The following is a 57,671-nucleotide window of genomic DNA, read 5'->3' on the forward strand; positions in this document are numbered from 1 at the left end:
GTATTTGGGCGTAATGCGATGAACTACGCCATATTCACACCTGCGAAGTCGACTATAGAATGCCTCTGCTTGGTTCTCATTAACTCCGTCAATCGTTGAAAATTCTTTAGCATGCTCAACCGTTTTGTGGTCATACCATTGCGATAGCCTTGCGTACGCTGCATTCTCGTCCGACATGATAAGTGTATCATCAGTAATATAACGTCTTGCCAAGGCTTCAGCGCTTGCACTATCCTCAGACATTGCAATTGAAACTATAGTACGCTTAGCACCTTTTTCCTTTTCAGGATAAATCTCTCGCATCACCATTACAATGCGCCGATTTTTTCTTCTCTCGATGTTTGATCTAGTTCCTGCGTAGCCATATTGAGGTGGCGCCTTCTTTTTCTTGCCACTCATTTGCTGCTCGACTTTATCAGCAATTGCTTGAGCATCTGGCTTTCGTCTAACATTTGGTTTACGAGGTTTTCCACCAAAATGCCCTCCATCAACATGCACCGTGCCACTCAATGGGCTAGCATCACGCTGCCGCAGTAAACACTCCCTTAATTTACCTACCAGCATATGTGCAGTCTTAACCTGAATCTTTAGCTTTGCGGACATATCTACACAAGAGATACCCTTAACAGAAGATGAGTATAAGAAGATTGCCATCAACATTTTTTTGAAGCTGAGTTTGTGATCTGCTAGAGGAGTGCCACTAGTAACGCTGAAACATCTATCACAATGCTTGCATCGCCATTGATTTCTGTTCTTACGGAAATAATGCTTATCTACTACACTGCACTCAGGACAGATTTGTTGATCTCTACTTTTCCAGCGCTGTTCTGCAAGAAACATAAGTGCTTCATTTTCAGAAAACTCAGCAATTTCAAAAAGGCTAAAATCTCTACGCTGACTTGATGATACATATGGCTGTGCCATTTACCTTACTCCTAAAGATAAATTCAAAATGGCGAACTAAGAAATTTGGACGTAAGAGTCCTCAGTCCCGATTAAGGGATTGCTTAGTCGCTTGATGTTGAGCGCTCTGCTGGATGCAGCGCGTGGGCGTACGGTTTCAGGCTGAGACAGTTAAATTGCCTCATGCTTGACAACCGAATTGATTTGGCACAGAATTTGAAATATCAAGCGAGTCAAAATTACTTGAAGCACTTCAAAAAAAGCCCTTATATCTCGTCAAAGATGTCGGGGCTTTGTGCTATCCAACGCCCACATTTAATCAGCTTGAATCAATGGGCATTTCTTCTCCTTTTTTCATGTTGTTTTCCATAAGCTCTATTCATTCCTTCTCCCTAAATATTGGGACTAAGTTTTTTTGATTGTTCCATTTTTAATAATGCCACCTCACGTTGCTCGGAAAGCCAAAGTGCAAGATCTTTAACCAACGCATATTTGCCTCTTCTATTCGGTAATGAAAATACTGGTATTGGTACAGTTTTACGTACCAATGACTGACGAAACGCATCCATAGAGGCGTAGCCTAAAGCTATTCGTAGGTCGTCATTTGAAACCATTGGACCATGCTGTAAGGTCAGCTCTTGTTCGAGCTGACTAGCTAACTGTTCTAATCTTTGGTTGTTCATAGCTATATTTGTCATGTCTGGTCACATATAAATGTTAGCAATATGTTTTGTTTTATACTAGAAGGTAGCTTTGGGCGAGTAACGTTACTCTAATCGGAATTTACAAGTGACTGATATTAAATATAAAGAAACTCAAAACCAACGTTTCCATGGGTCCTTGCGCAAGAATATGGTTGAAGCTACGGGACCAAAAAGAACAGAAATAGATGTTATTCGAACCGCTATTTGGTATGCCCAAGTGAAACAAAAATTATCAGCTAATACCGCATACGAAATAGAGCGAAAATTAGAGCCAAATGCGTTTGGATTCAATAAGTATCATGACGAATATCACACAAACAAATGGTCAAAATATCAAGTTGGAGAGCGGACACCGAACAAAGCTTTGATAGCTAGCGTCGATTGCCAACTATCAGGAACGCAATACCTAATAGATCATGTTTTGTGGAAATGCTTAAAAGTTGATATTAATGGTGCATTTGATGTGGACAGTTGGATTAAGGAATTAAGGCCAAATATTCAGCAAGTAATATTTGAAGACAGCTTCCCTAATGTTGTTGGTGGTGTTCGTCGTATTAAGTTCTCCGAAGTGCAGTTAAAAATGCTGGAGAGAAAAGCTGGAATTGAAGCGCTTGCTTGCCTAATGATTCTATTTCATGAGTCCTATTCAGAAGGAAATTATGAGAGAGCACTTGATATTGGTATCTCACTATATCGGGTACTACTAATAGCTTGTAATACTTTGCCCTTTAAACACTTTACGACGGAGTTATTTTACATCTTCGATAAAAAGGTTTTTTCTCAAATTGATGCAAATGGATTAGGGTTTCGTTTTGATGAGTTTAATTTTGTTGAGGCAGTTGAGTTATTAAATACATTATTGCTAGTTATCGAAGATAGCAATCAGTCAGTTAGTAGTTTAGATACCATGATAAAACTGATCGATGGAGGTCATGGCTTTGATATTATGTGTGTATTACGCGCGCCAATTGGCCCTGTTAATCCTGAGTCTAAATCCAATCAAAAGCTTAGTCAGAAATTTAAAATGCAAGAAAAGCTGCGTACTTGGGGAAGAGAAAACTTATCTTCGTCCAATAGAGCAAAATTTCCGCAGGCAAACCTCCACATAGTTTAACTTTGATTTGCAATCTGGCCATTTTATATTAGAAATAATCTATACTCCAACAGCTTGCCTAGGCTAATATATAGAAAATAATTTTCTATATAAAAATATGGCCAACGGATTTCGAATAGCAGCAAGAGCTCTGAGACAATTAGGCGCAGAATTAATCACGTCTGACGACGTTGCGTTAAATGAGCTTATCAAAAATGCATTTGATGCAAACTCTCCACGAGTTAAAGTTTTTATTTATGCACCTGCTGATTCTGCAATTATGCAGTTGATAGAAGAAAAACTTCAAAATGAAAAAATATCAAAAGAACAGGCGCGGAATGAGTTTTCTGATTGCCTAAACTCCCAACTTACCCTTGAACAACGTAGTAACTTACTTGCCCAGTTTAATGAGAATGCAATATCTAGAGAAGCTCTAATCGGTTTTCTCAATCATTTGAGAACGGAAGAATTTTTTATTGAAATATCCGATACCGGGATAGGGATGAGTCAGTCTGAGCTTATTAATTGTTTTTTAGTCATAGGTACTCCCAATAAGTTTTTGGCTAAAAAAAATGATAAGTCCTTAAGTTTGTTAGGTGAAAAAGGTGTTGGCAGGCTTTCTATGATGAGGTTGGGCAAGCAGGCAACTGTTAAATCTAAGCAGTCTGATAGTAATGGATGGAATAAAATTAATTTTGATTGGGGTCTTTTTGAAAATCCAGAATTATTTCTTGATGATATTGACATACCAGTTTTGGATGGTGATTTAGACGATTCTAATGTACATGGCACATCGATTTTAATTAAAAATTTAACTGCAAATTGGAGTGAGTCTAAAGTTCAAGGGTTTATCGACAAGTATATTAGAAGGCTACAGAATCCATTTAGTAAAGAACTTAAACCTTATCCAATTGATATTGTTATGAATGGTAGTAGACAAGTTATCAGGTCTTTACCCCCATGGCTCTCACAAAAAGCTCAGTTTGAAGCAACTATTATCTTTGATCCTAATGGTATTGAAGGTAGCGACCAAGTCCTAAGAAGGATGATTACTTGGAAAGGTAGTACCTCACCCGAGATTCGCTCATGGAATTTAAAAGAGCTAACGTCTAAGTTAGCTATAGCCGAAGAGGTATTCAGAAAACTTGGGCCAATACAAGGTAAATGTCTATGGTTTAATCGCCAGAGGATTGATGCCTCAATAGAACACTCTCGTAAACAAATAATTGATGAATTAAATTTATGGTGTGGTGGTTTTAGTATTTACCGAGATGGCTTCCGTGTAGGGCAGACAGGAGGAATGGAAGATGACTGGTTGGAATGGGACAGTGCGACCTTGAAATCTCAAGGCTATTCCCTTAATCGCTATCAGACTATTGGAAGTATCAGCATATCTTCTCGTAATAATCCATGTTTAATAGATGCAGCAAATCGTGAAAAGTTGATTTCATGCCCAGAACAGAATTTATTAAAAGATATTTTCGGTGATGTGATTTTAACTGACTTAAAAATGCATATCAGCGTCATTTTTGATGCAGAAGTTAAAGTTGCAATTGCTGAAGACTCTACTGAGGCTTCATTAAAGAAATCCCAAGACTCACTAAAATCTACAATTAGAACTCTTGATGAAATTACTAAAACAATATCAATTCCCACTTCTGAGAAACAAAAGTTTGCTGCAATCAAAGAGTCACTACATGAACAGGTTGAATACATCAAAACAATAAAAACCGCATTGACTATGGCAAAAGAAACTAAAGTAGAGCTATTGGAACTTGCTAATATCGGCCTAGTGGTAGAAATCGTAATTCATGAACTATCTAGACTAACTGAAAAGACTGGAGAGTTACTTCTTGAACTGAAGAAAGGTGGCGGCACGCAAAGTGGAATGGTGTCTATTATAGATAACTTACAAAGTCAAATTAAAGCCACCAATAAACGTATAAGAACAGTTGATGCAATGAGTCCTTCTGGCCGGCATAGAAAAGAAGAATATGATGCTGTAAAACAGGTTCAAACTGTTGTGACTGGATATAAAGCCAGGCTAGATAGACATGAAATTATATGTTCAATAATCTTGGATCAAGGAATTTCAAGCAAACCTTTTATAGTGAATATGGTAAAAGGATTAATTGCTCAGGCATTAGAAAATTTGATGTCAAACTCTATTTATTGGTTAAAACAGGACTTACGACCTGGGGATAACCAGCGTCAAATTACAATTGAAATTGATTCAAAAGCTTACACCATTATTTACTCAGATAACGGTCCTGGTATTGATCCAAAGAATGCTAATCAAATTTTCACACCATATTATTCGACTCGAAGAAAAGGTAAGGGATTGGGTCTTTATATAGCTAAAGAACTTGTGGAATATCATGGTGGAAAAATCTACCTTGATCCGAATCCTGAGACTGATGGTCGTCTGAGAACATTTACTATTGAATTACCAAAAGACTAAAAATGACTGAAAATACTAACGATATGGAAGCAGCAGTTATTGACGCTAACGTTCCTGCTCAACCTAATGTGTTAAAAAAAATAGCTGTCGTTGATGACCAATTATTTTCTCTCAAAAGGAAAGATTTGGCTGGATCTGATATTGATTTTTTTGAAGACCGGACAAGCGAAGAACTTGCAGAATTATGGGGGATTATCCAAAAACAGAAGCCATTTAATAGTCTTGAAGATACCAGCGACGACGAGATTCAAGCCTTTTTAAACACAGATGACTTTATTGAAGATGTTCTTTTATCAGAAGTGTTTGATGGTGAAGCTAGCCAGAATTTAAAACAGAAATTCGACCACTTTTTCATGTTGTCTACAACTGCGAAAAAGCATAAAGAGATCATAAAAAAAGTTTTCCCCACTTCAGAATTTGAAGTGGAATATCTAGGGGTTAGGCCTCAAAATCCAAAAGTATTACTTAATTATGAATTCATAATGTTAGATTTATTTATGAACGATAGTGTTACAACCATACAAGATTTAAAAGATTATCTTAAGAAGTTAGCAACCTCTGCTCGTACGTCTCCGATTCCACCAATTGTATTATTTTCGAGTAATCCCTCACTATCAGAAAATAGGAAAAGTTTTTCTAAGGCCGCAAAAATTAGTTCTGCAGGTATTTATATATTACTAAAAGCAGATTTATTAGATACGAATTTTGCAGATGTAGGCTTAGCTTTGATTTACAAACAACTAACTGCTCAAATTGATGTAGCTAACAAAATGCGTAACTTTATTAAAGCATGGGTTAGTGCACTTAATAATGCAAAAAGTCGTGCGGAAGAAAATTTATGGAATTTAGATGCTGGGGCTATGCAATATATTCACTATACAGCCGTTACAGATAATGACCCTTATGATGAACATTTAAGTGAGTTAATATCGAGAGAATATTCTTGGCATGTTGAATCAAATCCCAAAGTTCGTAGCACCTTATCTAAATTGGATAATAGTTTGTTTGATCATTTAGAGTCTGTAGATGGTAATAAGCAAATCAAAAATCATTTTGTAGTTCCAATGGAACAGAAAGATAGTAGAAATTTAATTTCTCATTTCACATGGTCAGGTCTAACACTACCTGAAGCATTTAATAACTTTCCCGAAAATAAGACCTTAATATCAATCAATAAACTTATCCCATTTGGGGCCTTATTAATCGATAAGAATTTTGCTGAGGCAGAAAAGAAAGTAGCATTAATTCATATTACTCAACAATGTGATTTAAATGACATTAGTCGTGGTGATTTTGACAAAAGCCTAACTTTTGTAATCGCAGAAGCAAATAAAGTTGAAAATCACAAAATCAGCCAATATAACTCACAAGATCTGGTAGCTAAAAGTTTAAAAATTAATGATATTGAATATGATTTTCAATTTATTAAAGGAAGATTATTATGTTTGCCGGTGAGACAATTTCTACAATATTCGAAAGAGCATGAATACAAAGTAATGGGTAGACTGCGACACGATATCGCATCACTATTTATGCAAGCAACAGTGAATGAAATGCTTAGACCAGCGTCTCAAAAATTAGATAGAAGCGTGGTAATTAAAGGGAAGATATATCTAAGGATTCCCAACTCAAATGAACCTATCCTTTTTGTTGAGCAAGGTGTAGAGAAGGTATTCCAATTATATAAAATTAAGTCTAATAGTTATAGTTTTTATGACAGCGACAGTAATGACATCGGAATGTGGTTGAAAGTACAAGGCAACCAATATAATTCTGATTTATTTAAAGACCTGGATGTTTATGGGCTTAGCCAAGCTTTGATGAAACCTCGAAAAAATGGAGCCATTGTTCCGAATATTGAGTTTAAAGTCATGCCTGAAAATTTAAATGAGGCTACTGCCAAAGCAAGAGGGGTTGCTACAAGACAAAACACTATAATTTTTATACTAATTATAGAGCCTGAATCTTGAAGTCATTTATGACAAATGGCACAAGACCCGCCACCTTCGTCTACACCATATATCTCGTCAATTTCCACGTTAATACGAATAGGGCGCAAGGGGTTTACAGGCCGACTCTTTAGCTCTCTATTTTTTCTAACTTCAAAGTCTTTAATGATCTGCTCTATCCGCTCAGGGGCTTCAAGCTGGATAAGTGACTCCCCTTGGCTCCATGTGAATGGAGAGCCATGTGCAAGAGCATCTTTCTCATAATTTTTTGCATCCTCAAATGCCTCTGGATGGATTTGTTTTAATCTAACCCATTCAATTTTTTGTTGAAAGAAACAAAACGTGCAACCACTTCTGCTACGCCAATCGTAATATTCCGGCCAGCCCACACCAGAGGAATCCAAGATATCGGATACCGCCATCTTATCTATCCCATTTTCCCTGAATGGTAGTTTCACAATTAAATTCTGGTGTTTAGATGTGTAGCCTTCTCGATAGTCTTCGTCAGATCGTATAGCCACATAACTTGTGACAGTATCCCCAGCATTCAACATCGGTCTAACCCATCGCTCAAATGGCAATAGTTTGAGCTGACGTGTGCACCAACGAGCTTGGGCAGAGGGTAAAAAATGGTTGTATTCACGTAACCAAAAATCAAAATCTCTAGTTGGGTTAAGTCTTAAGATTGGCTTTCCCAGGTAACCTTCAAGCTTACCTAAAAAATCATAGACCTCAGGAAGCTCCTTGCCGGTATCTGTAAAAAAATAATCAATGTCGAGTTCAGGAGCATGATGTCGCATAAAAATAGCAAGGGCTGCGCTGTCCTTACCTCCTGACAACCCAAGAACGTGTCGTTCAGCCATGGCTATTCCGCCTCATCTGCAAATTGAAGGCCTGCTTGAGCAAGTGCAGCTAAGGCAATTTCTGGAGATAAATCACGTAAGTTGAATTTTTCGGTGATTTCGGAGGCTAAGTTAAATACCATTTGCCTATCCCGATCATTAACATCGAACACTCTTGAATGCACACGAGCATCTGAACCAGATCCCAGTACAACCGCAAACGCAGATCTGGTTGGCGTACGATGTTTGACCGCCGCTAACGCTTCTACTTGTTTGAATTTGGTAGCCCAACCTTCAAGCTCCAGGTAAACCTCATTAATAGTATTGTCATTCCATTGTGACGGAGGTTTGTTCCCAGCTTGGCTTAAAATGCCCTCAAGACTAGCGAAAGACCCGTCATAACTCATGATTCTTGTCACAAAGCCATTGAATCTGAGGTTACCTGAGATATCCAAAACGATTCCTGCCCGACGGTTGAGTTCTTTAATGTCACCTTGAGCATCAAGTGCATCCATTAAATGTGAGCCAAGTTTATTAATCATATTTGCATAAGCTCTGAATAACTCTAATATCGGCGGCCCGATATGGGCTATATACTCTTCGGTCGTATCAGTATTAAACAAAATTGGCAAATCAATAAACAGTAATTTGTGCGGGTCTGAGGCGCGAAGTAGATGCTCGCGCAATTTGCTAGCATCCATACTTAAAGATGAGGTTCTTTGAGTCCATTCCGGCAGATTAAAAAAGAAGCCAACTAACCCTCTAGCCGTGTCCAATGGGTCTGCCATGGATAGATGAATCCCAGCTGCGCTCAAAGCATCAGCAATACCAATGAGTATGTCGTTTTTAGCAGCATCAATATAAATCTTTCTTAATGAGAATTTAGTCGGCTGTTGTAGGCAAAGATCCATGCTCGCATCATCAAACGTATGCTGAAAGATACCATTGTCGTAAATTGCAATTTGATCCCGTCGCGAGAGGATGTAAGCTGCGATCAATACGGGCATAACACCTTCTTTTATACCAAATGGTTCAGCTTTCCAATGTGCATATACATCACTCACCAATATGCGATCCGCCTCCGAAGAGAACAGTCGATCAGTCTCATCCCAAAGTGCTTTTAGATTAGCTGGATCACTATCAGTAGGCACTTGGATACGCCAAATGCCATCAGCATCCTGCCTGTGGAGGCCTGTCAAATTTAGTAATGTTTCATGCAGTCCACGCTCCGCAGGCCAACCTGTGAGTCCAAGATTCTCTTCGTTTTCATTTAGGATCATGCGATGCAATAAATCGCGGCGCGCTTTTGCTGCATTAGATGATAGCGAGTCTCTATTCACTAATTCGCTTTTGAGTTTCGGGGCGCTGTGGAATAACCGTGTAGCTAACTCAGAGGCGTGTTGAGATAGATTGATATGGCTCTTCCATTTATTGTCAATTAACCATTGAGCCTTATCCATGGAAGAACGTAATTCAGATTGCAGAGCAGAGCTAGTAGCAGCTATTCTCGCTGCTAACTCTCTTTTAGCGACTTGGTCGCCAGCAATTTCATGTGCACTAGTGTCAATCTGTTTGAGCGCCAGCAATTCCAAACCAAGATCGTTGATCTGTTGATAGTTCGTGGGGATGCCGAATACAATTTTGGAAGAAAGTGATTTGGCAGCCGCAGCAATTTTCTTTTGCACGATGGATTCACTGTCACTGACTTCAGGGATGACTAGTAGGAAACGACCGAAGCTGCCATCACATAATTCCTCGGGTTCGTTTAATGATTCTTCAAGGCTGATCAATGAGAAGTCCATCCATCGCAATGTCCCAGTTTCCTGGTAATGACGCTTGGCAACGATGGGGCGCAATCCCGCCATCGTTGAGAGTGTCGATGGCTCAAGCTTACCTAAACTATTACGTGATTGCTTTAAAGCAGCATCAATATCGAAATCACTGCCCTCAAAAATCCCCCATGCTTCTATGTGGCTACGGTAGATCGCCACTCTCCACTTAGAGAAACGCTCAAGAGCCGATTCAATAGACTCTTGAGATTGATCTGGATAGATCGTATGAAGCACTGGGACGTTAGGGTAAAGACCAGAATCGGATTTAAAGAGGTCAAGAATTGCAATACATTTCATCAACCCGACTTCAAATCCATCGCTTCTCGCTTGCACTTTTGTTACTGCTTCTACAGCCAGTGCCCAACGATGGCTATCAGACGACCCTATGATTGCGGATTCTAGGTTCGCACGTAAAAAATCCCAATAGTCAGCTGGTGTGTAGAGGGAGTCTTCATTCAAGCTTGTTTGTTGCAGAAAGACTTTAAATGCATGGGGTTCGCTTGATGTTAGAAACCCAAACGTACTGCGCTCATTCTGTCCAAACTGTCTTCTGGAGGCAGGACCTAAGATTGCAGCGACAGTTGGATGCAGTGGCCAGCAGGCATCAAGTCTGTCCCTGAATTCTTTGCCGATATTCGGGCGTCTTTTTTGAATCGCCTTGGCAACGACTTTTGCTGACTGTGCAGTCCAGTCGTGCGCTTGATCAGTTTGGATTGCTTTACCTATGAGCTCAACTACTTCATCGCTTGTAGAAATTAAAGGAATATCAGAATATCGGCCTTGAATCTTTGCCCATTCTTCTTTTGTATCTTGGCCCAGCTTATTGGCATATTGGCGGAATGCCTGATGCAAAATGCCAACCACGATTAATTTTGAATGGCCGCGTTGTGTATATTCTGCCAAGTCCTGGAAAAAGTGCAGGTCACCACCTGTTTGTGCGCAATACTCAAGAAACTTACCCATCTCATCAACGATAAGTAACAATCCATCTGAATCGTCTGATTTAGAAGCGCTTAATAAAGCATTTAGTACTTCTTTTTGATTCTTAGGATCAATATTTAGTTTCTTGCTATTAGCATTTAAGGCATTCCCGATTTCCTCTACAGGGTTTGCTTTCTTGCCAGTAATTGCAATGACACTCCAACCTTTTTTAACGGGAAATGCCTGATCAAACACTTCGAATATCTCAGGTGCTAGAGTTTCCCTCGCTTTGTTTCTCAAGACTACATCAGCCAATAAAGCTGAAGCTAATGTCAATGCTAGAGAGGATTTACCACCACCAAATGGGCCGGTCCAAGTAAATGCCCATTGCGTACCTGATACTTGGTTTGACATGTTTTCTAGAACCATCTTAGCCGTTTTGTGGCAGATATAACCCTCGAGTGCTTCTAGGCGTCCCAGATCGCTATCAATTCTAATAGCCCGTTGGTAATGCCGACCAATCCTTACATGGTGTATCATTGTGCTAGTCATATGCGCTCAATAAAAGCTTACTTTTTAAACTGTTTGTACTGTTCTGATCAAATATACGTCTTGTTATTTGGCGTATACCTGCGTGGTCAGACCAGACCAGTTGCCCATCGGTAGAATCTGAAAGGTGAATCAATCGCTCCGCAATTGAGTCTTCATCCAGCTTGAATACCAGTCCAGGAGATCCAGGACCATAGGCGATAGACTCAAATGCAAGTGATTTTTCGCTAGGAAAGTTTCTGTCCCAATATTCAAGTAGCGCGTAGATAAACAAACTGTCGGACAATGATGCTTTCGGCCCACGTGAAAATACAAAGCTACCATTCCCTTGATCCAAAATTAAACCCAACTCACCAAGCATGGGCTCAGCCATATCCTCTACCGAGTCTTCAGATCTAGGGCAGTAAGCTCTAAGGCAAGTTTCAATATCCCTCGTGAGCGTGCTTTCTGAGACTTTGGCCTTTTTGCTTTCAGCATATTTACTCAACTGCTGGTAAATATCGTCCTTGTTAAAAGTTAAGGCAGTAACATTATTGAAGAGCCACCAGCAGGTCGTAGCCCGATGCTTACCAATTGGTGAACCTGCTAACCGCCAATGAGCGAGCCAAGTGGTTGATGCATGCTCGCAATAGGGATCTAAGCCTCTAGAAGATAAGATATTAGCCCAATCTCCAGATATTTCATAACCACCTGAATTTATTGAATTTTCTTTAATAACTCCACATGCGAGTGCCCAATGTCGAATTGAGCTAACCATGTTTTTACCAACACCAAAAACTGCAATGGCCCGGTCTTGATTAAATACACTTTTATCAATCGACAATTGATCGGTAGTGCAATCAAATGCTTTTTTTAGCCACATCTGACGCAAAGGAAATGTCTCATGGCCAGAGAAATGTGGCTGATAAGTTGCATTGAAGATATAGTTTTCCATGAAAAGCATTCTACTGGAGACTCTCCCCAGCCGCAAGGAATTCATGACTGGACGAAGTCCCCAGTTAATACTGTTATTGAAAGCACAAGATGACATTACAACTACAGATTTTTAATAGAAAACAACTATGTATGCAAAATTAATTTAATGTAAGCAATTGAATTATATGAAATTAATTTCAGTCGTTGAGTGCTCCGCTTGAGTAAGTTATTAGATCTTCTAACGCTGGTAAATCATCTAAGGTCTTCGAAAATATATATTCTCTAATTTGGGGATTTATCAACCCAGCATATGGTCCAGCTCGCCTTAAATTTTTATTATTCTCATTTACATCATCTGTTAATGCACTAATAAGCTTTTGGTCATTCCCACCTATAAGTAACTTTACCCATTCATCCCATAAAACACTATTTGTACCTTGTGACCTCCATCGTACGATATTTGATAGACAAGTTTGGCGAATAATTGATATATCCACAGTAGCTACTATATATCTAGCCATAAGAAGTCCTCTTAATCTTGCCAACTCTTGTGGATGTATTGTTTTATTTGATTTACTCATTAAATTTCCTAAGTAAAAGTTATGTCTGACTCTTAAAAAGTAATGGGTATCTTATGCTAAAAAACCAAGCTCATCACCAATGGTCCATAAAAAATACCCGCATAAATGCGTGTATTTTTTAGCCTTACCAGTTTGAGAACTATTCAATAAGTTAATGCCTAATTGATTTGGGCAACAGATGGGTAAAAGCGACACACAATAAAAAAGCGGCTTTAAGCCGCTTTTTTATTGTAACAACTAATCTAGTTCTAGTTAGCTGCTTTCGCTTGCTCTTTATAGTATTCACGCACTGGTGTCATATCAAAATCACGCGCCCATTTGATAATTTCATCAAATGCTGGCGCGCCGATTTCACCCACTTGCGCATGGATACCAGCTTGTTCACGAATCACCAAAATACCTGGAATCTGCGTTACTTCAAAATACTCGCCAATTTCTGGGTCTGTTTCTGTGTTTACCATACCAAATACGATATCTGGGTTTTTCTCTGATGCAGCTTCAAATGTAGGCGTAAAAGCAACACATGGATCACACCATTTTGCCCAAAAATCAACAATCACAAAAGGATTGTTTTCTATCGTTTCTTTAAAATTAGCTTTGGTAAGTGCAATAACTGCCATAATTTTGCCTTTAATTGAATAAGGTAACACCTAAAGATAGCAGTTTATCAGAAGCCATATATTTCGTTAAGTTTTACGTTAACAATGCAGTTACTCGTTCAAACCTTTTACTGATTTACCCCATGTGGCTTCAAAGAAAAGTTCAGACAAAGGTTTTCTAACACGTTCTGCAGTCTCTCTCGCTAAAGTCTCGCCTTCTAAAGTTGCAATATCTGCTGGATAACCAACAGCAACCATTGCCATTAAAGTGTATTGCTCAGGAATCTTAAATTCACTTCGTGCTTTATTCGCATCAAACCCACCCATCTGATGTGCCATCAGGCCCATACTAGATGCTTGTAAGCATAAATTCTCAGCTGCAGCACCTGTATCGTATTGTGCCCAGCGATTGGCTTGCTGATTATGCCCGAACAAAGTATCCGCACAAATTAACAACAACAACGGCGCATCTTTCACCCAAGCTTGATTACCAGGGACAAGACAATCAAATGCCTGTTGCCAGGTCGTTGCATCTGAGCCTTTATTCCAGACAACAAAACGCCAAGGTTGATCGCCAAAACATGATGGCGCCCATCTTGCGGCCTCAAGCAAGGTAATCACTTGCGCGTGAGTAACACCTTTTGCTGCATCATAAGCACGACCACTCCAGCGATTTGAAAGCGTGGTATCAATAGGTGTTTGAGTAATAGCTGGTTTATGCATGATTATTTAAGCCTCAATAAATGGGTAATCTGTGTAGCCTTTTTCAGTACCGCCGTAGAACGATGATGAATCCGCCTCGTTTAATGACGCATCTGTTCTAAAACGTTCAACTAAATCAGGGTTAGCAATGAATGGTACACCATAAGCCACTACATCTGCGTGACCACTTGTAATCACTGCGTTACCACGTGCTTTATCATAAGCTAAATTAGCCATGTAAGCGCCTTTGAAGAGCTTACGTAATACATCAAAATCAAACGGATCTGCAATACCACCGCCGTGGATGCCACCTTCTACCACATGTAAGTAAGCGAGATTAAACTGATTTAACGACTCAGTGACATAGTTAAATAATGCTTGTGGGTTACTATCTTTCATATCATTGAAAGGATTCACAGGAGAAAGGCGCACACCTACTTTATCTGCACCAGCAACATCCACTACTGCTTTTGTTACCTCTAACAAGAATCGCACACGGTTCTCGAAACTACCACCGTACTGATCTGTACGTTTATTACTGCCATCGCGTAAGAACTGATCAAGTAAATAACCGTTAGCCGAATGAATTTCCACGCCATCAAAACCAGCCGCAAGTGCACACTTAGTGGCATGCACGTAGTCAGCAACAATCCCTGACAACTCATGCACATCTAAAGCACGCGGCTCAACGTAATCAACTAATCCTTGATAAGTAAATGCCTGACCAGCGGGCTTAATCGCAGAAGGCGCAACAGGCAATGCCCCATCAGGCAATAATGTCGGGTGAGAAATACGGCCTACATGCCATAACTGAATGACAATTTTTCCACCTTTAGCATGCACTGCATCGGTAATTTTCTTCCAGCCAGCGACTTGAGCATCGGTATAAATACCTGGCAATGCAGGATAGCCATGTGCCATCGCCGATATTGGAGTTGCTTCAGTCACAATCAGCCCAGCACTTGCGCGTTGCTCGTAATATGTCACATTGAGTGGCTGAGGTACGCCGTGTTCACCCGCTCTATTTCGTGTTAACGGGGCCATTACAATGCGGTTACTCAATTGCATACTTCCCAGCGTTACTGGGCTAAATAAGTCTAATGCCATTCATTACTCCTATATTTTCGAACTCACTAATACATTTGATTCAATAGATTTTTTAGTAAATAGTTTATTTTTAGTTATTTTTTTGGTTTTTCCGCAGAAGGTTTAACTGCCTCGATTAATAAAGTGATTTCTATGTCATCACCGACAGGTGCATTAGGCTTTAAACCCCAACCAAAACCATAATCAGATGCTTTAAGAGAAGTTTTAGCCTCAAACCCACTGCGCTCACCGCCCCATGGGTCGTTACCAAAACCCAACACTTTAAACGGTAACGCAATTTCTTTAGTTACACCATTCATTGTAAATTTGCCAGTCATCACGCCTTCAGTAGCACTTTTTGCTTCAATTTTTGTGCTGACAAAATGCATCTCAGAAAATTTTCCTGCGTTCAAGTAATCTTTTTCCTTGATATGTGCATCACGCTTAGCAAGTCCACTGTTGACGCTAAGCACATTAATTTTTGCATCCACTGATGAATTTGCTAAATTGTCAGCATCAACAGAAATATTGCCTGTAATGTCATTAAAAGTACCAGACGCCTTTGCGACAACATGACGGACGCTCCAGTTAGCAAAGCTATGTGCTGCATCAATGTTGTAAGTAACAGGTGCTGCAACAGCCATGTTCATACCTGAAAACAGTACGCCCAACAATAATGCTGTCGTTTTCAAATGTGTGTATTTCATATGTTATCCTTTTTCATTACTTAATTTTTATAACACAATTTTCATTAAATTATGGGCACCCTTAATTTAAAGCGCCCGCACTTTGCTTCTGCTTTACTTTACAGCGCGCACTGATTGATGACGAAGTATGATGCTTGGTCAAACTTAGCGACATAAAGTTGCATATCTGATACAACTCTATAATATCGTTCAATTACAACCACATATTATCATTCAAGTTAATTGAATCATTAAGAGCATGTTATTACTAATGAGAATATACTAATAGCAAATAATTTTGCATGGTTTGTTCAAAAAAATTGATTAAGATTTTCCTACTATTATGTCAATAAGACTCTCTTTAGAATCACTTGAAGTTTTAGATGCTATCGCACGCAAGGGGAGCTTTGCGGCCGCCGCAGAGTCATTGTTTCGCGTACCATCCGCAATTACCTATACAATAAGAAAACTTGAAGAAGACTTAAACGTTAAGCTATTTAACCGCAGTGGTCACCGTGCTGAGCTTACTTTAGCTGGGGCAGAGTTGCTCAAAGAAGGTCGCAACCTACTCAATGCCGCTAGCGAGCTAGAGTCACGTGTAAAACGTGTTGCTAAAGGCATTGAAACTGAACTCACCATTGCTGTAAGCGATTTGTTCAATGTCACTAGTGTTTACCCGCTACTAGAGAAATTTTATGCACAAAATTTCGGTACGAAAATAAAAATAATACAAGAAGTATATGGCGGCAGCTGGGATGCACTGATTAGCGGGCGGGCTGACATCTCTCTAGGTGCGCCAGGTGATGCGCCACCAAATGCAGGGGTTATGACAAAAGCGATTGGTACGCTAACATTTAGTTACGCAGTTGCGCCACATCATCCGCTAGCCAAATTGGCAGAGCCACTACAAAACCAAGATATTATTCGCTATCGTTCGGTTTCTGCAGCGGATAGTTCACGTAACTTGCCTCCACGCACTTCTGGTATTTTAACTGGGCAAGATGTACTCACCGTGCCTAATATGCACTTAAAGTTACAAGCACAAATTGCAGGCTTAGGCGCAGGCTATGTGCCCAATAAGCTATTAGAACAATACGTCAACAACGGCCAACTCATCATTAAACAAGTGGCTGAACCAAAACATGAAGGCACTATTTTCTTAGCTTGGCGTAGCGATGGTGGCAAAGCACAGCAATGGCTCATTAAACAATTCCAATTATTGAACATCAATGATATTTTATTATCATCCGCACAATGAAAGTAATAAGACATGTCCCAAGAACAACTACCAAGAAATTTCGAAAAAATTAACAGTTTTGCCATTAAAGCAATGCAATGGCTAAATGGCTTTGCACATATCATCATTGGGCTTGCACTTGCAACCTCCGTCATTATGTTTACTTGGTTGTTTTTTATAGATGTCTACGCAGCCGCTACTGCACATAATCTTGTGCATGGCTTTTTACATGCACTTGGTACACTAATGTTGCTCTGGTCAATTTCTGCACTGATCTCTGCAGAAATACGTTACCTACAAGGCAGCAAACTATTAGTAGAAACTTTTGTTGAAGTTGTACTCGTGTTGTTTTTACGTAAATTAATTGTCATGCCTGTGCAGGATCTTTCACCAACCACTGAAGAGATTGGAATATGGGTAGGTGGCGCTTTTGTTTTAGGTTTGATTTATGTATTGATCCGCTGGGGTCAAAAGCAAGAAGACTAAGCTATTGACTTACTGCATAAAAACATTAGGCTACCTCAAAAATGACAAGTAATTCTGCCCAAAGCTTGGAACAAGACCAAACTTTCATGTCACTCGCACTAGCACTAGCAGAACAGGCCGCCCTCGCAGGGGAGGTTCCTGTTGGGGCGATTATCGTGAAAGATGGAGAAATTATAGGTCGCGGTAGCAATGCACCCATCAGCTCACATGACCCTAGTGCGCATGCTGAAATTCAGGCCATGCGTGATGCTGCAAAACACTTAGGCAACTATCGCTTAGTTGATTGCACGCTTTATGTCACCTTAGAGCCTTGCGCAATGTGTACAGGTGCAATACAACATGCCAGAATTGCCAGACTAGTTTATGGTGCAAATGACCAAAAAACAGGTGCTTGCGGCAGTGTAGTCAACCTCATGGCAGAACAAAAGCTTAACCACCACACGCAAGTAGCAAGTGGCATCCTTGCTAACGAATGTGGGGCGGTACTATCACACTTTTTTTCTGAACGTCGTAAGCAAGCAAAACTGCAACGCCAATAAAAAACCCGCCGAAGCGGGTTTTTTAATATCTAAACGCATGTATTAACAAGACACGTTGTTTAGAAACGTTACTTAGTCATTACTGCCCATCAAGCCCATTAACAAGTGTAGCAAGCTAGTAAACAGGTTATAAATACTTAGATACAAGCCAAGCGTCGCCATTACGTAGTTAGTTTCACCACCGTTAACGATACGACTCACATCATACAAAATGAAGCCCGAGAACAGAATCACACCAACCGCAGACAAAGCAAGCGCCATAGCGGGGATTTGTAAAAAGATATTAGCCAATGAAGCAACGATTAGTAAAATAATACCAACCAATAAGAACTTGCCCATAAAGCTAAAGTCTTTTTTGGTAGTCGTTGCAATACCAGCCAATGTCATCAAAATAATACCTGTACCGCCAGCCGCTAAGCCAACGATTTGTGCGCCATTGCTTAGGTTGAGTGCATGTTGCAGAATTGGGCCAAGCAACATCCCCATTAAGAATGTTAGGCCTAATAAAAGTACCACTCCGAAACTGCTGTTACGGTTAGCAGAAATTGCTGCAAACAGACCATACATCACAGCCAAAGCACCAATTGCAAAAATAAATGGATGTTGCTGTGCAATCGAAAAATTCATGCTCATGCCAATAAAAGCACCAATCACTGTTGGAATCATTGTCAAACCCAACAACGCGTAAGTATTACGCAATACTCGATTTGTCGCTAGTTCAGCTGACTCTGAACGACCTAATACTGGGGTGTTGTCTAACATTGTTGTTTCCTTTACATTAAAATTACTACTACTAAGATACCGATTTAATCATTAAGTTTCAAGTACTTTTGTTAAGCAAACAGCTCACCTTCTACAATACCGACTTGCGCCACTTGGCGAACAGCACTGACAAATTCAGCGCTTTCATGCAAGGCATCCATCGTTAATGGGTGCCTATGCCCATGCATACGTGCAAGCCGACTCAAACTTTGTGCTGAAATTGTCCAGCTAAGATTAGCTAATAATTCATCTGCCATGGCTGGCTGATTACATAACAGCACCATATCACACCCAGCGTTAAGCGCCTCCAAAGCGCGACTTGTGACATCACCACCAGCTGTTGCCGCTTCCATACTTAAATCATCGCTAAAAATTACGCCATTAAACCCTAAGCGCTCGCGTAATACTTTTTGTAGCCAACGCGGTGAAAAACCAGCGGGTTTATTATCCACTTTAGCGTATATCACATGAGCAGGCATAATGGCCTGAATGCCATCATCAATTAGCATTCTAAAAGGCTGCATATCGTGCTGTGCAATTTGATCAAACTCACGCTCATCTACTGGCATGCTCACATGCGAATCAGCCACCACAAATCCATGCCCAGGAAAATGCTTACCAACAGCAGCCATGCCGCCTTTTTTTAAGCCTTGCATCAGCGCAAAAGCTAAATCACTAATCGCTTGCGGATTTAAATGAAACGCACGGTCACCTATGACTAAGCTATCACCGTAATCCATATCTAGCACTGGGGTAAAACTAAAATCTACACCATGGGCACGAAGCTCTGCGGCTAAAATCCAACCCGCTTCTGTGGCTAGCTCTTTGGCTTTTTTAGGATTTTTATCCCAAATCTTGCCAAATTCACGCATAGGTGGAATTTTAGTAAAGCCGTCTCTAAAACGCTGTACACGCCCGCCTTCATGATCAACTGCAATCAACAACGGCGGTTGACGTACTGCATGAATACTTGCAGTAAGCGCTTTAAGCTGCGCATTATTTTCATAATTACGCTTAAATAGAATTACGCCACCAACGAGTGGGTGTTTTAAACGTCGTATGTCGTCATCGGTTAATTCTGTGCCGACAACATCTAACATGACTGGACCTAAACTCATGCAATCTCTTTTCTTAATCTGGTTTTCTAACATCTAAAGCGTCGCGCAAATAGTCACCGCCTAGATTAATGGCTAAAATCAAACTCATCAAGCATCCGCCTACAATTAATACATAATGCGGCGCAATTAACATATAGCGCACAGCATCTCGCAACATCGCACCCCACGAGGCATCTGGCGCCTGTATCCCTAAACCAAGAAATGACAAGCTAGCCTCTGCAATCATGACGCTCGCCAAACTATAGGTGGCTTCTACCACTAAAATAGAAGCCAATAAAGGCAATATATGCCGAAACAGCAATCGCGGCACACCTGCGCCTAATGACTCTGCGGCTTGCACATGCTGACGATGACGCAAACTTAAAGTCTGTCCGCGTGTTAGTCGTGCGTAACTCACCCAACCCGTTAGACATAAAGCCATGATTAAGTTGCCAAGCCCAGGCCCCAATACAGCTCCAAAAGCAATCGCTAACAAAATACCAGGAAATGCTAAGAAAATATCGGTAATTTGCATCAATATTGCATCTACCCTACCTCCATAAAACCCAGCCAGTAAGCCGACAAACACGCCTATTGTCATGGTCACGCCAGTGACAATAAGCGCAACCAAGAACGACACTTCAACTCCACTTAACACGCGCGCTAAAATATCACGGCCTAAATCATCTGCACCGAACCAATGCTGGGCTGTAGGCGCTTGTAAAATCACCTCTAAATCAATCGCATTGGGGTTAAGCTGCAATAGGTTTCCGATGAGTACCGCGACCAACCAAAGCGCTAAAATTAAGTAGGAAAATAATTTCATTGAACAGTATTATTTCCCATGCACGTTAAGCATGATAGATTCATTAAGCATGGCGCACTCTAGGGTCTGCTAATCTATATAAAACATCTGTTGCCAGATTCACCAACACATAACTTAAAGCAACAATGAGTACACAAGCCTGAGTGACAGGATAATCACGTTTTTCTATACTCTCCACCAGCAATCTACCTACGCCATCCCAGCTAAAAATCGTTTCGGTGATCACCGTACCTGCCAACAAACTCCCCATCTGCAAGCCAACTATTGTAATGATCGGCAATAACGCTGCACGCAGTGCATGACGTAATATCACGGTTTGCTCACTTAACCCTTTAGCGCGTGCGGTACGAATATAATCATCGTTTAATACTTCCAGCAAACTAGTCCGTGTCATCCGTGTCAAAATCGCGCTCAAACCAAACCCTAAAGTGACAGCGGGTAAAATAATGGATGTCCCAGAATCCATGCCACTCACAGGTAACCAACCCAACCATACTGCAAATATCAGCATCAATACTGGCCCAAGCCAGAATGCAGGCATGGCAGATAAGCGCACGGAAATAATGGTTACGATGAAGTCTTGCCATTGCCCCGCTTTAAGCGCGGCGAAAATACCTAGTGGCACACCCACTAGAATACCAATGAATAATGACAGCAAAGCCAGTTTTAGTGTGGCTGGATAACGTGTTTGAATCAAATCAATAATCGGGGTTTGTGTATGAATCGACTGACCGAGGTCACCATGCATAAGCTTTACCAAATAATTTCCAAACTGCTTAACCAGCGGCTGATTTAAACCTAAATCTGCACGTAATGCTTCTCTATCTGCCATATTGGCCGACTCGCCCAGCATGACATCGACAGGATCACCTGGCACCAAATGTATCAGCAAAAAAGTGAGTAGTAATACGCCAAAAATGACGGTAAAGAAATTGACTAAGCGTTTGATGATGCTCATCAATATCTCTCGCCATATCGATAGCTATTAGCCAGCAATGGTTTGCTCACTAAAAAATCATGCTTCAGTGCTTGATACGTATTCATCAGATTTAAAAACACACGCATTACTCAGCAATCATGACAGAAGTACCTACTGGCACCCTATTAAACAACTCAATAATATCGACATTGCGCATGCGTATGCATCCGTGTGAGTCTGGTTTACCAACGGCGATAACATCTGGCGTACCATGAATATAAATATAGCGTTGCATGGTATCCACATTACCTAAACGATTTTTACCGAGCTCGTTACCTGATAGCCACAAAATACGTGTCAGTATCCAGTCACGGTTAGGAAATTCAGCCATCAATGCTGGTGTGCAAATTTCACCTGTGGGCCGACGGCCAACAAATACAGCATTGATTGGTTGATGATCGCCGATTTTGGCACGGATAATATGTGCACCTAAGGGCGTACAACCACTATTCTTTTCGCAACCTACGCCATTAGCGGCGCTAGAAATAGCGTATTGCGCGTTAACATTGCCCATATCATCAAGCAAGGTAAGCGTCTGCTGTAAAATAGAGATGTTAATGTGCATAAGTGCTTATTGTAGCTAAATCGTCCCAATTACCGTCTGGTTTTGGCGAGTAGTTGGTGATTTTTTTATTAAACACGGCAAACTGCCCCTCATACCATAGCGGAATAAAAGGCAATTGCTCATGAATTCTATCAGTAGCGGCCTGCCAGTCTTCTTTTGCAAGCATGCTGTCTAATGTTGCATCTGAAAATCGACCGCGGTTAAATCCGTTAGGTGGAAAGTGATTACTATCAAATACCTTGGTGTAGATTTCTGGTGTTTTGATACCCACCCAAGTCAGCCCAAATAGCTGGAAGTTACCTTGTTTGACATCTTCAAAGAACGTACCCCAATCTAAACTCCGAATTTCCAACTCAATGCCCGCGGGGCGCATTTGTGCTTGCAGTATCGTTGCGATACGCACACGCTGTGCATCAGTAGAAGTTTTATAGACAAGCTTTATTGGCAAACTAAGCCCAGCTTCAGTGAGTAAGTGTTTAGCAAGTTCGGGATTGTAGTCATAGGCTTTTAACCTAGGATTACCCGCATAATGCTCTGGCGGCAAAATGGCACCTGCAATACGCGTGTGATTAACCATTACTTTATCAATCAAAACTTGTCGATCAATCGCATGTGCAATGGCTTGCCTTACTTTAAGATTACTTAGCACAGGGTCTTGCATATTCAAGCCTAAATATGAGTAATTGGCGCCTGGGCTGTTTTTTACAGTGACCTCAGGCTTGGTTTGCAAGTACTTTACTAGCTCAGCAGGTAATTCACCTTGCAACAAATCAGTTTCACCACGCAATAACTTCAACACGCGCACAGTGGGATCTTTCACTTCACTGAGTGTAATGATTTGCCCATCGGCAACTCTACGCAACACTAACTTGTTATTTTTTTCAACAAACGCCAGTGGGCCATTACCTATTGGATGGCGCGCAAAGTCATGCTGTTGCTCAAGTAACCGTTTCGGCATAATCCCGATAATTAATTTCGCCGCAAAATAGGGGTCTGGCTGTTTAAGATAAAAAGTGAGATGTTCAGCATCATGCACGGTGATTTTTTGAATATTGGCATACTCAGCGCTGAGTGGTGAATTAGCCAATTGGACAATCGCATCATAAGTCGTCTTTACGTCCTCAGCATTTAGTGGCTGTTGATTGTGAAATAGTGGGCGCGGTGACCTTAGAGAAACAAGATACTCAGTTGCACTGACCATCTGCCAATCGGCTAACTTTGGGGTTGGCTTAAAATTTTGATCAAAATCGACTAAGGGCTGATAAATTAAACGAATCACCCGTTCAGATGCCGCATCTGTCGCCACTCTCGGGTCTAAACTCAAAGGCGCTTGAGATAGCGCAAAGTGAATAGGTGTGGATTGATGCACACTGACATCTCTGTTTGTATCTTTACTTGCAAAATCACAAGCATTGAGCTGTAAAAAACAGATTATTAATAAAATATTCAAATATTTCATGTGCGTCAGTTTACTTGATTTACAAAAATTAGGATTCAAACAAGCAACTGAAAATAGTCTTTTCTACCAGTTTTCTGCACGCATCATCAACTTTTAATTTTTTTGAATCGCAAACGATTTGATATGCATCAAATGTCATTTACTAAAGCTGCGACAAAATGCCACGTGTAAAACTCGCAATAAATTATTAATGGCATTTTAAAAGCACTTGGGGGAGAACTAAATGCAAGTCTCGAATTCGCAATCAACTACGTATAACGATTCCGTTGTACGGCAATTTTCTATCATGGCCGTGGTTTGGGGCGTGGTCGGCATGTTAGTAGGCGTAATTATCGCCGCTCAACTTGTTTGGCCTGAACTTAACCTAGGCTTACCTTGGACAAGTTTTGGCCGTTTACGACCACTTCATACGAATGCTGTGATTTTTGCATTTGGTGGCTGTACGTTATTTGCCACGTCATACTACGTAGTACAAAGAACCTGTCATACGACATTATTTCTACCATCATTAGCAAAGTTTACATTCTGGGGTTGGCAATTAGTCATTGTTGCTGCTGCGGTTTCATTGCCATTAGGCTTCACTCAAGGTAAAGAATATGCAGAGCTTGAGTGGCCAATTGACTTGCTGATTGCGGTTGTTTGGGTGTCTTATGCCATTGTATTTTTTGGCACGATTGGTACGCGTAAAGTAAAACATATTTATGTTGCAAACTGGTTCTTTGGCGCATTTATTCTTACCGTCGCTTTATTGCATATTGTAAACAGCGCGGCAATGCCAGCTAGCATGATGAAATCATACTCAGCTTATGCTGGTGTACAAGATGCAATGGTGCAATGGTGGTACGGTCATAACGCGGTTGGTTTCTTCTTAACAGCTGGTTTCTTAGGCATTATGTATTACTTTGTGCCAAAACAAGCAGACCGCCCGATATACTCATACAGCTTATCTATTGTGCACTTTTGGGCATTGATTTTCACTTATATGTGGGCGGGTCCTCACCACTTGCACTACACAGCACTGCCTGACTGGACACAGTCATTAGGCATGGCTTTCTCATTGATTTTATTAGCACCAAGCTGGGGTGGCATGATTAACGGCATGATGACCTTATCAGGCGCGTGGCACAAATTACGTACAGACCCAATTTTACGTTTCATGATTGTTTCATTGTCTTTCTACGGTATGAGTACGTTTGAAGGCCCAATGATGGCGATTAAAACAGTTAACTCACTTTCACACTACACAGACTGGACTGTTGGACACGTTCACTCAGGCGCTTTAGGCTGGGTTGGCTTGGTTTCAATGGGCGCTATCTACTACATGATTCCGCGCTTATTTGGTCAAAAACAAATGCACAGCATCAAGGCCATTGAGTTGCATTTTTGGCTAGCGACTGTAGGTATCGTACTTTACATCTCAGCACTTTGGATTTCAGGTGTGATGGAAGGTTTAATGTGGCGTGCAATTAATACTGATGGCACATTGACATACACTTTTGTTGAGTCTGTTAAAGCAAAACAACCTTACTACATCATTCGTATGTTGGGTGGCCTGCTCTATCTAAGTGGCATGACTATCATGTTGTGGAACGTTATTAAAACAGCAACCAGTGGTAAAGCTGCTACAGCCACAATTCCACCAGTTGCTGCTCACGCTTAAGGAAAACAATCATGTCTAATCAAGATAAAAATACTGGCTTCAGCCACGAAAAAATTGAGACCAGCAACTTTCTGATGATTGTGCTGATACTGGTCGTTGTTGCGTTTGGTGGGCTAGTAGAAATCGTACCGTTGTTCTTTCAAAAATCAACCACTGAGCCAATTAAAGGTTTAGAGCCATACACAGCAGTGCAACTTGCTGGACGAGACATCTACATTCGCGAAGGTTGCTATAACTGCCACTCGCAAATGATTCGTCCGTTCCGTGCTGAAACATTGCGTTATGGCCATTACTCAGTCGCTGGCGAGTTTGTTTACGACCACCCATTCCAATGGGGCAGTAAACGTACAGGTCCAGACCTACACCGTGTTGGTGGTAAATATAGTGATGAATGGCAACGTATTCACTTAATTAACCCACGCGACCTTGTACCTGAGTCAATTATGCCAGCCTACCCTTGGTTGGAAACTACCAAAGTAGATGCAGCCTCTCTTGCGCCAAATATGCGTGCATTACGTGCAGTAGGCGTGCCATACACTGATGAGCAAATTGAAGGTGCGGCTGAAGAAGCCAAGGGTGTATCTGAATTAGATGCGGTCATTGCTTACTTGCAAGTATTAGGCACACATCTTAAATAAATTAACTTAGAAACTAGGGAGCAATACCATGGATATCAATACGCTACGGATTCTTGCCACGATTGCTAGCTTTGCCGTGTTTCTAGGCATCATGGGTTGGACTTGGAAACGCCGTAATACATCAGATTTTAAAGAAGCAGCTAACCTGCCCTTTACTAATGATTAAAGTTTAAAAGACTAAATAAACACTTTTTAAAACTTCATTTTAGAAGTTTAGAGGAAAACAAAATGAGCGACTTTACCAGTAGTTTTTGGCCAATATTCATCACGGTGATATCTTTGGCTGGTGTAATTGGTTGTGCATTGTTACTATGGGTGACTAGCAAAATTAAAGCTAATAGTCCAAATGGTGACAATACAAACGGGCATGTGTGGGATGAAAACCTGCGTGAAATGAATAACCCATTACCACGTTGGTGGGTATGGATGTTTATTATCACGATTGTGTTTTCATTGTTTTACTTCTTAGCTTACCCGGCACTTGGTGGTTACGCTGGCAAGTTAGGCTGGTCACAAGTAGGTCAATATGAGCAAGAAATGGCTGCAGCTAACGCAAAAGTGGCACCGATTTATGCCAAATTTGCGGCAATGCCAATTGAAGAACTCGCTACCAATAAGGAAGCACAAGCCATTGGTGAGCGTTTATTTATGAACAACTGTGCGCTATGTCACGGTTCTGATGCACACGGCAGTAAAGGCTTTCCTAACTTAACGGATCATGACTGGATTTATGGCGGTAGCCCTGAGAAAATCACAGAAACTATCACCAATGGCCGTATGGGGATGATGCCCCCGATGGCTGCTGCGGTTGGCAATGAAGAAGATGTTAAGAATGTAGCTCACTATGTACTTAGCCTCTCTGCTAGCAAACACGACACCGCACGCGCCGCATTAGGTAAAGAGAAGTTTGCAGTGTGTGCAGCTTGCCATGGTGCTGATGGAACAGGTAATCAAGCATTGGGTGCGCTTAACTTAACAGACAACATTTGGCTACATGGTGCTGGTGAAGAAGCGATTATCAAACGTATCAATCTTGGCGTGACTAACCAAATGCCAGCGCAGTCAGCTAAATTCTCACCTGAGCAGATCCACGTACTCACTGCTTATGTTTGGAGTTTATCTAATAACACTAACCCTCAATAAAGGTATTCACATTTAATATGAGCAATACTAAAGACCCGAAGGCCTCAACAAGCGCATTAGATGCGCCTAACGAGACAACTGTGATTAATTTGTACGCTGCTGCGGAAAAAATATATCCGCGCAGCACCTTCGGGTTCTTTACTAAATGGCGCTGGGTCATGATCTGGCTCACGCAAATAGTTTTTTACGGCATTCCATGGATTGAATGGGGTAGCCGCCAAGCCTTATTATTTGACTTAGAAGCCAAACGCTTTTATATCTTTAACTTAGTCTTATATCCGCAAGACCTGATTTACCTCACTGCCATTCTCATCATCTCCGCCTTATCACTATTTTTATTCACAGCCATTGCTGGACGATTATGGTGTGGCTACACCTGCCCACAAACTGTCTACACCGAAATATTTCTTTGGATTGAGGCAAAAATAGAGGGTGACCGCGCCGCGCGTATGAAATTAGATGATGCTGGAATGTCCAGCAAGAAACTCGTTAAAAAGGCTACTAAGCATTTTGTATGGATTGCATTTGCGTTATGGACTGGTTTTACATTTGTAGGCTACTTCACCCCAATTCGTGAATTAAGCACTGCAGTAGTCAATATGGGCCTTGGGCCTTGGGAGACATTCTGGATTGGATTCTACGGGTTTGCAACATACGGCAATGCAGGATTTATGCGTGAACAAGTTTGTAAGTATATGTGCCCTTACGCACGGTTCCAAAGTGCAATGTTCGACGATGATACGTTAATCGTCACTTATGATGAGGCTCGAGGTGAACCTCGTGGCAGTCGTTCACGTAAAGCAGATTTAACAAACCAGAAATTAGGTTCATGTATTGATTGCAGTATGTGTGTACAAGTGTGTCCCACTGGCATTGATATCCGTAAGGGATTGCAATATGAATGTATTGGTTGCGGCGCATGTGCTGATGTTTGCGACACCGTCATGGATAAAATGGGTTACGAACGTGGGTTAGTGAAATACTCGACACAAACCGCGATGACCAATGGTTGGTCACATGCGCAAATGTTAAAACGTATCTTACGTCCGCGCGTAATGATTTATGCAACTGTACTCATTTTGCTAGTGGTCACTTTATTAACGAGTTTATGGTTACGCTCTCCATTTAAAGTAGATGTCATTCGTGACCGTGGTGTCATGGCTCGCTTGGCTGAAGGTGGAATGTTGGAAAATGTATATCGCTTACAGATTATGAACGCTACGGAATCTACACAGCATTACCAATTGAAAGCCACTGGACTTGATCAACTGGTGATTCAATCAGATGTATTAGATGCTAATCATACAGTAGCGGTTAACCCTGCTGAGTCTCGTGGAGTTCCAGTAAGGTTGCAGATTCCAGATGGGTCAATGAAGTCTGGCTCTCATACAGTGATATTTGAGATTAAAGCAACCGGGAGTAATGCAGTTGTCACTGAAAAATCGATCTTTCTAGTGCCTAGATAACTAGCGCTTAATAAGCGACACATACTCTTAAAAGGTATGACGGGATTGAGGTAAGCAACACCAATAAAACGAATATTACGAAGCAAAGTTAATGTACTTTTAATGTAAACCACACCCGAACAACATGAATTGTTTTAATCAGAGGTAAATATGAGCAATCTAAACAGCAGTGACTTAAGTTCTGAAACTACATCAAAGGCATGGTGGCATTACGGTCATATGTGGCTTGTGGTTGGCGGGCCATTAACTGTCGTTGTCGCATCATTTATTACACTTTACTTTGCCATCAAAGTACCTGACCCTGTCGTGGATGCAGACTACTACCGCAAAGGGATTGAAATTAACCAAACACTAGAAGGTAGGCATGATGGTTTAGTTCCAGCGATTCAAGGACGAAACCATGCCGCAACTGGCATTAAACCTACCAACCCTTAATCATTGCTCCTGCCGTCTAGAAGCAACTAATATTATCTGAGGGAAATAGAACCACTTTGCTGTTGGTTCTATCCTGCATAACCTGCTAATCTAATGACCATGTTTTATGGTGTGCCTTCCAGTAGTTTTTAACAAAAAAATCTCAGCCCAACCAACAACAGTGCTAACTATTAAATTGACAACATGAAGTGAACTTCATGTTGATATGAAAGCTCACTATTTTTTATAAAAATAATGATGTTAAAAAAACTGCTAATATTATCTACTCAATAGTTAGTCAATAAGTGCAACTCATGAAGACCATGGCCACAATCAGACACATTTAGCTGATTGATAGGCTTAAAGGAGAATGACCGATGAGCGACAAAACAGACAACAACGTATTATCTAGCAACGAACTTAGACTCACACACCAATACTGGAGCGCTTGTAACTATTTAGCCGCGGGTATGATCTATCTCCGTGACAATCCACTTCTAAAGCAGCCGCTCAAGCCAGAACATATCAAGCAACGCTTACTTGGACATTGGGGCTCTAGCCCAGGACTAAGTTTTGCTTATGTACATATCAACCGCTTAATCAAGAAGTTTGATCTAAACGCCATCTTTTTAGCAGGTCCAGGGCATGGTGCGCCTGGTGTGTTAGGTCCAATTTACCTAGAGGGCACTTATAGTGAGGTTTACCCAAACAAAAGTGAAGATGAAGAAGGCCTAAAGCACTTTTTTAAAGAGTTCTCATTCCCTGGTGGTATCGGTAGCCACTGCACACCAGAAATGCCGGGCTCAATTCATGAAGGAGGCGAGCTAGGCTATAGTATTTCACATGCATTTGGCGCCGCTTACGACAACCCAGACCTGCTGGTTACCGTTATGGTTGGCGATGGTGAGTCTGAAACAGGTCCACTTGCCACTTCTTGGCATTCTAATAAGTTTCTTAATCCCATTCGTGATGGTGCTGTATTGCCAATACTGCATCTCAATGGCTATAAAATTAATAACCCCAGTATTCTTTCCCGTATTTCACATGATGAACTCAAACATCTATTCATGGGATACGGATGGACGCCATATTTTGTGGAGGGTAGCGACCCGAACACCATGCATCAAAAAATGGCTGCCACACTAGAACAATGCATTAATGAGATTAAAGCAATACAAAAAACAGCACGCGACACCAACAACCCCAAGCGCCCACTGTGGCCGATGATTGTTTTGCGCAGCCCTAAAGGGTGGACTGGCCCTCAAGAAGTAGATGGTCATAAAGTAGAAGGTTTTTGGAGAGCGCATCAAGTACCAATGAGCAATATAAAGGATAATCCTCAGCATCTAGCACAACTAGAAACCTGGTTGAGGAGCTATCAACCTGAAACGCTATTTGATGAAAATGGGCAATTAAATGCCGAACTGAAATCGCTTGCACCTCACAAAGAACGCCGCATGAGTGCTAACCCTCACAGCAATGGAGGCTTGTTGCGCAAGGCATTGCGCATGCCAAACTTTGACGACTATGCGGTTGCATTAGAAGCACCAGCAAAGATTTCAGCACCAAACACAAAACCACTAGGTAAGTTCTTACGCGACATCATGCAAAAAAATATGCATAATTTTCGCGTATTCGGTCCAGATGAAAACAGCTCAAACAAACTTGATGATATTTATGAGGTAAGTAAAAAAACTTGGCTAGCTGACTACTTGCCAGAAGATACTGATGGTGGCGAACTGTCTCCAGATGGTCGCGTCATGGAGATGTTATCTGAACATACTGTTGAAGGCTGGTTAGAGGGCTATTTACTCACGGGTCGCCACGGTTTCTTCTCAACTTATGAGTCTTTTGTTCACGTGATTGACTCGATGTTTAACCAACATGCAAAATGGCTGGCTATGTCTAAAGATGTGCCATGGCGCGCACCTATTTCATCTTTAAATTTACTCATCACCTCTACAGTATGGCGGCAAGATCACAACGGCTTTACGCATCAAGACCCTGGCTTTTTAGACATTGTGGTAAACAAAAGCCCAGAAGTCACACGTATTTACCTGCCACCTGATGTGAACTGCTTACTTTCTGTAGCAAACCACTGCCTTAACAGCACAGACTACATTAATGTCATTGTTTGCGACAAACAGAAGCATCTGCAATATTTAAATATGGACGCGGCGATTGAGCATTGCACAAAAGGTCTAGGTATATGGGATTGGGCAAGTAACGACCAAGGTGAAGAGCCTGACTTAGTGATGGCATGTGCGGGCGACATCCCCACCAAAGAAGCGCTGGCCGCAACATCCTTATTACGCGAGCATTTTCCAAAACTTAAAGTGCGCTTCATTAACGTCGTAGACCTCTACAAATTATCACCTCAAATTGAGCACCCACATGGCTTGTCTGATCGTGAGTTTGATAGCCTGTTTACTACCAACAAGCCCATCATTTTTAACTTCCATGGCTATCCATATTTGATACACCGCCTTGCCTATCGCCGCACCAACCATTGTAATTTGCATGTGCGCGGCTATAAAGAGAAAGGCAGTATCAACACCCCATTAGAACTCGCTATACAAAATCAGATTGACAGATTTAGCCTAGCGATTGATGCTATCAACCGCATTCCATCTCTACAAAAAATTGGTGGGCATGTGCAAGAACAGCTTCGCAACAGACAGATTGAATGTTGCAGATACGCCTATGAACATGGCGTTGATCTACCAGAAGAAGACGAGTGGACATGGAAACATTAACCACGCTCACCATCAATTGTGGCTCATCCAGCCTCAAAGCCAGCTTATTTCTGTCAGATGGTCAACGTATTAATTATTGCTACAGGCAAACCCCAGATCAAAAACATGGTAACTATCACGCCAAAGCTTTTGAGCAATTACTGGATGACTTAAAAGTTGCACTCACAAACGATAACAGGACCTTACAAAAACATACGCTGTTAATTGGTCATCGGTTTGTACATGGCGGTGATATTGCCGAAGCTGCCAGACTGATTGACGCCAATGAACGCAGCAGGCTTGAAAGCATCACACACTTAGCACCACTTCACATGCCAAGTAACCTGCAAGGTGTAGATATTTGTACGCAAGCGTTTGCTGATCGATTTAAGCTAGTTCAAGTCGCCTGTTTTGATACAGCCTTTCATCACACCCTTTCAGAACTAGCTTACCGCCTCCCAATACCCAAAGCACTCGACTATCGGCGCTATGGCTTTCATGGGCTCAATTATGCAAACATCGCACAACAACTAACCCAGCATATTGGCGCAACTGCAAATGGTCATGTTGTGATTGCGCATCTTGGTAGTGGTGCTAGTTTATGCCTGATTAAAAATTTACGCTCTATTGATACCAGTATGGGCTACTCCCCTGCTGGTGGTATTCCAATGGCAACACGTAGCGGAGATATTGACCCAGGGGTGATGTTAGAGCTGACAAAAGACCATGACTATCATGCACTTTCAGAACTTGTTTATCAAAAAATGGGCTTATTGGCACTATCAAATGGTGAAAGTAGCGATATGTCGACACTGATTGCAAGTACTAGCGCTCATGCCAAGTTTGCAATTGCTTTTTTTACAAGACAAGTTAGGGCTACAATAGGTGCATACGCAGCAAAAGTGGGCGGCCTTGATGCCATTGTCTTTACAGGCGGCATTGGAGAACACTCTGCATTGGTACGCGCGATGATTTGTGATCATCTTGAGTTTATGGGATTCAAATTAAATATTGAAAAAAACCAACAACATGCCACAGTGTTAAGCAACATGGATTCAAAACCTATTTTGATGATTCCAGCCGATGAGGAAGCAGAAATGGCTAGATTAGCCTATAGTTTCAGCCATCTATAATTTTAGTGATTAGGCAACGCTTTATTGAGGAGAGTAACATGCAACCCATTACCCATGTAGTCGCAGGTACTGATTTTTCAGCAGAAGCAGATTTGGCCGTCAATCGTGCCGCCTTAATTAGTAAAGCACTTGGTGCAAAACTGCATCTGATCCATGTAGTACATCCGCTTGATCTATACGCGGGTTCAGAGCTTTCCTTCAGTTTTCAAACACACTACCAACAAGCACAGCAAGAAATAGTCAAAACGCAAATAGACACATTGGCATTTCAACTTCGTGAGCAATTTAATATAGCGGTAGAAGCCGCCACCCGCATAGGTCGTGCACATACTGAAATCTCTCAGTATGCTGACCAAGTCAACGCTGGGCTAGTTGTGACAGGGGCTCAAGGTGAACATAGCCTGCTTGAAAAACTACTAGGCTCAACAACTTCACGGCTCATGACAGTTTCAAAATGCTCAATTTTAATTGTTAAAAATAAAGACGCCACCACACCGCCATACCGCCATGTCATTGCAGCGGTGAACTTCTCTGCTGGTGCTGAAAAAGTGCCTGCACTCACACGGACAATCGCTCCAGATGCTCAAATCGAGGGTTTGCTGATATTTGATACCAATCAGGAAGCGCATATGTACAAGGCCGGCATGAATGAAGCATTATTACAACAGTACCGCACTCAAGCATTAGCAGATGCAGATAGCAGACTCAGTGCAATTTTTAATGAGCAGACCCTTGGTACAAAAGTATCTAGAACAATACTGTCTGGCTACCCGTCACAAAGTATTTGTAATCATGCAAAAACGCAGCGCGCTGATTTAATCACGATAGGTAAAAATGAGAAAAGCGGGATTGAAAACTGGTTACTTGGTAGTGTAAGTAAAGGTGTTGCCTATTCTGCAACCTGTGATGTACTTTTAACCAACTAAGAATACTGATTTAAACTACACCGATGACGACAATTAATTAAACAAGCCGCTCCACAGAAACAGGATGCACAACATTTCCAGAAAGCTCATATGCAGAAATATTGGCAATGGTAGTACTAGCAATCTCTGTTAATGCCTCATCAGTAAAGAATGCCTGATGTCCAGTAATGACTACGTTTGGAAACGTCAATAAGCGCGCAAATACATCATCATGAATAACGGTGCTGGATAAATCCCTGAAAAATAGATTCTCTTCCTCTTCGTATACATCAAGCCCTAAGCTACCAATCACACCAGACTTTAATCCACGAATAATCGCACGAGTATCAATGACAGCTCCTCGACTAATATTAATCAGCATCACCCCAGCCCGCATCTGCTTAATCGCTTTTTCATCAATTAAATGATGCGTTTCAGGCGTTAGTGGGCAATGTAAACTGACAATATCACTACTACTCAATAATTCTTCAAGTGCTACATAACTTGCACCAACTTCTATACACTGCTGATTGGGATATGGGTCATACGCCAACACTTTACAACCAAAACCCACCATGATTTTTGCCACACATTGGCCAATTTTGCCTGTGCCAACTACACCAACAGTTTTGCCATACATGTCAAAACCGAGCAGTCCATCTAATGAAAAATTAGCTTCCCGTACACGGGCGCTAGCACGGTGAATCTTACGATTCAGGGTCAACATTAAGGCAACGGCATGTTCAGCTACTGAATGTGGTGAATATTCTGGTACGCGTGCCACAGTAATACCATGTCGTTTTGCGGCCTCTAAGTCGACGTGATTAAAACCAGCACAGCGCAAAGTGATTAACTGCACACGCTGTTTTGCAAGGATTGCAATCACTTCAGCATCAAGCACGTCATTCACAAAGACACACACAGCTTGCGCACCCTCAGCAGCAAAAGCAGTCGTTGAGTCGAGTCTAGGTTCTAAATAAACCAGTTGATGCTGACCCGAATTGGCTGAATCAAGATAAGTTTTGTCGTAAGATTTAGTGCTAAATACAGCAACGCGCATTTTTACTCGCTATCATGAAATAAACCAACCAAAAACGCTAGCAACGCCTCAATGCAGTCTAATATGATGTATTAACCAAGCAATATCATCATGGACTAACATACACCGTGATTCCATATTCTCGGATACGTTGCCCCATTGCTTCAAGCCATTCAGCAGGTAATCTTGACAGCCTATCGACCTCAACCTGCTCTGAGCGACGCGCCAGCCCATAAAGATGCACACCTTTAATGACATCCTTTGCTTGACTAACCAGAGTAAGGTAATCATTGATATCAGCTTCACTTGGCAGCAATCCATCTAAGGAAAACATGCAGGTTTGTATATAGGTTGGGCAAGCGATCGCACACTGCCTTAAGCGTTGTAAGTGACTCTCTGGATTTAGATTCACATCGTTCACACGTGCAATCGCATCCTTAGAGCCACCATCTACTTTAAACCAAACCTCGCCATTCAGCTTTGCCAGATGCTTCATGCTCTCAAGTACCAAAGGTTTATCCATCAAACTCCCATTGGTGATAAGCCTCACTTTAATTTTTCCAAGCAGGTCAAAATCACGCAATACCTGTTCTACTAGTGTCAGGACTTGTGGAAACTCTTTTGCACTGGTTGGCTCACCATTACCTGAAAATGCAATGTCTTTAAGCTGACGATCCTCTTCATTAACGTGCTTTTGCATAAAGTCACCATGCAACACGTCATGAAGAAACGCTCGCAACTCTTGCTCTAGGATATCTAACTCAATAGCGGGCGGTGACCCTCTAGTAAGGTTAGGCACATTACAATAGATACAACGCCAATTACACGCGTTATTGACATTAAGATTAATGCCAACAGACACGCCACCAGCACGCCGTGAAATTACTGGATAAATATACTTGAGCCCGACGACATCACGGTTATGGTCTGTGGTGCTAAGGTGAATTTTTATGGTCATGCAGGAATCATTACTTTTAAGTCTTAGATTTTAAGTCGTAGATTGACTTGAAATTGGTCATTAAAATAAGTAAATCTTTACAATACTCACTAAAAGTAAGTTTGCGGATTGAATATTTTCTTTAATGCATCAGGTGCAATTATTTTGACGTAACGTTGCTTGACTTCAATAATGCCATCTTCACTAAATTTAGAAAAAGCACGGCTCACTGTTTCTAATTTAAGACCCAGATAACTCCCAATCTCTTCGCGTGTCATCCTTAGCACTAATTCAGACTGAGATAAGCCTCTAGCATGTAAACGTTGTACAAGGTTCAGCAAAAATGCCGCCAAACGCTCTTCCGCACGCATATTACCTAAGAGCATCATCACACTATTCTCACGCACAATTTCACGGCTCATAATTTTGTGTACATGCCGCTGCAACACAGGCAACTCTCTAGATAGATCTTCAATCGTTGCAAAAGGCATCACACAGACTTCAGCATCCTCCAACGCAATAGCATTACAGTTATGGTGATCACTGACAATACCATCCATACCAATGATTTCACCGGCCATTTGGAAGCCAGTCACTTGCTCCCGGCCATCTTCGCTGGTCACACAGGTTTTAAAAAATCCAGTACGGATTGCATAGAGAGAAGTAAAGGTATCCCCACTATTAAATAGCAACTCACCCTGTTTCACGCGGCGGCGTTTTTCAACGACTTCATCAAGCCTTTTCATTTCATCGGCGTTAAAACCGACAGGCATGCAAAGCTCGCGCAGATTACAGTTTGAGCAAGCGACTTTAATGGCTTCTGGATTTAAAACAGGTTGCATAATGTGCCCATTGATACGATTTTAATAAGGATACCGCTTTCAGCAGTTTGCCGCTAGTGAATTAAATAATCATTATTCATAATTATCTTTTGATGTGTATCAAAGTACTTTAGTGGCAGTAGTGGCAAAGTAGAGTCCTGTAGTTTGCCCTGTAAATTTAGATGTATGTAATCACAACAAAAATGCTCTGTAGCTAGGCGAACTGCAGCAACAAACCTAACTTAAGTTGGGTAAAAAGGCCATAGTGCAGAGTGTATTTTTATATTTACAGGATAAACCCAAAGGTTTAGGAGTCACAAATGATGGTTGCCGACAATACAATCAATTTTCCTAGCAATCAACCGACAAACACTAAAGTTGGGGAGGAAAGTGCCGTCCCTACGTTAACACCAGAAACCTTACAAAAATTTGACGTTTCAGGTCCTAGATATACCTCTTACCCGACCGCAGATCGATTTGTTGAAGCATTTACTGAAGAATCTTACAAGCAAACCTTAGCTCAACGTCGTATTGGTGGCTTAACACTGCCTTTATCTATTTATGTACATATCCCATTTTGTGAGTCACTCTGCTTTTTTTGTGCTTGCAACAAAATCGTGACTAAACATCACGAGCGTAGCGCGGAGTACTTAAGATATCTAAGCCGCGAGATTGACTTACACATCGAGCACTTAGGGGCTGGTCAAACCATCTCACAATTGCACTTAGGCGGTGGCTCACCTACTTTTTTTAGCGATGAAGAACTCAGCGAACTGATGGCAATGATACGTCGCAGTTTTGTGTTAGCGCCTCATGGTGAATACTCAATAGAGGTTGACCCACGTACAGTGAATGAACAACGTTTGAAACACTTAGCAGAACTTGGATTTAACCGTCTCAGCTTTGGTGTTCAAGACTTTGATCCAGAAGTACAAAAAGCGGTGCATCGCATTCAACCAGCAGAACAAGTATTCTCGCTAATGGAAGCAGCACGACGCTTCAAATTTGATTCAGTCAATGTTGATCTGATTTATGGCTTACCTAAGCAATCTCCAGAGTCATTTTCAAAAACTTTATCGCAAATTGTGGAGTTAAGACCTGAAAGAATAGCATTATATGCTTATGCACATTTGCCTGAGCGCTTTAAGCCTCAACGTAGAATTGATGCTTACGAGCTACCAGCGGCATCTGCAAAGATTGCGATGCTATCTAATGCGATTTCAACATTCCTTAACGCAGGTTATGTATATGTAGGTATGGATCATTTTGCCCTGCCTACAGACGCACTAGCCATCGCCAAACGCCAAGGCCGCCTACATCGCAACTTCCAAGGCTATAGTACACAACCAGATTGTGACTTAATTAGCCTGGGCGTTTCTGCAATTGGTCGCGTAGGTGCAACTTATAGTCAAAATGCTAAAACACTAGAAGAATATTACGATTTTCTTAATCAAGGTCGATTCCCAATCGTACGTGGCCTAGCATTAACACGCGACGACCTAGTACGTCGGGCCGTGATTATGGCCATCATGTGCCAGGGTGAATTGCAGTATGAATCTATAGAACTTGCCTATATGATTAACTTTAAAGAATACTTTGCCTCAGAACTGGAACTACTTAAAGAACTAGAAAAAACTGGCATGATTATCTTAGAAAACTCAGGTCTGCAAGTCACAGACTTTGGATGGTTCTTCGTACGTGCGGTAGGCATGATTTTTGACCGTTACTTACAAACAGATCGCAACCGTGCTCGGTTCTCTAAAATCATTTAAATAACAATTTAAGCAATAAAATGGGTGTGCAGGATGTTAATCCAGCACACCGCTGCATCACCTCAGAACTAGCTTAAAGCCACTTCAAAGCCACGTAGTCAGTACAATCTCCCATAAAACTGCTAAACATATACCGCTAAGCTAAGAACACTTCTACAAAAATTTCAAACAAGTTAAAGATATTTCATTAAAAATCTACTCAGGTGATATATAGATAAAAAAAGCCCCTGCTACTAGGACAACAGGGGCAAATGTGGAGCCTTAAAATCTTGAATTAAATTGTTTTAGTTTTAACGCATTGCAAATTTAGCAATTAGAACTTTTTACCAAAGCCAACGCTTACTACTAATGGGTCGACATGTAACTTATCTATTTTATTCCAGCCACCGCCATTTACGTTAAGTTTTACGTCAGTATCAAACCAAATCTTTTTAACGTCAAAGTTAACCAACCAACCGTCTTTTAAATTCACGTCGAAACCTGCTTGAATAGCTGGACCCCAGCTATTACGGTCAATACGTATTGGTTGATCACCAATAGCAGTCCTTGCTTTCAATCCATTATCCATTGCGCGCACGTAAGATAGACCAGCACCTACATACGGATCAAACGTTTGATCAGGATTAAAGTGCCATTGCGCAGTCAACGTAGGTGGCAATAAATTAACTTCACCTAAATCTCTAGAATTAAGCGCAACACCTGCACTTGACGTTTTAACATCATGTTTAGTGCCCAAGGCCAAAATCAATTCTAAGGCAATGTTTTTGGTCACATAGTAAGAAATATCCAACTCAGGAATAGTGTTACTATCCACTTGAAGATTAGCGCTCGTGTTGCCATATAAAGCAGTAGCTAGACCTTCTCCATAAGCCTGAGCAGTTTTCTCACCTAACTTACTGCTCTCAGATGGGTTTACGTTAGTTGCACGTAAACGTACTACCCAGTCACCCGCTTCAGCTTGCGCCAACATTGGTGAAAACGCTGCAGCTAAAGCTAACACTACAAATGATTTTTTCATTTTCTTACTCTCCGCTTAAAAATTAAGTTATCTATTACAAATTCGATGGCTGAATTATATTGAGCTAACTTTAGAGGTCATTTGATTTGCATCAAATGAAGCGGTGCTAAACAATTTTTTGTTGTTTTTTCACAACAATAATTAATGATTTAACGTGAATAAAGCAATAGACTCTACGTGGGCAGTGTGTGGAAACATATTAATCACACCCGCAGCTTTTAATTGATACCCTTTTTCATTGACCAGCACACCAGCATCACGTGCTAATGTAGCTGGGTTACAAGATACATAAACAATAGACTCTGGCTGATTACTAGGGTCTAGTGACTTCACTAATTCAAACGCCCCATCACGTGGTGGGTCAACTAACCATTTATTAAAGCGCCCTAAACCAGTTAAAGCCTCTGGTGTCATTTTAAACAAATCTGCCACGCCAAATTTAACGTGATTAATCTCATTTAACTGCGCGCTTTCATTTGCACGTTCAACGAGATTAGCAAGACCTTCCAAACCCAACACTTGTGCGCCACTACGTGCAATAGGTAGCGTGAAGTTACCAATACCACAAAAAAAGTCAGCAATATTCTCGTTCGCTTTAGGTGAAAGTAGCTGCATCGCACGGCGAATCATCACCTGATTAATTTGCGGGTTCACTTGTGTAAACTCATTAGGTTTAAATGGGTATTTCAAATCAAACTCTGGCAGGCTATAGCTAAGTGCAGAGCCATTTAAAGGGTAAAAAGGTTTAATGGTGTCCGGCCCTTTGGTTTGTGTCCAAACCTGAACGCCATGATCATTAGCAAATGCTTTAAGCAAGCTTTCGTCTTGAGTATTAAGCGGTGCCATAATGCGCATAATCAACACAATCACTGGCTTATATTGTGCATTGACATCAGGCTCAATAGCATCTGGTTCACCTACCGCCAATTCTATTTGAGGTAATTTATCTCTAATACTCAGCAACAAAATTAAATCTTGTAACGGTGTAATTAAGGCTGAAACTTCGGGGACTAATACCTCACAACTATTCATATCTGCTACAAAACGTGTTGATTTCTCATTAAAACCAACCAATACGCGTTGTTTTTTCTCTACGTATTTAACACTTAGACGCGCTTTATGACGATAGCCCCAAGTCGGGCCATACAATGGTGGTAGCATATTTTCAGCTTTTACCTTGCCAATATGCCATAAATCACTTTCTAGCAAACGCTGCTTGGTAGCAACCTGCGCAGCAAAATCTAAATGTTGCAATTTACAACCACCACATAGTCCAAAATGAGGACATTTCGGTGTGACGCGTTGGTTAGATTGTTTCAACACCTCAACCACGTTAGCGACTTCATAACTCGGTTTAATCCGGTGAGACTGGAAAGTGACTTTTTCACCAGGCAATGCGCCGTCAACAAAAATCGTTTTACCTTCTACATGGGTAACACCACGACCTTCTTGGTCTAATGATTCAATCACCGCTGTTAAAATTGGGGCTGGTATATTTTCAGCTTGTGCTTTATTTCGTCTTTTTCTCATAGGCTAAATTTTACCGCAGAGCTTGTATTAGAGGAAATGATCTTATTTTGATAAACTTAATATTAATGCTTTAATATCAAGCAATCTTAAGTAATAAGAAATGATTTCTCTCATGAATCTAAAAAACTTAATCATCTCAATCATGCTGGCTGGAACTGCTATATTTCAACTCGCACAGGCGACTGAACAGCAAATTCGCACCACAAAAAATGGCATTCAATACCTAACTGGCGGCATTGGCCATGAAGAAGTAATTGAAATGCGGCCGCATGCAAAAAAATTCACACTAAACTTAATATTCTCAGAAGGTGAAGATGGTCATTCTGCCACTGCGATTAACATCAATATCTACAATCATAAAAATGAGCTTGTGTTTAGACTAAAGAATGCTAAACCAATGTTATACATTAATTTATCAGTAGGGACTTATACGATTCTGGCAACGAACAATGGTGAAAAGCTACGCCATCGATTAACGATTGATGGCAACAACAATCAAAAAGTCATTCTTAACTGGAAAGAAGCAAACCAAAGCAACATGCCTGAAAAAACTCTTTAATCAACTAACATCATGATTGTTGACTGCTAGACAAAACAGAAATTAAACTTCCATATCAAAAAAATCAATAAAAACCATAAGGAAATCAACGTGCTTCTGACCAGATCACCACTATTTATCGTAGCCCTACTTCTTGCTGCATGCGCAGCACCACAAACTCGAGCACCGATTGCTAATAACGAGACCACCAACGCTGAGGCAAAGAAACAACAAGAACTTGTAGTTGAAGACTACATGAGTAACTATAAAAAACTACAGAATGTTTCTTCGCGGATTATTACGGATGGCAGTGACTTATGCGGCGATAAAACTGCTGGCTATTACGGATTTAATTATTGGAATCGAGATGGTTTTAAACCAGCATGGAAAGAAGTCACTAAATCTAAATTTGGTTTAGATGAGCGTTTTAAAATTCTGCATGTCGTTGAAAAATCTCCTGCTGAAAGAGCAACACTAAAAGAAGGTGATGTTTTAGTGTCCATCAATCACTGGCTTGTACCCATTGGCAAAGATGCCGATAAGCAATTATCACAAAAACTAGCAGAACAAGCGAAAAGTCTATCCCCAGTAGAAATGTCAGTATTAAGAGACGGTACAGAACACAAAGTATCTATCACGCCAGTAAAATCCTGTGACTTTCAAGTACATCTAGCACCAGACGACACCAAAAACGCTTATGCAGATGGTAAAAACATTGTGGTTTATAAGGGGCTCATGGACTTTTTTAAGACCGACGAAGAGATGGCTCTCGTCGTCAGCCATGAGCTTGCTCACAATGCCATGAAGCACATTGATGCAAAAAAGAAAAATGCTACTGTAGGTGGCGTATTTGGTTTACTACTTGATATCGCGGCAGCCACTGCTGGCGTCAACACAAACGGTGACTTTAGCCGAATGGGCGCTGGCATGGCTGGCAACGCATACTCTGTTGAGTTTGAACAAGAAGCCGACTACGTTGGCTTATATATCATGCAAAAAGCTGGTTTTAATATCGATAACGCTGCTGGCTTTTGGAGAAGGATGGCGATTAATAACTCACAAGCAATCACCACAAAATCTTCTCACCCTACTACACCAGAGCGGTTTGTCGCCATTGAAGAAACCGTAAAAGAAATTAAAGGGAAACTTGAAAAAGGCGTTGCACTTAACCCTGAGTTAAAGAAATAGACAGGACGCTTTATTCTTTACACATCATGCGCTATTTCCATGCCGCTAGGAACTCTATCCAATGCGGCGCGGTATAGCCTGATAAAGTATCTCGTACTAAATTAACTTCTGCTTCATACGCTTCTGGCGATAGGTGTCCGCGCATCAGCTGAAAGCGCAAAAATACCAGATGCGTATTGGCCACATCAGTTTCACAATAATCTCTAATTTGCGCAATCTGACCAGCTTTATAGGCATCCCACACTTTACTGCCGTCCATCCCCAACTTACCAGGAAAGCCGCACAGCTTCGCCAAATCATCCAATGGCGCATTAGCACGTGCGTTAAACATCGCCATCACGTCCATCAGATCTAAATGGCGTGTGTGATAACGGCTAATATAATTGTTCCACTTAAACTCTTTGTCATCCTCGCCTAAATCCCAGTAACGGCTGGCATTAATCTCGTGAATTAAGCCGCGGTAATGCAACACTGGCAAGTCAAAACCACTCCCATTCCACGAGATAATCTGTGGCGTATATTTTTCTATCCCATCAAAAAAACGCTGAATAATTTCAGCTTCAGAGGAGTCAGGATCGCCTAGTGTCCATACTTTAAATTGTTTACCTTCACGTAATGCGCATGAAATCGCGCAAATTCGGTGCTGGTGCAAGGGTAAAAACTCGGTACCATTTTGTTGCCGACGTTGGTGTAGTGCAATATTAGCAACATCTTCATCAGAGGTTTCAGCGGGTAAATCTAGCAAGGTACGCAAACCATCTGTATCTGGAATGGTTTCAATATCAAAAACTAATGTAGGGGTCATGGCAAGGGCTTTATTAAAATCTTAGTAAACACGGAAAAAAGTATCTCAACTATTTTTGCGTCCAACCGCCAGCACCCTGCACCCACCAACCACCTTGTGCTTTATCAATCCAACGGCTTGCAAACGTGCTTTGAATTTCAGCTTGCCACTCAGGATGTCCATTAGCCGTAGCAATTTCTTTGTATAGTTTGGCGCGGTCTGCATTCTCCGCCGCCACTGTGCCATTTAATGCCGCACGATCTTTTAACGGTACAGCATTAGCATCGCGCACTGCAACCATGCCATCTTTAGTTAAGCCAACCGCTCCACTTGCATAGTGTGGCGCAAGCTGTGCATGGCGAGACTGCATACTGCCCTTAATGGCTGTAATTGCTGGTGTGTTAACCTCTAAGTCTGCGGCGGCAACCACCATTTGACTCGCAAACATCGCGCCTAATAACAACACGCTGAATAAGATTTTTTTCATGATGATTCCTTTAACTGGGTTATTTATTTTGCCAACATGCATTTGCAACTGATTAAGGCTCTACCGTATTAGTGCTTGGCTTCCCTGCGCCATTTTTAAGTTGCCAAACATCATCAATAATCTTATCTGCGGCTTTTTCTGCCGCGGCTGCTGGGAAATAAATATTAATCGTGACACAAGAGGGTAAAGCACACGCCAACACCAAAGCAATCGACCAACTTTTCATCATTTATCCTTTTCTTAAATTACGCACGCTATATTAGCTACTCATATTGAAAGTGGCTTCGGGGTCATTGCGCCCTACTGCAACCTTATTTAATTTATTGCGTTAACTCATTGCGCTATTCAACAACAGCCAGTGTCAACAATAGCCTTACTTAACAAGCAACTTATTCAACAACCGCCTTAGTATTACCATCAGTCACACGCTTCACCCGTGCTAAGAGTTCACTCCAGCCTACTGTTTGATTGTACCCCATCACTGTAATTGCGGGGATACCACTTCCTTTAACGATGATATACCCATGTGCGGTTGACTCAACACCGCCCATTTCACAAATATCATTGCGTAACCGACAACTTAACCCCATTTTTCCATAATTAAATTGCTCAAAAAATCGTAAAAAACTACGTTGTACAGCCGCGGCAGCACCGCCGCCACCTAAAGCAGAAATGTTTTCTACAGCACGTTGTGAGATTTTTTTAGGATATTTTCCAGGGCTACTTTGTACGACGGCATCAAAAGTCACTGGCTTCCAGTTTTGTAGTTCTAAGGCTTTAATATCTCCATCTAATTTACCTTCAATCGCACCAAACGAGAATGTTCTTGTGAGTTCACCTAAATCCAAATTTCTTAAGGCAATATCCGCATTCAATTTCGGGGCGATTCCCAATGGGGTAAGCATGGTCAAATGAGTGACCGTTGCCGTACCATTGAACACATGTAGCACCACACTACCATCAGTAGTCAATATGCCCCGACTATAAGTCACCAGGGGGATTTCAGCAGAGGCTTTACCTAGCATACGTGGCAACTTGAGCTGTGTTGTAAAGTCCGACATGGATATGGGCTCAAGCCTTGCAGCTAAATGCCAATACCACTCGTCACGGATGCGTGCCGCAGATATATCAGATAAACTCAAAGCACCATCTAACAATGGTAGTCGTATATTAGGTGCAGTTAGCGAGTAGCGATTTACCTCAGCATTAATCTCTGTTTTACCTAAAGGCAAGTTAAGCAAACTTCCATGCTCGTAACTTAACTGAACAGGGTTAGATGCCTCATAGCTCCATGGAATATTGGCATTTAGCTGATAGAACGCAAATTTGTTGTTGATATCTACAATATCAACATGATTCAGTTTCAATGTAAATGACTGTAACTTTGTATCCTTTATCTTAAGCGACAATGCTGCATCGCCTTCAATCGTGGCGTTGTTAAACGCAGTATTACCTAACAGTGGCTTAAATAGCAGAGGATAAGCTGCGCTTAGATTTAGTTTAGGGAGTGTGGCGTTTAAATCGAGCAACTTAGCATCACTTAGCCGCAAAAGGCCATCTGCATCTAACTCACCCACGCGATTAATCTTCAAGTGCGCATGATGAACATGAAGCATGTCATCTTTTAGTGTGCCGCTGGCTGTCACCGCATGACCGCCGTGCTCAATATAAAACGGCTGCCAGTACACTTCACCAGCTTTCCAATCCAGAGCGGCTTGCCATTGCCAACCTAGCGCTTCTCGTTTTAATCCAACAGTGAAGGTGCCAGTCAGCTTTTCTGCTGCATGCAATCCAGCCTCATCGCTAAAGCTCCCGTCTTTCAAAGAAAGCGTGGCATTTAAATCTAGTTGATTGGGATTAAATAAGCGATTGATTTCCAAATCAAAAGGGAAGTCAACACGTGTGCTTTTTAAGCGTCCATTAATACAACGCGCCTCAATTGTATTGAGCTGTTTTGGAAGGTCACAAGCTAAATCAAACTGTATCCAATCTTCAGGCTTACGCTGTACATCTGTTTTTGCTGGATTAAATACTGCATGCAAAGTAACCGTAGGCTTAGGTTGATTAAGGCGCACTTTTAATGCGATATCTTTTGCATTGCCCATCTCATGCTCAACATGCATAGCGCTGATGGATATCTCAGAAACCGCATATGCAAAAATGCTATAACAAACCAAACAAATGAAACTAACAATGCGGCTTAGAGCGCTCATCTCTAAACAAACTACGAAGGGTAAACACCTGTAGAAAGGTAGCGATCACCTCTATCGCACGCAATGCTAACAATTACCGCGTTTTCTACGCGTTTTGATAATTGCAGCGCTGCATACAAGGCACCACCAGATGAAATACCTGCAAATATTCCTTCCATCGTCGCTAATTTACGTGTCGTATCTTCCGCATGCTTCTGGCTGACATAAATCAGCTCATCTACCGCATTTACATTGTATATTTTAGGCATGTAGGCTTCTGGCCATTTACGAATACCAGGAATTTGTGCGCCTTCTTCTGGTTGCACACCAACAATTTGGATATTAGGGTTCTGCTCTTTCAAAAAGCGCGATGTCCCCATGATGGTACCCGTTGTGCCCATGCTAGACACAAAGTGCGTCACACGACCTTCAGTATCACGCCATATTTCAGGACCTGTACCTTCATAATGCGCTAAAGGGTTATCAGCATTACCAAACTGGTCCAGCACAATACCCTCGCCCTCGGCCTGCATTTTCATAGCAACATCACGCGCTAACTCCATGCTTCCATCCTTAGGTGTTAGCACTAACTCTGCCCCATACGCTTTCATGCTTTGGCGGCGCTCTATACTTTGATTATCAGGCATGACTAAAATCATTTTATAACCACGCATGGCAGCGACCATAGCAAGCGCAATACCAGTGTTACCGCTGGTGGCCTCAATCAAGGTATCGCCTGGCTTAATATCACCACGAGCTTCTGCCCGCGTAATCATAGAATAAGCGGGTCTATCTTTCACTGAGCCAGCTGGGTTGTTGCCCTCAAGCTTCAATAAAATAGTATTACTGGTATTGCCAGCCATGCGTTGTAATTTAACTAAGGGGGTATTGCCAACAAAGTCGTCTATCGTTTTGTACATTCAATTATTTCTCTAATTTTTATATTTTTTAAAAGATTAGTCACATTTATTTTTTGGTGTTTAATTTCACTAAATACAACGCATACAGACCAAAACCGATAAAAGCAATCAGCGACATCTGTGGAATGGTGAGCCCCAAAAGTGTCCAATCAATAGCCGCACAATCACCAGTGCCTTTAAATACTAGCGTCAATGCTTTTTCTAAGGGAAAATTCTCAAACATATAATCAAAACCTACACCACAATCGGCGATCATTTCATCTTTATGTGCTTGTATCCACCAATGACGCAACGCAACGCCTGCGCCACCTAATGCGGTTAACACTTGCAATAGTGACTGAAATTTTAAGTATTTTGGCAACAATGCTGCCACCAAAAACAGCACGCCTAAAGTCATAAAAACAATCCGCTGTGAGATACACAAGGGGCATGGATCAAGGCCATATTGCGTTTGTATCCATAAAGCCAATCCGACTAACGCGAAACATTTAAAAAAACCTAGGAAATAACCTGTACGGCCTGTAAGAATTTTATTTAGCATGATGCCCATCACGATATAATCTTAAAAAATCATTTTAACGGATTAAGCCCATTTTGACTGACTTCGCTGCAAATTTATCTCAGGAAAACGCACTCAACACTAAAGTGTTGACTGTTAGCGAACTGAATCGTTTGGCAAAAAACATCCTAGAGCAAAATTTCCCGCTGTTTTGGGTATCAGGCGAGGTGTCCAACTTTACACGCGCAGCCAGTGGTCATTGGTACTTTTCTTTAAAAGATGCAGGGGCGCAGGTGCGCTGTGTGATGTTTAAAGGTCGCAACAGCTATGTAGATTTTACCCCGCGCGAAGGCGATAAAATCGAAGCACGTTGTACTGTTACCCTGTATGAAGCACGCGGTGACTTCCAACTCACCGTAGAGTTTGTGCAACGTGCTGGCTTAGGTGCATTATTTGAAGCCTTTGAAAAACTCAAAAGAAAATTGAGTAATGAAGGCTTATTTGATGCCAATATCAAGCGGGCGATTCCTAAAAATCCTAAGAAAATAGGTATTGTGACCTCAGCAGATGCGGCCGCATTAAGAGACGTGCTTACCACGCTCAAGCGCCGTATGCCTAACATTCCGATTATTATTTACCCGACACCAGTACAAGGTAAAGGGGTTGCTCAAATCATCGCCAATGCCATCAATACCGCTAATGAACGTGCGGAATGTGACGTGCTGATTATTTGCCGCGGCGGTGGCAGCATTGAAGACTTATGGCAATTTAATGAAGAAGTGGTCGCACGCGCCATTGCCAATTGCAGCATCCCAACCATTAGCGGGGTTGGTCATGAAACAGACTTCACTATTTGTGACTTTGTTGCGGATATTCGCGCAGCTACGCCAACGGCCGCAGCGGAGCTTGCAACACCTTCACGCGATGAAATGCTCAACCGCACCAATCAATTAAAATTACAATTATCAAAAAACATGCAATTTGTGCTTAATCAGCAAAATCAAGCATTGGATTATTTAGCGCGCAGATTAATTTCACCAGCGCAACAAATCGCGCAACAAAAAGCCCAAATCACGCAAATGGCTTACCGTTTAAATAACAGCATCAATCAGCAATTGCGAGGCAAACAGCAATCCTTGTTACGCCTACAACAAAACCTGCAACATTTAAATCCTAAAGCGGTGCTGACAAGAGGCTATGCACTAGTACAAACTCAATCAGGAGCGATTATCAGCAATAGCTCGCAATTAAACAGTGGGGATGAAGTGATGTTAACCTTAGGCGTTGGCTCTGCTGACGCGACGATTAAAACAATTAGTAATCAATAGTTTTTCGCTATATAAAAAGCACTAGGCATAAAGCAATATATATATAAAGCATAAGCGCACAAAGCTTTACCTCTGTGCGCTTCAAGTTGTCGCTAGATACTAGCTATAGATAGACGTAATAACCTTTTATCCAACGTTAGTGACGGCGGCCGATCAGCAAACCAATCACAACGCCTAAACTAGCGGCAAACCCAATAGCGCGCCAAGGCTTCTCATGCACATACACATCCGTCGCTTTAGTAGCGGCTTTTACACTTAATAAAGCATCCGTTTGTAAATCATCCAATTTTGCCCGCACTCGACTCAATGACTGTTCTGATTTAGCACGTATTTCCGCAATCTTCTTATCACCAGTATCTACTGTTGCTGCTAATAAAGCCTCAGCATCAAGCATCACTTCTTTAATATCGCCAACTAATTGATTTGTATGAAGCTGACTAGAAAAATTATCCATATAACACTCCTATAACATTTAAAGATTATTTATGTGAAATCAATAAAACTGCACCTGCCACCATAGACATAACGCCTGCCCAAACTGGAATATTCACTGCTTCAGTCTCTTTTACTGACAACTCAATCGGGCCAACCTTAGCTTTTTGTGTATTTTTAGTATATGTAAAACCACCATAAGCTAACGCTAAACCACCTGCAACCAGCAGGACAATTGCTAACGCCCTAATTGCTTTCATTTAATTATCACCTTTTAATAATTGAGCACTCTTTGAGAGAAACCTTAACTTTTGGTAGAAACCTTAATTGTAGAAACACTAATTTAAAGATAAGTTAAAAAAAGAACTTGGTATTAATTGCTGTCGCTTACTAAAGCCGTCTTTTTTGAATCAAGCGTATCACCATCACCACCACTGCAATCAGCAGCAGTAGGTGAATAAGACCACCCATGGTGTTAGAGGAAGCCAAGCCTAACACCCAAAGAATAATCAAGACTATTGCAATCTTCTCAAGCATATCGGCTCCAGCTAGAATCTAACAAAAAGTTGTTGATATACCATTAATTAGACTTTAGACGCATATCATTTTTCACTGACTTTACGCCATTAACTTTTCGCGCCACTTCAACGGCTCTGCTAATATCAGACTCTGAATTTACGAAGCCACTTAATTGAACAACACCTTTAAAAGTTTCAACATTAATCTCTACTGATTTTAAGTTTGTATCATTTAATACTGCTGCTTTTACCTTAGCGGTAATCACACTATCATCGATATACTCGCCTGTACCTTCACTTTTACTAGTTGATGCACAACCTACCAAAGCCACTAGTGCGGCAATAAGAAAAATGTTCACTATATATTTCAGTTGTTTCATCACAATCTCTCCATATCAATTAAATGTCGTCATACAAACTTATTAAACCAAGCAAAAATTGATCACAAAGATTGATAATTAAGCATGTCAAACATCAACATTGGCAGTATTTAGTAAAAGTTACGCACTTAAACCTACCAAACTTACTGAATCATCTACTTAAAACTAATTCATATCTGTTCGATTACACACATAAAGCCTTCTGTTATTTTCAACATCAGTGCGATAAATCAAAACCCATTACTCCTCACATAATCATTGGTTTCATACTAGAATTGGCTGATAATAGCCAACTTAATTATTAATATCCATTAATACCATAATGTCATCAGCCTCTGGCAGCAACACCAAACGCTCTGCACTTACGCTAGCCGCACTTGGCGTAGTGTTTGGCGACATCGGCACAAGTCCTCTCTATACACTAAAAGAAGTCTTTTCAGTGGGCGCACACCCAGTACCGCTTACCGAAATGAATATGTTTGGCATTTTATCGCTAATTGTTTGGGCACTCATTTTGGTTGTGTCTATCAAATATGTAGCGTTTATTATGCGAGCAGACAACCGTGGCGAGGGCGGCATTATGGCGCTACTAGCACTCGCCAGCCGCAACGTTGCAGACGACGCAAGAAAACAGCGCAATATTATGTTGCTAGGAATTCTAGGTGCCTGCATGTTTTATGCAGATGGCATCATTACACCCGCTATTTCAGTATTATCCGCTGTAGAGGGGTTAGAAGTCGCTGCCCCAATTCTGCATCCACTGATATTACCCATTACACTAGTAGTGCTGTTTCTCCTATTCTGGGCGCAAAGCAAAGGCACTGCGCTGGTTGGCGCTTTTTTTGGGCCCATTATGCTACTTTGGTTTAGCACATTAGCCATATTAGGCATTAACGGCATCATGCAATACCCGACGATACTCAATGCACTTAATCCAATTTATGCCATTCACTTTTTTCAATTAAGTCCATGGATCGCTTTTGTCGCGTTAGGTGCTGTGGTACTGGCTGTCACTGGTGCTGAAGCGCTATATGCTGACATGGGTCATTTTGGACGCACACCTATCCGCCTTGCTTGGTTTGGCTTTGTCTTACCTGCACTTATCCTAAATTACTTTGGGCAAGGTGCTTTAATACTAAAACATCCAGAAACCGTTAAAAATCCATTTTATTTACTCGCGCCTGAATGGATGCTATTTCCATTAATCATCTTAGCGACCATGGCCGCAGTAATCGCCTCACAAGCAGTCATTACTGGCGCATTCTCTGTGTCACGCCAAGCATTACAACTGGGCTTTTTGCCACGCATGCATGTGTCACACACATCTGAAAGCCAGCAAGGACAAATCTACATGCCACGAGTCAATTGGGGGCTCATGCTCGCAGTCATGGTGTTAGTGATTGGATTTGGCTCATCTGGTGACCTAGCCGCAGCCTATGGCATCGCGGTCACAGGTGATATGATTATCACCACATTGCTAGCTGGCATTGTGTTCCACAATCTTTGGGGCTGGAGCAAGCTGCGTACTGGCGCATTAATTGCCGTATTCTTAACAGTTGATATCGCATTCTTTAGTGCAAATGTCCTTAAAATACCAGATGGTGGCTGGGTACCACTCATCATCGGCGTGATCATTTTCACCTTAATGATCATCTGGAAGACTGGTCGCACCATGCTTTACAAGCATCTTAAAAATGAAGCAATGGCCTTAGACCCATTTATTGAAGCAATTAGCGCCCATCCGCCTACACGTGTATCTGGCACTGCGTTATTTATGACGCCTAACCCAGAGGGCGTACCGCATGCCATGCTTCATAATTTAAAGCACAACAAGGTGCTGCATGAAAAAGTCGTCATACTAACGGTAAAGTTTTTAGATTTCCCACGGATTCCCGTTGAAGACCGTGTTTCGGTTGAAGTATTACCGCACGAGTTTTACCGTGTTACCGTACATTACGGATTCAAAGATGAGCCAGATTTACCAAGAGACCTCGCTTTATGCGCAGAAAAAGGCCTAGTATTAGAGGCAATGGATACTTCGTACTTTATTGGTAAAGAAATTTTAATTGCGCATGAATCATCCGAAATGGCTTACTGGCGTAAGAAAATATTTATCGGCTTATTTAGAAGCGCAGAAACGATTACCAACCAATTTAAACTTCCGCCTAACCGCGTCGTTGAACTCGGTACGCAAGTCACTTTCTAAGCGTTAAACCAGTAAAGTTTGTTAACTACCGCACAGCATTAAACTAATCCAAATGTTTAAATTCATTGTTGAAGCGTTACCATTTCAATCAATCAGATGGATGATAAAAATGAACTCTCTATTTGCAACAAAAAAATTAAGCGCCGTCACGATTGCTATTTTAATCGCCAGTTTAAGTGGTTGCGCTACCACTACCCAAGACAGCGTATCTGGCGTAAGCCGTTCACAATTGTTGCTGTTACCAGAATCACAAATCACAGACATGTCAACGCAGGCGTACACCCAAACACTGCAAGAAGCTGAAAAGAAAAAGACACTCAACGCCAACAAAGCTCAGCTTGATCGCGTGCGCAAAATCTCTAACAGGCTCATTGCGCAAGTTGGCGTATTTAGACCAGATGCTACCCAATGGAAATGGGAAGTAAATGTAGAGAAGAACGATGAACTTAACGCCTACTGCATGCCTGGCGGAAAAATCATGGTGTACTCTGGCTTGATTGATAAATTAAAAACCACTGATGATGAGTTAGCAGCAGTCATCGGGCATGAAATCGCTCATGCACTGCGTGAGCATGGGCGTGAACGCATGTCTCAAGCGTATGTTCAGCAATTTGGCTTGCAAGCACTAGGCGTAGTGCTATCCTCAAGCACTAGCGCGGCTGTTGGCAATGCTTCAGTACAAGCTGCAAGCATGGGCTCCCAACTATTTTTTGCACTTCCTAATGGACGTGAGCAAGAACGAGAGTCTGACAGAATCGGCCTAGAACTCGCTGCCCGCGCAGGCTACAACCCAGATGCAGCGGTAACGTTATGGCAAAAGATGGAAGCTCAAGGGGGCGCAAAACCACCAGAATTCTTAAGCACTCACCCTGCTAGCGCAAGTCGTATTGCAGAATTACGCGCGCTTGCTCCTAAGGTAAGGCCGCTTTACGACGCTGCAAAAAAATAATCACGATTCAAAGGTCTTTGTTAGAGCGCACAGCGTAAGTTGTGCGCTTTATTTTTGGGCTATTGTCCTGTTTGAGTTAAAATGTCGCATTATTCAATTTACTAACCTATTCAATATCAATAGAGACTTTTATGGATCCACGTCAAAGCATTATCGAAGCCGCATTTGAAGACCGCGCAAACATCAACCCAAGCAACGCATCTGCTGAAATTAAATCAACAGTCGCATCTGTGATTGCAGATTTAGATAGCGGAAAACTACGTGTTGCTAGCCGCGTTGCAGATACGCAACAATGGGAAACCCACCAATGGTTGAAAAAAGCCGTATTGCTTTCATTCCGTCTTGACGACAATGTATTAATGGACGACGGTGTAACCAAATACTTTGACAAAGTACCACCAAAATTTGCAGATTACTCAGAAGAAGACTTTAAAGCTGGTGGTTTCCGCGTAGTACCTAATGCGATTGTACGTCGTGGCTCATTCATCGGTAAAAATGCAGTGTTAATGCCTTCATACGTTAACATCGGTGCTTACGTAGGTGAAGGCACAATGGTAGATACATGGGCAACAGTAGGCTCATGCGCTCAAATCGGTAAAAACGTGCACTTAAGCGGTGGCGTTGGTATCGGTGGCGTATTAGAGCCTGTACAAGCAGGCCCAACCATCATTGGCGACAACTGCTTTATCGGCGCTCGCTCTGAAGTGGTTGAAGGCGTGATTGTTGAAGACAACTGTGTGATTTCAATGGGTGTTTACATTGGTCAATCAACCAAAATTTACGACCGCGAAACAGGCGAAGTATTCTACGGTCGCGTACCAGCTGGCTCTGTAGTGGTGTCAGGTAACTTGCCATCAAAAGATGGTAGCTACAGCCTTTACTGTGCAGTGATTGTTAAAAAAGTAGATGCTAAAACATTAGGTAAAGTAGGCATTAACGAATTACTTCGTGGTATTTAAGCTTAAATAAAAGCCCAAAATACAATGCTTACGCTTTATGGCATTCCAAATTGCAACACCGTGAAAAAAGCCCGCACTTGGCTTGATGAAAACGGTGTTGCCTATACGTTTCATGATTTCAAAAAATCAGGCATTGATGAAGCCACCATTCAACAATGGCTGACGCAATACCCGTGGGGAAAACTTATCAACCGCGCTGGACTTACTTGGCGCGGGCTCGATGAAGCAACAAAATCCAGCATTACAGACAACCCTTCTGCCACTGCACTCATGCAAGCTAAAACCTCAGTCATTAAGCGCCCAGTACTAGTTAAAGACAGCAAAGTCATTAGCTTGGGTTTTGATGAAAACTTATACAGAGAAACTTTTAAACCATGAGCACAACTTTAGCGCTAGCCATCGATCTACTTCAACGCCAATCTAACACACCGTTAGATGCTGGATGCCAAGAACTGATGATTTCACGTTTGGAGCCATTGGGCTTTAAAATCGAGCGTATGCGCTTTGGTGACGTTGATAACTTTTACGCACGTCGTGGCACAACTGGCCCACTGCTAGTGTTTGCTGGTCATACCGACGTCGTACCTACAGGCCCATTAGATAAATGGCACACCCCGCCGTTTGAGCCAACCATTAAAGATGGCATGTTATACGCGCGTGGTGCGGCTGACATGAAAACATCTCTGGCGGCTTTCATTACCAGCATTGAAGACTTTGTTGCTGAAAATCCAAACCACCAAGGTTCTATCGGCTTACTGATCACTTCAGACGAAGAAGGTATAGCAATTAACGGTACTGTTAAAGTGGTGGAAGCACTAAAAGCGCGTGGTGAATTGATTGATTACTGTATCGTTGGTGAGCCAACAAGCAATAAAAAAGTGGGGGACATGATTAAAAATGGTCGTCGTGGCTCACTCTCTGGCAATTTGGTGGTTAAAGGCATACAAGGCCACATTGCTTATCCGCATTTAGTGAAAAACCCTATTCATCTGGTGGCACCAGCGATTAAAGATATGGTAGAAACTATATGGGACACTGGTAACGAATACTTTCCGCCGACCTCTTGGCAGATATCAAACATCAACGGTGGCACTGGTGCTACTAATGTTGTGCCTGGCGAAGTAGAGATTTTATTCAATTTTAGATTCTGCCCAGAACTTGATGGGGCGGGTAGTACTGAACAAAACCTAAAAAGCCGCGTACACGCTATTTTAGACAAGCATGCACTGGAGTACACACTAGAATGGGAGTACTCACCGCCTTACATCACACCGCGTGGCAATCTTGTTGAAGCGATTTCAGGCGCGATTGAACAGGCCTATGGCATTACGCCAGAACTCTCGACAACTGGTGGCACTTCTGATGGCCGGTTTATTGCAGACATTTGCAAACAAGTGATTGAATTTGGTCCGCTCAATGCAACCATCCATAAATTAAATGAATGTGTAGGCGTTGCAGATATAGAACCACTCAAACAAACCTATCAATTAACCATGGAAAAGCTTTTAAAATAGGTCGCTAAAATATTAAGCTGTTCAATAAGAGTAGCTTATGTTTTAGACGCTCAATATAATCGCCGACAAGAAATAATGACCTACAATCAAGAAACCACAGAACTACTAACTATCCGTGATTGGCTCAGATTCTCTGTCAGTCAGTTTGAGGCCTCCGATATTTTTTACGGACACGGTACTGACAACAGTTATGACGAAGCCGTATGGCTGATCATGGGTGCATTACATTTGCCACATGACACACTAAACAACTTCTTAGATGCAAAACTCACCAATAGTGAGCGAAGCAAACTCGCTAGTTTTGTTGAACAACGCATTACAAAACATACCCCAACCGCTTATCTACTAAAAGAAGCTTGGTTACAAGGTTTTAAATTTTACGTAGATGAGCGCGTTCTGATTCCACGCTCGTTCATCGCTGAACTATTAGTCAACGATGGTTTGCAACCTTGGATAGAATTCCCAGAGCTGATTAATAACGCTGCCGATATTTGTACAGGTAGTGGATGCTTGGGTGTTCTATTAGCAGATGCATATCCAGAAGCGAATATCGATGTGATTGATATTTCACAAGATGCAATTGATGTATGTAACATCAATATTAATAACTATGGTTTACAAGACCGCATCACTGCAATCAAGTCTGATATGTTTAGCCAGCTTAAAGGTAAGCAATACGACTTAATCATTAGCAACCCACCTTATGTAGATGCGCCATCAATGGCAACATTACCTGCAGAATACCGCAACGAACCACAACTAGCCCTTGGTAGCGGTGATGCTGGCTTAGACCATACGCACACCATTTTACGTGAGGCCGCAAAATACCTGACTGAGGATGGCATCCTGATTGTTGAAATTGGTCATAACCGCGACGCACTGATAGAAGCATATCCAGACTTACCATTTACTTGGCTAGAAGTATCGTCAGGTGATGAATTTGTATTTTTACTCACACGCGACCAATTAGTAGCCATATAAGTAACAAACTGTATGTTCATCAAGATGCCTACCCAATATAACTTAGCAAACAAACGCCTGTTGGCTTTGGCATTTTTATCTTTAATCAGTTTAAGCACATACGCTGAACCTACCGATACTAGCAACTTAGATTTAACGCAAGCCTCACTTGAGCAACTGCTAGTACAAGAAATCACCACGGCCTCTAAAATTGCACGTCAAATTAGTGATGCTCCCTCAGCCGTTAGCATTGTTACTGCAGAAGATATCAAGACTTATGGCTATCGCACACTGGCAGAAGTTCTGAGCAGTATGCGTGGTTTAAACATCACTAATGACCGTGCATACGATTTTCTTGGAGGTCGTGGCTACAGCAGCCCTGGGGAATACAGTGGTCGTATCATGTTGCTGATAGACGGTATACAAATGAATGACAATGTATTCAATCAGTCTTACCTAGGCAATGACGGTATCGTTGATACGGAGCTTATTGAACGTGTTGAGTATGTCTCAGGCCCTGGCTCTGTCACCTATGGCAACAATGCTTTTTTCGGCATTATCAATGTCATCACCAAAAATGGTGCTAATTTTAATGGCACTGAACTCGCACTATCATCTGGAAGCTATCACACTCGCAAAGCTAGACTTACCTATGGTAAGCGACTGGCAAATAATATTGATATATTAATTTCTGCATCTGGGCTGAATAGCGAAGGTCAATCTTTTTACTTTCCAGCATTTAATGATGGTGATCCAGCACATAAAAATGGTGTTTCCCGCAATCAGGATTCCCAACGTAACCAAAGGATTTTTGCAAAGGTGCAAGGAAATAA

At 41.6% G+C, this 57,671-nt stretch carries 57 protein-coding genes (1 of these 57 running past the window's edge); 26 read left to right on the forward strand and 31 right to left on the reverse strand.

Annotated features, from left to right (window positions below; translation table 11 throughout):
• Both Q7U33_RS00005 and Q7U33_RS00010 read right to left on the reverse strand, forming a co-directional pair.
• On the reverse strand, positions 1-924 hold a 924-nt coding region (locus tag Q7U33_RS00005; protein ID WP_304857205.1), incomplete at its 3' end, for an IS1595 family transposase.
• A 371-nt stretch (positions 925-1,295) separates the two neighbouring features.
• A complete protein-coding gene (locus tag Q7U33_RS00010) occupies positions 1,296-1,601 on the reverse strand; it encodes a hypothetical protein (protein ID WP_304857207.1) in 306 nt (101 codons plus the stop codon).
• Positions 1,602-1,692: 91 nt separating this feature from the next.
• Between Q7U33_RS00010 and Q7U33_RS00015 the strand changes: the two genes are divergently transcribed.
• From Q7U33_RS00015 to Q7U33_RS00025, 3 genes are all read left to right on the forward strand, one after another.
• Positions 1,693-2,721, forward strand: a complete 1,029-nt coding sequence (locus Q7U33_RS00015; RefSeq protein WP_304857209.1) for a hypothetical protein — start codon at positions 1,693-1,695, stop codon at positions 2,719-2,721.
• Positions 2,722-2,818: 97 nt separating this feature from the next.
• Entirely contained in the window at positions 2,819-5,161 is a 2,343-nt protein-coding gene (locus Q7U33_RS00020; RefSeq protein WP_304857211.1) for an ATP-binding protein, read from the forward strand.
• Positions 5,162-5,163: 2 nt separating this feature from the next.
• Positions 5,164-7,131: a hypothetical protein gene (locus Q7U33_RS00025; protein ID WP_304857214.1), complete on the forward strand. Its 1,968-nt coding sequence runs from the start codon at positions 5,164-5,166 to the stop codon at positions 7,129-7,131.
• A 2-nt stretch (positions 7,132-7,133) separates the two neighbouring features.
• Here the strand turns inward: Q7U33_RS00025 and Q7U33_RS00030 are convergent, their stop codons facing one another.
• From Q7U33_RS00030 to Q7U33_RS00065, 8 genes are all read right to left on the reverse strand, one after another.
• On the reverse strand, positions 7,134-7,973 hold the full coding sequence (locus tag Q7U33_RS00030; protein ID WP_304857216.1) for a phosphoadenosine phosphosulfate reductase family protein: 840 nt from the start codon (positions 7,971-7,973) through the stop codon (positions 7,134-7,136).
• A 2-nt stretch (positions 7,974-7,975) separates the two neighbouring features.
• A complete protein-coding gene (locus tag Q7U33_RS00035) occupies positions 7,976-11,119 on the reverse strand; it encodes an ATP-binding protein (RefSeq protein ID WP_304857219.1) in 3,144 nt (1,047 codons plus the stop codon).
• Positions 11,120-11,249: 130 nt separating this feature from the next.
• On the reverse strand, positions 11,250-12,188 hold the full coding sequence (locus Q7U33_RS00040; protein ID WP_304857221.1) for a DUF4007 family protein: 939 nt from the start codon (positions 12,186-12,188) through the stop codon (positions 11,250-11,252).
• Positions 12,189-12,366: 178 nt separating this feature from the next.
• Positions 12,367-12,750 carry a hypothetical protein gene (locus Q7U33_RS00045; protein WP_304857223.1) on the reverse strand — a complete coding sequence of 128 codons (384 nt, stop codon included), beginning with the start codon at positions 12,748-12,750 and terminating at the stop codon, positions 12,367-12,369.
• A 248-nt stretch (positions 12,751-12,998) separates the two neighbouring features.
• A complete protein-coding gene (locus Q7U33_RS00050) occupies positions 12,999-13,370 on the reverse strand; it encodes a co-chaperone YbbN (RefSeq protein ID WP_304857225.1) in 372 nt (123 codons plus the stop codon).
• Between the two features lie 90 nt (positions 13,371-13,460).
• On the reverse strand, positions 13,461-14,072 hold the full coding sequence (locus tag Q7U33_RS00055) for a nitroreductase family protein (protein ID WP_304857227.1): 612 nt from the start codon (positions 14,070-14,072) through the stop codon (positions 13,461-13,463).
• 6 nt (positions 14,073-14,078) lie between these two features.
• Positions 14,079-15,158: an alkene reductase gene (locus Q7U33_RS00060; RefSeq protein WP_304857229.1), complete on the reverse strand. Its 1,080-nt coding sequence runs from the start codon at positions 15,156-15,158 to the stop codon at positions 14,079-14,081.
• Positions 15,159-15,232: 74 nt separating this feature from the next.
• On the reverse strand, positions 15,233-15,844 hold the full coding sequence (locus Q7U33_RS00065) for a YceI family protein (RefSeq protein ID WP_304857231.1): 612 nt from the start codon (positions 15,842-15,844) through the stop codon (positions 15,233-15,235).
• Positions 15,845-16,166: 322 nt separating this feature from the next.
• On the opposite strand from Q7U33_RS00065, the gene Q7U33_RS00070 reads away from it, so the two are divergent.
• The 3 genes from Q7U33_RS00070 to tadA are packed head-to-tail and all read left to right on the forward strand — an operon-like array spanning position 16,167 to position 18,085.
• On the forward strand, positions 16,167-17,081 hold the full coding sequence (locus Q7U33_RS00070; protein WP_304857233.1) for a LysR family transcriptional regulator: 915 nt from the start codon (positions 16,167-16,169) through the stop codon (positions 17,079-17,081).
• Between the two features lie 12 nt (positions 17,082-17,093).
• Positions 17,094-17,546, forward strand: coding sequence for a phosphate-starvation-inducible PsiE family protein (locus Q7U33_RS00075; RefSeq protein WP_304857235.1), 453 nt, complete (start codon positions 17,094-17,096; stop codon positions 17,544-17,546).
• A 41-nt stretch (positions 17,547-17,587) separates the two neighbouring features.
• Positions 17,588-18,085 (forward strand): tRNA adenosine(34) deaminase TadA, encoded by a 498-nt coding sequence (gene tadA, locus Q7U33_RS00080; RefSeq protein ID WP_304857237.1) that lies wholly within the window; start codon positions 17,588-17,590, stop codon positions 18,083-18,085.
• A gap of 72 nt (positions 18,086-18,157) precedes the next feature.
• On the opposite strand, the gene Q7U33_RS00085 is transcribed toward tadA, so the two are convergent.
• The 6 genes from Q7U33_RS00085 to Q7U33_RS00110 all read right to left on the reverse strand — a co-directional run bounded on the left by Q7U33_RS00085 (position 18,158) and on the right by Q7U33_RS00110 (position 23,773).
• Entirely contained in the window at positions 18,158-18,847 is a 690-nt protein-coding gene (locus tag Q7U33_RS00085; RefSeq protein WP_304857239.1) for a Bax inhibitor-1/YccA family protein, read from the reverse strand.
• Between the two features lie 71 nt (positions 18,848-18,918).
• Positions 18,919-19,965 carry a beta-N-acetylhexosaminidase gene (gene nagZ / locus Q7U33_RS00090; RefSeq protein ID WP_304857242.1) on the reverse strand — a complete coding sequence of 349 codons (1,047 nt, stop codon included), beginning with the start codon at positions 19,963-19,965 and terminating at the stop codon, positions 18,919-18,921.
• Positions 19,966-19,978: 13 nt separating this feature from the next.
• Positions 19,979-20,770: an ABC transporter permease gene (locus tag Q7U33_RS00095; protein WP_304857244.1), complete on the reverse strand. Its 792-nt coding sequence runs from the start codon at positions 20,768-20,770 to the stop codon at positions 19,979-19,981.
• Positions 20,771-20,813: 43 nt separating this feature from the next.
• On the reverse strand, positions 20,814-21,728 hold the full coding sequence (nikB, locus tag Q7U33_RS00100) for a nickel ABC transporter permease (protein ID WP_304857246.1): 915 nt from the start codon (positions 21,726-21,728) through the stop codon (positions 20,814-20,816).
• A 106-nt stretch (positions 21,729-21,834) separates the two neighbouring features.
• Positions 21,835-22,314: a L,D-transpeptidase gene (locus Q7U33_RS00105; protein ID WP_304857248.1), complete on the reverse strand. Its 480-nt coding sequence runs from the start codon at positions 22,312-22,314 to the stop codon at positions 21,835-21,837.
• Positions 22,304-23,773, reverse strand: a complete 1,470-nt coding sequence (locus Q7U33_RS00110; RefSeq protein WP_304857250.1) for an ABC transporter substrate-binding protein — start codon at positions 23,771-23,773, stop codon at positions 22,304-22,306. Before Q7U33_RS00110 ends, Q7U33_RS00105 begins: the two co-directional genes overlap by 11 nt.
• Before the next feature lie 223 nt (positions 23,774-23,996).
• On the opposite strand from Q7U33_RS00110, the gene ccoN reads away from it, so the two are divergent.
• The 9 genes from ccoN to Q7U33_RS00155 all read left to right on the forward strand — a co-directional run bounded on the left by ccoN (position 23,997) and on the right by Q7U33_RS00155 (position 33,888).
• A complete protein-coding gene (ccoN, locus tag Q7U33_RS00115) occupies positions 23,997-25,433 on the forward strand; it encodes a cytochrome-c oxidase, cbb3-type subunit I (RefSeq protein ID WP_304857253.1) in 1,437 nt (478 codons plus the stop codon).
• Positions 25,434-25,444: 11 nt separating this feature from the next.
• Positions 25,445-26,071: a cytochrome-c oxidase, cbb3-type subunit II gene (gene ccoO / locus Q7U33_RS00120; RefSeq protein WP_304857255.1), complete on the forward strand. Its 627-nt coding sequence runs from the start codon at positions 25,445-25,447 to the stop codon at positions 26,069-26,071.
• 28 nt (positions 26,072-26,099) lie between these two features.
• The gene (locus Q7U33_RS00125) at positions 26,100-26,237 is read left to right on the forward strand and encodes a cbb3-type cytochrome c oxidase subunit 3 (protein ID WP_304857257.1); all 138 of its coding nucleotides are present in this window, start codon (positions 26,100-26,102) and stop codon (positions 26,235-26,237) included.
• Between the two features lie 62 nt (positions 26,238-26,299).
• The gene (gene ccoP, locus Q7U33_RS00130; RefSeq protein WP_304857259.1) at positions 26,300-27,214 is read left to right on the forward strand and encodes a cytochrome-c oxidase, cbb3-type subunit III; all 915 of its coding nucleotides are present in this window, start codon (positions 26,300-26,302) and stop codon (positions 27,212-27,214) included.
• A gap of 17 nt (positions 27,215-27,231) precedes the next feature.
• Positions 27,232-28,680 carry a cytochrome c oxidase accessory protein CcoG gene (gene ccoG, locus Q7U33_RS00135; RefSeq protein ID WP_304857262.1) on the forward strand — a complete coding sequence of 483 codons (1,449 nt, stop codon included), beginning with the start codon at positions 27,232-27,234 and terminating at the stop codon, positions 28,678-28,680.
• A gap of 150 nt (positions 28,681-28,830) precedes the next feature.
• Positions 28,831-29,115: a FixH family protein gene (locus Q7U33_RS00140; RefSeq protein WP_304857264.1), complete on the forward strand. Its 285-nt coding sequence runs from the start codon at positions 28,831-28,833 to the stop codon at positions 29,113-29,115.
• A gap of 356 nt (positions 29,116-29,471) precedes the next feature.
• Positions 29,472-31,850 (forward strand): phosphoketolase, encoded by a 2,379-nt coding sequence (locus Q7U33_RS00145; RefSeq protein WP_304857266.1) that lies wholly within the window; start codon positions 29,472-29,474, stop codon positions 31,848-31,850.
• The gene (locus tag Q7U33_RS00150; RefSeq protein WP_304857268.1) at positions 31,838-32,962 is read left to right on the forward strand and encodes an acetate/propionate family kinase; all 1,125 of its coding nucleotides are present in this window, start codon (positions 31,838-31,840) and stop codon (positions 32,960-32,962) included. Before Q7U33_RS00145 ends, Q7U33_RS00150 begins: the two co-directional genes overlap by 13 nt.
• 38 nt (positions 32,963-33,000) lie before the next feature.
• Positions 33,001-33,888, forward strand: coding sequence for a universal stress protein (locus Q7U33_RS00155; RefSeq protein ID WP_304857270.1), 888 nt, complete (start codon positions 33,001-33,003; stop codon positions 33,886-33,888).
• Positions 33,889-33,925: 37 nt separating this feature from the next.
• Here Q7U33_RS00155 and Q7U33_RS00160 read toward each other — a convergent pair whose 3' ends face one another.
• The 3 genes from Q7U33_RS00160 to fnr form a co-directional block, all read right to left on the reverse strand.
• Positions 33,926-34,927 (reverse strand): 2-hydroxyacid dehydrogenase, encoded by a 1,002-nt coding sequence (locus Q7U33_RS00160; RefSeq protein WP_304857272.1) that lies wholly within the window; start codon positions 34,925-34,927, stop codon positions 33,926-33,928.
• An 88-nt stretch (positions 34,928-35,015) separates the two neighbouring features.
• Entirely contained in the window at positions 35,016-35,864 is an 849-nt protein-coding gene (locus Q7U33_RS00165) for a radical SAM protein (RefSeq protein ID WP_304857274.1), read from the reverse strand.
• Between the two features lie 89 nt (positions 35,865-35,953).
• Positions 35,954-36,685: a fumarate/nitrate reduction transcriptional regulator Fnr gene (fnr, locus tag Q7U33_RS00170; RefSeq protein ID WP_304857275.1), complete on the reverse strand. Its 732-nt coding sequence runs from the start codon at positions 36,683-36,685 to the stop codon at positions 35,954-35,956.
• Positions 36,686-36,987: 302 nt separating this feature from the next.
• Between fnr and hemN the strand changes: the two genes are divergently transcribed.
• On the forward strand, positions 36,988-38,436 hold the full coding sequence (gene hemN / locus Q7U33_RS00175; protein ID WP_304857429.1) for an oxygen-independent coproporphyrinogen III oxidase: 1,449 nt from the start codon (positions 36,988-36,990) through the stop codon (positions 38,434-38,436).
• 313 nt (positions 38,437-38,749) lie between these two features.
• On the opposite strand, the gene Q7U33_RS00180 is transcribed toward hemN, so the two are convergent.
• The gene (locus tag Q7U33_RS00180; protein WP_304857277.1) at positions 38,750-39,454 is read right to left on the reverse strand and encodes an OmpW family protein; all 705 of its coding nucleotides are present in this window, start codon (positions 39,452-39,454) and stop codon (positions 38,750-38,752) included.
• 141 nt (positions 39,455-39,595) lie between these two features.
• Entirely contained in the window at positions 39,596-40,984 is a 1,389-nt protein-coding gene (gene rlmD / locus Q7U33_RS00185; RefSeq protein ID WP_304857279.1) for a 23S rRNA (uracil(1939)-C(5))-methyltransferase RlmD, read from the reverse strand.
• Between the two features lie 112 nt (positions 40,985-41,096).
• Here rlmD and Q7U33_RS00190 point away from each other — a divergent pair, with 112 nt between their 5' ends.
• On the forward strand, positions 41,097-41,543 hold the full coding sequence (locus Q7U33_RS00190; RefSeq protein WP_304857281.1) for a hypothetical protein: 447 nt from the start codon (positions 41,097-41,099) through the stop codon (positions 41,541-41,543).
• A 90-nt stretch (positions 41,544-41,633) separates the two neighbouring features.
• A complete protein-coding gene (locus Q7U33_RS00195) occupies positions 41,634-42,710 on the forward strand; it encodes a M48 family metallopeptidase (protein ID WP_304857283.1) in 1,077 nt (358 codons plus the stop codon).
• 31 nt (positions 42,711-42,741) lie between these two features.
• On the opposite strand, the gene Q7U33_RS00200 is transcribed toward Q7U33_RS00195, so the two are convergent.
• From Q7U33_RS00200 to Q7U33_RS00225, 6 genes are all read right to left on the reverse strand, one after another.
• Complete coding sequence (locus Q7U33_RS00200; protein WP_304857285.1) at positions 42,742-43,515, reverse strand: 3'-5' exonuclease; 774 nt, start codon at positions 43,513-43,515, stop codon at positions 42,742-42,744.
• A gap of 49 nt (positions 43,516-43,564) precedes the next feature.
• Entirely contained in the window at positions 43,565-43,981 is a 417-nt protein-coding gene (locus tag Q7U33_RS00205) for a YdbL family protein (RefSeq protein ID WP_304857287.1), read from the reverse strand.
• Positions 43,982-44,033: 52 nt separating this feature from the next.
• On the reverse strand, positions 44,034-44,210 hold the full coding sequence (locus Q7U33_RS00210; RefSeq protein WP_304857433.1) for a hypothetical protein: 177 nt from the start codon (positions 44,208-44,210) through the stop codon (positions 44,034-44,036).
• A 160-nt stretch (positions 44,211-44,370) separates the two neighbouring features.
• On the reverse strand, positions 44,371-46,194 hold the full coding sequence (locus tag Q7U33_RS00215) for a hypothetical protein (RefSeq protein WP_304857288.1): 1,824 nt from the start codon (positions 46,192-46,194) through the stop codon (positions 44,371-44,373).
• Positions 46,195-46,205: 11 nt separating this feature from the next.
• Positions 46,206-47,093, reverse strand: coding sequence for a cysteine synthase CysM (gene cysM / locus Q7U33_RS00220; RefSeq protein WP_304857290.1), 888 nt, complete (start codon positions 47,091-47,093; stop codon positions 46,206-46,208).
• A 46-nt stretch (positions 47,094-47,139) separates the two neighbouring features.
• Positions 47,140-47,634 carry a disulfide bond formation protein B gene (locus Q7U33_RS00225; protein ID WP_304857292.1) on the reverse strand — a complete coding sequence of 165 codons (495 nt, stop codon included), beginning with the start codon at positions 47,632-47,634 and terminating at the stop codon, positions 47,140-47,142.
• Positions 47,635-47,687: 53 nt separating this feature from the next.
• Here Q7U33_RS00225 and xseA point away from each other — a divergent pair, with 53 nt between their 5' ends.
• The gene (gene xseA, locus Q7U33_RS00230; RefSeq protein WP_304857295.1) at positions 47,688-48,920 is read left to right on the forward strand and encodes an exodeoxyribonuclease VII large subunit; all 1,233 of its coding nucleotides are present in this window, start codon (positions 47,688-47,690) and stop codon (positions 48,918-48,920) included.
• 136 nt (positions 48,921-49,056) lie between these two features.
• Here xseA and Q7U33_RS00235 read toward each other — a convergent pair whose 3' ends face one another.
• The 4 genes from Q7U33_RS00235 to Q7U33_RS00250 form a co-directional block, all read right to left on the reverse strand.
• Entirely contained in the window at positions 49,057-49,374 is a 318-nt protein-coding gene (locus Q7U33_RS00235; protein ID WP_304857297.1) for a YqjD family protein, read from the reverse strand.
• A gap of 25 nt (positions 49,375-49,399) precedes the next feature.
• A complete protein-coding gene (locus Q7U33_RS00240) occupies positions 49,400-49,612 on the reverse strand; it encodes a hypothetical protein (RefSeq protein ID WP_304857299.1) in 213 nt (70 codons plus the stop codon).
• A 130-nt stretch (positions 49,613-49,742) separates the two neighbouring features.
• Complete coding sequence (locus tag Q7U33_RS00245) at positions 49,743-49,889, reverse strand: lmo0937 family membrane protein (RefSeq protein WP_304857301.1); 147 nt, start codon at positions 49,887-49,889, stop codon at positions 49,743-49,745.
• Positions 49,890-49,932: 43 nt separating this feature from the next.
• Positions 49,933-50,250 (reverse strand): BON domain-containing protein, encoded by a 318-nt coding sequence (locus tag Q7U33_RS00250; protein ID WP_304857303.1) that lies wholly within the window; start codon positions 50,248-50,250, stop codon positions 49,933-49,935.
• Positions 50,251-50,572: 322 nt separating this feature from the next.
• On the opposite strand from Q7U33_RS00250, the gene Q7U33_RS00255 reads away from it, so the two are divergent.
• From Q7U33_RS00255 to Q7U33_RS00285, 7 genes are all read left to right on the forward strand, one after another.
• Positions 50,573-52,456, forward strand: a complete 1,884-nt coding sequence (locus Q7U33_RS00255; RefSeq protein ID WP_304857305.1) for a potassium transporter Kup — start codon at positions 50,573-50,575, stop codon at positions 52,454-52,456.
• Positions 52,457-52,565: 109 nt separating this feature from the next.
• Positions 52,566-53,405, forward strand: coding sequence for a M48 family metallopeptidase (locus tag Q7U33_RS00260; RefSeq protein WP_304857307.1), 840 nt, complete (start codon positions 52,566-52,568; stop codon positions 53,403-53,405).
• Between the two features lie 131 nt (positions 53,406-53,536).
• Positions 53,537-54,364 (forward strand): 2,3,4,5-tetrahydropyridine-2,6-dicarboxylate N-succinyltransferase, encoded by an 828-nt coding sequence (gene dapD / locus Q7U33_RS00265; RefSeq protein WP_019899318.1) that lies wholly within the window; start codon positions 53,537-53,539, stop codon positions 54,362-54,364.
• A 24-nt stretch (positions 54,365-54,388) separates the two neighbouring features.
• A complete protein-coding gene (locus Q7U33_RS00270; RefSeq protein ID WP_304857313.1) occupies positions 54,389-54,742 on the forward strand; it encodes an ArsC family reductase in 354 nt (117 codons plus the stop codon).
• Entirely contained in the window at positions 54,739-55,878 is a 1,140-nt protein-coding gene (dapE, locus tag Q7U33_RS00275) for a succinyl-diaminopimelate desuccinylase (RefSeq protein ID WP_304857316.1), read from the forward strand. The genes Q7U33_RS00270 and dapE overlap by 4 nt, the downstream gene beginning before the upstream one ends.
• Positions 55,879-55,953: 75 nt before the next feature.
• Positions 55,954-56,859 (forward strand): 50S ribosomal protein L3 N(5)-glutamine methyltransferase, encoded by a 906-nt coding sequence (prmB, locus tag Q7U33_RS00280; protein WP_304857319.1) that lies wholly within the window; start codon positions 55,954-55,956, stop codon positions 56,857-56,859.
• A gap of 12 nt (positions 56,860-56,871) precedes the next feature.
• Positions 56,872-57,671: the 5' portion of a TonB-dependent siderophore receptor gene (locus tag Q7U33_RS00285; RefSeq protein WP_304857322.1), read on the forward strand. The gene runs 1,186 nt beyond the window's last position; the window shows 800 of its 1,986 coding nt (coding positions 1-800); it begins with the start codon at positions 56,872-56,874; the stop codon falls past the right edge of the window.

The organism is Methylotenera sp., from assembly GCF_030653755.1.
Lineage (GTDB): Bacteria > Pseudomonadota > Gammaproteobacteria > Burkholderiales > Methylophilaceae > Methylotenera.

Excerpts from the sequence above, each read along its gene's own strand:
- Q7U33_RS00010 (WP_304857207.1), bottom strand. The coding sequence starts at position 1,601 with ATGACAAATATAGCTATGAACAACCAAAGATTAGAACAGTTAGCTAGT.
- Q7U33_RS00020 (WP_304857211.1), top strand. The coding sequence starts at position 2,819 with ATGGCCAACGGATTTCGAATAGCAGCAAGAGCTCTGAGACAATTAGGC.
- Q7U33_RS00025 (WP_304857214.1), top strand. The coding sequence starts at position 5,164 with ATGACTGAAAATACTAACGATATGGAAGCAGCAGTTATTGACGCTAAC.
- Q7U33_RS00030 (WP_304857216.1), bottom strand. The coding sequence starts at position 7,973 with ATGGCTGAACGACACGTTCTTGGGTTGTCAGGAGGTAAGGACAGCGCA.
- Q7U33_RS00035 (WP_304857219.1), bottom strand. The coding sequence starts at position 11,119 with ATGTCAAACCAAGTATCAGGTACGCAATGGGCATTTACTTGGACCGGC.
- Q7U33_RS00040 (WP_304857221.1), bottom strand. The coding sequence starts at position 12,188 with ATGGAAAACTATATCTTCAATGCAACTTATCAGCCACATTTCTCTGGC.
- Q7U33_RS00045 (WP_304857223.1), bottom strand. The coding sequence starts at position 12,750 with ATGAGTAAATCAAATAAAACAATACATCCACAAGAGTTGGCAAGATTA.
- Q7U33_RS00050 (WP_304857225.1), bottom strand. The coding sequence starts at position 13,370 with ATGGCAGTTATTGCACTTACCAAAGCTAATTTTAAAGAAACGATAGAA.
- Q7U33_RS00055 (WP_304857227.1), bottom strand. The coding sequence starts at position 14,072 with ATGCATAAACCAGCTATTACTCAAACACCTATTGATACCACGCTTTCA.
- Q7U33_RS00060 (WP_304857229.1), bottom strand. The coding sequence starts at position 15,158 with ATGGCATTAGACTTATTTAGCCCAGTAACGCTGGGAAGTATGCAATTG.
- Q7U33_RS00065 (WP_304857231.1), bottom strand. The coding sequence starts at position 15,844 with ATGAAATACACACATTTGAAAACGACAGCATTATTGTTGGGCGTACTG.
- Q7U33_RS00070 (WP_304857233.1), top strand. The coding sequence starts at position 16,167 with ATGTCAATAAGACTCTCTTTAGAATCACTTGAAGTTTTAGATGCTATC.
- Q7U33_RS00075 (WP_304857235.1), top strand. The coding sequence starts at position 17,094 with ATGTCCCAAGAACAACTACCAAGAAATTTCGAAAAAATTAACAGTTTT.
- tadA (WP_304857237.1), top strand. The coding sequence starts at position 17,588 with ATGACAAGTAATTCTGCCCAAAGCTTGGAACAAGACCAAACTTTCATG.
- Q7U33_RS00085 (WP_304857239.1), bottom strand. The coding sequence starts at position 18,847 with ATGTTAGACAACACCCCAGTATTAGGTCGTTCAGAGTCAGCTGAACTA.
- nagZ (WP_304857242.1), bottom strand. The coding sequence starts at position 19,965 with ATGAGTTTAGGTCCAGTCATGTTAGATGTTGTCGGCACAGAATTAACC.
- Q7U33_RS00095 (WP_304857244.1), bottom strand. The coding sequence starts at position 20,770 with ATGAAATTATTTTCCTACTTAATTTTAGCGCTTTGGTTGGTCGCGGTA.
- nikB (WP_304857246.1), bottom strand. The coding sequence starts at position 21,728 with ATGAGCATCATCAAACGCTTAGTCAATTTCTTTACCGTCATTTTTGGC.
- Q7U33_RS00105 (WP_304857248.1), bottom strand. The coding sequence starts at position 22,314 with ATGCACATTAACATCTCTATTTTACAGCAGACGCTTACCTTGCTTGAT.
- Q7U33_RS00110 (WP_304857250.1), bottom strand. The coding sequence starts at position 23,773 with ATGAAATATTTGAATATTTTATTAATAATCTGTTTTTTACAGCTCAAT.
- ccoN (WP_304857253.1), top strand. The coding sequence starts at position 23,997 with ATGCAAGTCTCGAATTCGCAATCAACTACGTATAACGATTCCGTTGTA.
- ccoO (WP_304857255.1), top strand. The coding sequence starts at position 25,445 with ATGTCTAATCAAGATAAAAATACTGGCTTCAGCCACGAAAAAATTGAG.
- Q7U33_RS00125 (WP_304857257.1), top strand. The coding sequence starts at position 26,100 with ATGGATATCAATACGCTACGGATTCTTGCCACGATTGCTAGCTTTGCC.
- ccoP (WP_304857259.1), top strand. The coding sequence starts at position 26,300 with ATGAGCGACTTTACCAGTAGTTTTTGGCCAATATTCATCACGGTGATA.
- ccoG (WP_304857262.1), top strand. The coding sequence starts at position 27,232 with ATGAGCAATACTAAAGACCCGAAGGCCTCAACAAGCGCATTAGATGCG.
- Q7U33_RS00140 (WP_304857264.1), top strand. The coding sequence starts at position 28,831 with ATGAGCAATCTAAACAGCAGTGACTTAAGTTCTGAAACTACATCAAAG.
- Q7U33_RS00145 (WP_304857266.1), top strand. The coding sequence starts at position 29,472 with ATGAGCGACAAAACAGACAACAACGTATTATCTAGCAACGAACTTAGA.
- Q7U33_RS00150 (WP_304857268.1), top strand. The coding sequence starts at position 31,838 with ATGGAAACATTAACCACGCTCACCATCAATTGTGGCTCATCCAGCCTC.
- Q7U33_RS00155 (WP_304857270.1), top strand. The coding sequence starts at position 33,001 with ATGCAACCCATTACCCATGTAGTCGCAGGTACTGATTTTTCAGCAGAA.
- Q7U33_RS00160 (WP_304857272.1), bottom strand. The coding sequence starts at position 34,927 with ATGCGCGTTGCTGTATTTAGCACTAAATCTTACGACAAAACTTATCTT.
- Q7U33_RS00165 (WP_304857274.1), bottom strand. The coding sequence starts at position 35,864 with ATGACCATAAAAATTCACCTTAGCACCACAGACCATAACCGTGATGTC.
- fnr (WP_304857275.1), bottom strand. The coding sequence starts at position 36,685 with ATGCAACCTGTTTTAAATCCAGAAGCCATTAAAGTCGCTTGCTCAAAC.
- hemN (WP_304857429.1), top strand. The coding sequence starts at position 36,988 with ATGGTTGCCGACAATACAATCAATTTTCCTAGCAATCAACCGACAAAC.
- Q7U33_RS00180 (WP_304857277.1), bottom strand. The coding sequence starts at position 39,454 with ATGAAAAAATCATTTGTAGTGTTAGCTTTAGCTGCAGCGTTTTCACCA.
- rlmD (WP_304857279.1), bottom strand. The coding sequence starts at position 40,984 with ATGAGAAAAAGACGAAATAAAGCACAAGCTGAAAATATACCAGCCCCA.
- Q7U33_RS00190 (WP_304857281.1), top strand. The coding sequence starts at position 41,097 with ATGAATCTAAAAAACTTAATCATCTCAATCATGCTGGCTGGAACTGCT.
- Q7U33_RS00200 (WP_304857285.1), bottom strand. The coding sequence starts at position 43,515 with ATGACCCCTACATTAGTTTTTGATATTGAAACCATTCCAGATACAGAT.
- Q7U33_RS00205 (WP_304857287.1), bottom strand. The coding sequence starts at position 43,981 with ATGAAAAAAATCTTATTCAGCGTGTTGTTATTAGGCGCGATGTTTGCG.
- Q7U33_RS00210 (WP_304857433.1), bottom strand. The coding sequence starts at position 44,210 with ATGATGAAAAGTTGGTCGATTGCTTTGGTGTTGGCGTGTGCTTTACCC.
- Q7U33_RS00215 (WP_304857288.1), bottom strand. The coding sequence starts at position 46,194 with ATGAGCGCTCTAAGCCGCATTGTTAGTTTCATTTGTTTGGTTTGTTAT.
- cysM (WP_304857290.1), bottom strand. The coding sequence starts at position 47,093 with ATGTACAAAACGATAGACGACTTTGTTGGCAATACCCCCTTAGTTAAA.
- Q7U33_RS00225 (WP_304857292.1), bottom strand. The coding sequence starts at position 47,634 with ATGCTAAATAAAATTCTTACAGGCCGTACAGGTTATTTCCTAGGTTTT.
- Q7U33_RS00235 (WP_304857297.1), bottom strand. The coding sequence starts at position 49,374 with ATGGATAATTTTTCTAGTCAGCTTCATACAAATCAATTAGTTGGCGAT.
- Q7U33_RS00240 (WP_304857299.1), bottom strand. The coding sequence starts at position 49,612 with ATGAAAGCAATTAGGGCGTTAGCAATTGTCCTGCTGGTTGCAGGTGGT.
- Q7U33_RS00245 (WP_304857301.1), bottom strand. The coding sequence starts at position 49,889 with ATGCTTGAGAAGATTGCAATAGTCTTGATTATTCTTTGGGTGTTAGGC.
- Q7U33_RS00250 (WP_304857303.1), bottom strand. The coding sequence starts at position 50,250 with ATGAAACAACTGAAATATATAGTGAACATTTTTCTTATTGCCGCACTA.
- Q7U33_RS00255 (WP_304857305.1), top strand. The coding sequence starts at position 50,573 with ATGTCATCAGCCTCTGGCAGCAACACCAAACGCTCTGCACTTACGCTA.
- Q7U33_RS00260 (WP_304857307.1), top strand. The coding sequence starts at position 52,566 with ATGAACTCTCTATTTGCAACAAAAAAATTAAGCGCCGTCACGATTGCT.
- dapD (WP_019899318.1), top strand. The coding sequence starts at position 53,537 with ATGGATCCACGTCAAAGCATTATCGAAGCCGCATTTGAAGACCGCGCA.
- Q7U33_RS00270 (WP_304857313.1), top strand. The coding sequence starts at position 54,389 with ATGCTTACGCTTTATGGCATTCCAAATTGCAACACCGTGAAAAAAGCC.
- dapE (WP_304857316.1), top strand. The coding sequence starts at position 54,739 with ATGAGCACAACTTTAGCGCTAGCCATCGATCTACTTCAACGCCAATCT.
- prmB (WP_304857319.1), top strand. The coding sequence starts at position 55,954 with ATGACCTACAATCAAGAAACCACAGAACTACTAACTATCCGTGATTGG.